The 57,671-nt window shown below is 42.7% G+C and carries 48 protein-coding genes and 1 tRNA gene (2 of these 49 cut by a window edge); 33 read left to right on the forward strand and 16 right to left on the reverse strand.

Annotation, left to right across the window (positions count from 1 at the left end; genetic code table 11):
• Together NPE20_RS23015 and NPE20_RS23020 are read left to right on the forward strand one after the other, a co-directional pair.
• A protein-coding gene (locus NPE20_RS23015; RefSeq protein ID WP_256541059.1) for a WcaF family extracellular polysaccharide biosynthesis acetyltransferase crosses the window boundary here: on the forward strand, positions 1-441 show its 3' portion. The gene continues 111 nt to the left of window position 1, outside the view; 441 of the gene's 552 nt are visible here — the last part of the coding sequence; its start codon lies beyond the left edge, outside the window; it ends in the stop codon at positions 439-441.
• A gap of 11 nt (positions 442-452) precedes the next feature.
• Entirely contained in the window at positions 453-2,033 is a 1,581-nt protein-coding gene (locus NPE20_RS23020; RefSeq protein ID WP_256541060.1) for a hypothetical protein, read from the forward strand.
• On the opposite strand, the gene obgE is transcribed toward NPE20_RS23020, so the two are convergent.
• The 4 genes from obgE to NPE20_RS23040 form a co-directional block, all read right to left on the reverse strand.
• Positions 2,034-3,032 carry a GTPase ObgE gene (obgE, locus tag NPE20_RS23025; protein WP_256541061.1) on the reverse strand — a complete coding sequence of 333 codons (999 nt, stop codon included), beginning with the start codon at positions 3,030-3,032 and terminating at the stop codon, positions 2,034-2,036.
• Between the two features lie 101 nt (positions 3,033-3,133).
• Positions 3,134-3,721, reverse strand: coding sequence for an adenylate kinase (locus NPE20_RS23030; RefSeq protein ID WP_256541062.1), 588 nt, complete (start codon positions 3,719-3,721; stop codon positions 3,134-3,136).
• A gap of 56 nt (positions 3,722-3,777) precedes the next feature.
• Positions 3,778-3,851: transfer RNA gene (locus NPE20_RS23035), tRNA-Arg, on the reverse strand.
• A 104-nt stretch (positions 3,852-3,955) separates the two neighbouring features.
• On the reverse strand, positions 3,956-4,417 hold the full coding sequence (locus tag NPE20_RS23040) for a redoxin domain-containing protein (RefSeq protein WP_256541063.1): 462 nt from the start codon (positions 4,415-4,417) through the stop codon (positions 3,956-3,958).
• A gap of 267 nt (positions 4,418-4,684) precedes the next feature.
• Here NPE20_RS23040 and NPE20_RS23045 point away from each other — a divergent pair, with 267 nt between their 5' ends.
• The 4 genes from NPE20_RS23045 (at position 4,685) to atpC (ending at position 10,226) form a co-directional block, all read left to right on the forward strand.
• On the forward strand, positions 4,685-7,054 hold the full coding sequence (locus tag NPE20_RS23045) for an ABC transporter permease (protein WP_256541064.1): 2,370 nt from the start codon (positions 4,685-4,687) through the stop codon (positions 7,052-7,054).
• Positions 7,055-7,096: 42 nt separating this feature from the next.
• A complete protein-coding gene (locus tag NPE20_RS23050) occupies positions 7,097-8,080 on the forward strand; it encodes an NAD(P)H-quinone oxidoreductase (RefSeq protein ID WP_256541065.1) in 984 nt (327 codons plus the stop codon).
• 235 nt (positions 8,081-8,315) lie between these two features.
• Positions 8,316-9,821 carry a F0F1 ATP synthase subunit beta gene (gene atpD / locus NPE20_RS23055; protein WP_256541066.1) on the forward strand — a complete coding sequence of 502 codons (1,506 nt, stop codon included), beginning with the start codon at positions 8,316-8,318 and terminating at the stop codon, positions 9,819-9,821.
• A 150-nt stretch (positions 9,822-9,971) separates the two neighbouring features.
• Entirely contained in the window at positions 9,972-10,226 is a 255-nt protein-coding gene (gene atpC, locus NPE20_RS23060) for an ATP synthase F1 subunit epsilon (protein WP_256541067.1), read from the forward strand.
• 74 nt (positions 10,227-10,300) lie between these two features.
• Here atpC and NPE20_RS23065 read toward each other — a convergent pair whose 3' ends face one another.
• A complete protein-coding gene (locus NPE20_RS23065) occupies positions 10,301-11,224 on the reverse strand; it encodes a DUF6263 family protein (RefSeq protein ID WP_256541068.1) in 924 nt (307 codons plus the stop codon).
• A gap of 385 nt (positions 11,225-11,609) precedes the next feature.
• Here NPE20_RS23065 and ilvD point away from each other — a divergent pair, with 385 nt between their 5' ends.
• From ilvD to ilvA, 11 genes are all read left to right on the forward strand, one after another.
• The gene (gene ilvD, locus NPE20_RS23070; protein WP_256541069.1) at positions 11,610-13,322 is read left to right on the forward strand and encodes a dihydroxy-acid dehydratase; all 1,713 of its coding nucleotides are present in this window, start codon (positions 11,610-11,612) and stop codon (positions 13,320-13,322) included.
• A 79-nt stretch (positions 13,323-13,401) separates the two neighbouring features.
• A complete protein-coding gene (gene ilvB / locus NPE20_RS23075) occupies positions 13,402-15,156 on the forward strand; it encodes a biosynthetic-type acetolactate synthase large subunit (RefSeq protein ID WP_256541070.1) in 1,755 nt (584 codons plus the stop codon).
• Positions 15,157-15,206: 50 nt separating this feature from the next.
• Complete coding sequence (gene ilvN, locus NPE20_RS23080) at positions 15,207-15,812, forward strand: acetolactate synthase small subunit (protein ID WP_256541071.1); 606 nt, start codon at positions 15,207-15,209, stop codon at positions 15,810-15,812.
• Positions 15,813-15,925: 113 nt separating this feature from the next.
• Entirely contained in the window at positions 15,926-16,984 is a 1,059-nt protein-coding gene (gene ilvC / locus NPE20_RS23085; protein ID WP_256541072.1) for a ketol-acid reductoisomerase, read from the forward strand.
• Positions 16,985-17,077: 93 nt separating this feature from the next.
• A complete protein-coding gene (gene leuC, locus NPE20_RS23090) occupies positions 17,078-18,496 on the forward strand; it encodes a 3-isopropylmalate dehydratase large subunit (RefSeq protein WP_256541073.1) in 1,419 nt (472 codons plus the stop codon).
• A gap of 99 nt (positions 18,497-18,595) precedes the next feature.
• Entirely contained in the window at positions 18,596-19,186 is a 591-nt protein-coding gene (gene leuD, locus NPE20_RS23095; protein WP_256541074.1) for a 3-isopropylmalate dehydratase small subunit, read from the forward strand.
• Between the two features lie 57 nt (positions 19,187-19,243).
• Positions 19,244-20,035, forward strand: coding sequence for a methyltransferase domain-containing protein (locus NPE20_RS23100; RefSeq protein ID WP_256541075.1), 792 nt, complete (start codon positions 19,244-19,246; stop codon positions 20,033-20,035).
• 157 nt (positions 20,036-20,192) lie between these two features.
• Positions 20,193-21,269 (forward strand): 3-isopropylmalate dehydrogenase, encoded by a 1,077-nt coding sequence (gene leuB, locus NPE20_RS23105; RefSeq protein ID WP_256541076.1) that lies wholly within the window; start codon positions 20,193-20,195, stop codon positions 21,267-21,269.
• A gap of 77 nt (positions 21,270-21,346) precedes the next feature.
• On the forward strand, positions 21,347-22,105 hold the full coding sequence (locus tag NPE20_RS23110) for a class I SAM-dependent methyltransferase (RefSeq protein ID WP_256541077.1): 759 nt from the start codon (positions 21,347-21,349) through the stop codon (positions 22,103-22,105).
• Between the two features lie 132 nt (positions 22,106-22,237).
• The gene (locus tag NPE20_RS23115; RefSeq protein ID WP_256541078.1) at positions 22,238-23,404 is read left to right on the forward strand and encodes a 2-isopropylmalate synthase; all 1,167 of its coding nucleotides are present in this window, start codon (positions 22,238-22,240) and stop codon (positions 23,402-23,404) included.
• 3 nt (positions 23,405-23,407) lie between these two features.
• Positions 23,408-24,658, forward strand: coding sequence for a threonine ammonia-lyase IlvA (ilvA, locus tag NPE20_RS23120; protein WP_256541079.1), 1,251 nt, complete (start codon positions 23,408-23,410; stop codon positions 24,656-24,658).
• A 343-nt stretch (positions 24,659-25,001) separates the two neighbouring features.
• Here ilvA and crtID read toward each other — a convergent pair whose 3' ends face one another.
• Entirely contained in the window at positions 25,002-26,486 is a 1,485-nt protein-coding gene (crtID, locus tag NPE20_RS23125; protein WP_256541080.1) for a bifunctional phytoene desaturase/3,4-desaturase, read from the reverse strand.
• Positions 26,487-26,632: 146 nt separating this feature from the next.
• On the opposite strand from crtID, the gene NPE20_RS23130 reads away from it, so the two are divergent.
• From NPE20_RS23130 to NPE20_RS23145, 4 genes are read left to right on the forward strand one after another with little or no spacing between them, the layout of a single operon-like run.
• A complete protein-coding gene (locus NPE20_RS23130) occupies positions 26,633-27,466 on the forward strand; it encodes a phytoene/squalene synthase family protein (RefSeq protein WP_256541081.1) in 834 nt (277 codons plus the stop codon).
• A 25-nt stretch (positions 27,467-27,491) separates the two neighbouring features.
• On the forward strand, positions 27,492-28,058 hold the full coding sequence (locus tag NPE20_RS23135; protein ID WP_256541082.1) for a hypothetical protein: 567 nt from the start codon (positions 27,492-27,494) through the stop codon (positions 28,056-28,058).
• Positions 28,059-28,742, forward strand: a complete 684-nt coding sequence (locus NPE20_RS27005) for a lycopene cyclase domain-containing protein (RefSeq protein ID WP_256541083.1) — start codon at positions 28,059-28,061, stop codon at positions 28,740-28,742.
• Positions 28,739-28,978 (forward strand): cytochrome b5 domain-containing protein, encoded by a 240-nt coding sequence (locus tag NPE20_RS23145; protein WP_256541084.1) that lies wholly within the window; start codon positions 28,739-28,741, stop codon positions 28,976-28,978. Before NPE20_RS27005 ends, NPE20_RS23145 begins: the two co-directional genes overlap by 4 nt.
• A 179-nt stretch (positions 28,979-29,157) precedes the next feature.
• Here the strand turns inward: NPE20_RS23145 and NPE20_RS23150 are convergent, their stop codons facing one another.
• A complete protein-coding gene (locus NPE20_RS23150) occupies positions 29,158-29,694 on the reverse strand; it encodes an RNA polymerase sigma factor (protein ID WP_256541085.1) in 537 nt (178 codons plus the stop codon).
• A 269-nt stretch (positions 29,695-29,963) separates the two neighbouring features.
• Positions 29,964-30,983, reverse strand: a complete 1,020-nt coding sequence (gene murB / locus NPE20_RS23155) for a UDP-N-acetylmuramate dehydrogenase (protein WP_256541086.1) — start codon at positions 30,981-30,983, stop codon at positions 29,964-29,966.
• 99 nt (positions 30,984-31,082) lie between these two features.
• Here murB and NPE20_RS23160 point away from each other — a divergent pair, with 99 nt between their 5' ends.
• The 3 genes from NPE20_RS23160 (at position 31,083) to NPE20_RS23170 (ending at position 32,690) form a co-directional block, all read left to right on the forward strand.
• Positions 31,083-31,979 (forward strand): tetratricopeptide repeat protein, encoded by an 897-nt coding sequence (locus NPE20_RS23160; RefSeq protein ID WP_256541087.1) that lies wholly within the window; start codon positions 31,083-31,085, stop codon positions 31,977-31,979.
• An 86-nt stretch (positions 31,980-32,065) separates the two neighbouring features.
• Positions 32,066-32,278 carry a hypothetical protein gene (locus NPE20_RS23165; protein WP_256541088.1) on the forward strand — a complete coding sequence of 71 codons (213 nt, stop codon included), beginning with the start codon at positions 32,066-32,068 and terminating at the stop codon, positions 32,276-32,278.
• The gene (locus NPE20_RS23170; protein WP_256541089.1) at positions 32,268-32,690 is read left to right on the forward strand and encodes a putative toxin-antitoxin system toxin component, PIN family; all 423 of its coding nucleotides are present in this window, start codon (positions 32,268-32,270) and stop codon (positions 32,688-32,690) included. The genes NPE20_RS23165 and NPE20_RS23170 overlap by 11 nt, the downstream gene beginning before the upstream one ends.
• On the opposite strand, the gene NPE20_RS23175 is transcribed toward NPE20_RS23170, so the two are convergent.
• Together NPE20_RS23175 and lpdA are read right to left on the reverse strand one after the other, a co-directional pair.
• A complete protein-coding gene (locus NPE20_RS23175; RefSeq protein ID WP_256541090.1) occupies positions 32,680-33,120 on the reverse strand; it encodes a sterol desaturase family protein in 441 nt (146 codons plus the stop codon). The two genes, NPE20_RS23170 and NPE20_RS23175, sit on opposite strands and share 11 nt — an antisense overlap.
• Before the next feature lie 90 nt (positions 33,121-33,210).
• Complete coding sequence (gene lpdA, locus NPE20_RS23180) at positions 33,211-34,614, reverse strand: dihydrolipoyl dehydrogenase (protein WP_256541091.1); 1,404 nt, start codon at positions 34,612-34,614, stop codon at positions 33,211-33,213.
• A gap of 820 nt (positions 34,615-35,434) precedes the next feature.
• On the opposite strand from lpdA, the gene NPE20_RS23185 reads away from it, so the two are divergent.
• The 4 genes from NPE20_RS23185 to NPE20_RS23200 all read left to right on the forward strand — a co-directional run bounded on the left by NPE20_RS23185 (position 35,435) and on the right by NPE20_RS23200 (position 40,580).
• Positions 35,435-37,300 carry a CocE/NonD family hydrolase gene (locus NPE20_RS23185; RefSeq protein WP_256541092.1) on the forward strand — a complete coding sequence of 622 codons (1,866 nt, stop codon included), beginning with the start codon at positions 35,435-35,437 and terminating at the stop codon, positions 37,298-37,300.
• Positions 37,301-37,440: 140 nt separating this feature from the next.
• Positions 37,441-37,956, forward strand: coding sequence for a hypothetical protein (locus tag NPE20_RS23190; RefSeq protein ID WP_256541093.1), 516 nt, complete (start codon positions 37,441-37,443; stop codon positions 37,954-37,956).
• A 2-nt stretch (positions 37,957-37,958) separates the two neighbouring features.
• Complete coding sequence (locus tag NPE20_RS23195; protein ID WP_256541094.1) at positions 37,959-39,617, forward strand: M1 family metallopeptidase; 1,659 nt, start codon at positions 37,959-37,961, stop codon at positions 39,615-39,617.
• Between the two features lie 399 nt (positions 39,618-40,016).
• Positions 40,017-40,580: a head GIN domain-containing protein gene (locus tag NPE20_RS23200; protein ID WP_435529217.1), complete on the forward strand. Its 564-nt coding sequence runs from the start codon at positions 40,017-40,019 to the stop codon at positions 40,578-40,580.
• Positions 40,581-40,666: 86 nt separating this feature from the next.
• Here NPE20_RS23200 and trxA read toward each other — a convergent pair whose 3' ends face one another.
• Together trxA and dnaE are read right to left on the reverse strand one after the other, a co-directional pair.
• Positions 40,667-40,987 carry a thioredoxin gene (trxA, locus tag NPE20_RS23205; RefSeq protein WP_256541096.1) on the reverse strand — a complete coding sequence of 107 codons (321 nt, stop codon included), beginning with the start codon at positions 40,985-40,987 and terminating at the stop codon, positions 40,667-40,669.
• A 217-nt stretch (positions 40,988-41,204) separates the two neighbouring features.
• On the reverse strand, positions 41,205-44,795 hold the full coding sequence (gene dnaE, locus NPE20_RS23210) for a DNA polymerase III subunit alpha (RefSeq protein WP_256541097.1): 3,591 nt from the start codon (positions 44,793-44,795) through the stop codon (positions 41,205-41,207).
• Between the two features lie 137 nt (positions 44,796-44,932).
• Here dnaE and NPE20_RS23215 point away from each other — a divergent pair, with 137 nt between their 5' ends.
• From NPE20_RS23215 to NPE20_RS23225, 3 genes are all read left to right on the forward strand, one after another.
• Entirely contained in the window at positions 44,933-50,050 is a 5,118-nt protein-coding gene (locus NPE20_RS23215; protein WP_256541098.1) for a translocation/assembly module TamB domain-containing protein, read from the forward strand.
• Entirely contained in the window at positions 50,047-52,305 is a 2,259-nt protein-coding gene (gene tamL / locus NPE20_RS23220; protein ID WP_256541099.1) for a translocation and assembly module lipoprotein TamL, read from the forward strand. The genes NPE20_RS23215 and tamL overlap by 4 nt, the downstream gene beginning before the upstream one ends.
• A gap of 94 nt (positions 52,306-52,399) precedes the next feature.
• The gene (locus NPE20_RS23225) at positions 52,400-52,831 is read left to right on the forward strand and encodes an aspartyl protease family protein (protein WP_256541100.1); all 432 of its coding nucleotides are present in this window, start codon (positions 52,400-52,402) and stop codon (positions 52,829-52,831) included.
• 17 nt (positions 52,832-52,848) lie between these two features.
• On the opposite strand, the gene NPE20_RS23230 is transcribed toward NPE20_RS23225, so the two are convergent.
• From NPE20_RS23230 to gyrB, 4 genes are all read right to left on the reverse strand, one after another.
• Positions 52,849-53,544, reverse strand: coding sequence for a hypothetical protein (locus NPE20_RS23230; protein ID WP_256541101.1), 696 nt, complete (start codon positions 53,542-53,544; stop codon positions 52,849-52,851).
• A complete protein-coding gene (locus NPE20_RS23235) occupies positions 53,541-54,215 on the reverse strand; it encodes a hypothetical protein (RefSeq protein ID WP_256541102.1) in 675 nt (224 codons plus the stop codon). Before NPE20_RS23235 ends, NPE20_RS23230 begins: the two co-directional genes overlap by 4 nt.
• Positions 54,212-54,550 (reverse strand): PadR family transcriptional regulator, encoded by a 339-nt coding sequence (locus NPE20_RS23240; protein ID WP_067058209.1) that lies wholly within the window; start codon positions 54,548-54,550, stop codon positions 54,212-54,214. Before NPE20_RS23240 ends, NPE20_RS23235 begins: the two co-directional genes overlap by 4 nt.
• Positions 54,551-54,799: 249 nt before the next feature.
• Entirely contained in the window at positions 54,800-56,758 is a 1,959-nt protein-coding gene (gyrB, locus tag NPE20_RS23245) for a DNA topoisomerase (ATP-hydrolyzing) subunit B (protein WP_256541103.1), read from the reverse strand.
• A 203-nt stretch (positions 56,759-56,961) separates the two neighbouring features.
• Between gyrB and NPE20_RS23250 the strand changes: the two genes are divergently transcribed.
• Together NPE20_RS23250 and NPE20_RS23255 are read left to right on the forward strand one after the other, a co-directional pair.
• The gene (locus NPE20_RS23250) at positions 56,962-57,555 is read left to right on the forward strand and encodes an OmpH/Skp family outer membrane protein (protein WP_256541104.1); all 594 of its coding nucleotides are present in this window, start codon (positions 56,962-56,964) and stop codon (positions 57,553-57,555) included.
• A gap of 103 nt (positions 57,556-57,658) precedes the next feature.
• Positions 57,659-57,671: the 5' portion of a nucleoside deaminase gene (locus tag NPE20_RS23255; protein ID WP_256541105.1), read on the forward strand. Its footprint extends 467 nt past the window's final position; 13 of the gene's 480 nt are visible here — the first part of the coding sequence; its start codon is at positions 57,659-57,661; its stop codon lies beyond the right edge, outside the window.

Raw genomic sequence — 57,671 nt, forward strand, 5'->3', positions numbered from 1 at the left:
TTATTGCCGGTGAGCGCGTTCAAAGTGTTTTTATTACGTTTATTTGGTGCTCAGGTTGGTAAGGGTGTAGTTATAAAACCGGGCGTAAACATTAAATATGCCTGGCACTTAAAAATTGGCAACCATACATGGATCGGTGAACGGGTTTGGATAGATAACCTTTTATTGGTTACCATAGGCAGCAATGTATGCATATCACAGGGCGCTATTTTGCAAACCGGTAGCCATAATTATAAAAAAACATCGTTTGATCTGATAACAGGCAGCATTATACTGGAAGACGGTGTATGGATGGGCTGTGGCGCTATTATTAACCAGGGCATTACCGCGGGCTCGCACGCTCTGCTAACCAGTGGGTCCGTGGTCAATAAAAATATGGAGCCTTATTATATTTACCAGGGTAACCCGGCGGTCAAGGTTCGCCTGCGCACTATTGAATAACAATATCTACTATGCCCAACAATACTAAGCCAATACATAAAACTATCCTGTTCGCTCTATTTACTATAGTTACTATTTTGGGCATATTGGTAATTATAACCCCTGCAGCTATCTTTCCCGATGCAAGCTGGGGCTTCCAGGTTTTACGGTCAATGCAAATGGGTGGCAGTTTCAATATCCTCACCAAGCCCGATCAACAGAACATAGCGCTAAATAGCACTGAGTTTATATCGTGGTGGTCGCCGGGCCAATATTTGGTTCCTTACCTTTTCAAGGCATTGCTGGGGTTAAATACGGGTCAGGCTGCTGCTGTTACTACTGCCCTTTGCCAAATATTGGGTCTCACAGGTTTTTATCTGTTCTTTAAAAAAGCTGGCTTTACACCAATTATCAGCGCTTTAAGTCTACTTGTTATTATTTGCCAGCAGGCGTTTTTCACTCCTTACATTTTCTATATAGGCGGCGAAACGCTGCTGTTCGCTTTTGCAGGCTGGTTCTTATATGGCTGCCTTGTGTTTGATAAGCCTGATTGGAAGCTTGTTTTGTTTGTACTGCTTTCTGGTTGGATAGGCTTCATCTGCAAATCATCATTTATATGGATCTATTTTGCAGGGCTTTTATTTATATGGCTGCAGGTCTCTAAAGGATTAAAAGGGATAAAAAGCTGGATCTTAAAAGGTTTTTGGGTGGGGGTACCTGCGGCTATTTCCGTAGCTGTTATTGTTTTAGCATACTTATCTAAAGGTGTTAATCCGTCTTCCGGCTCAAACGGTATCGATATTAGCTTAAAAACCCTTGCATTCCCTATAGCATCACCAATACTTTCAGGTTTTTCTGTAGATGACCTGGTGAACGGCTTTATATTTCATAATGATAGTCCCATTTTATCGCCCACATGGGCTATATCCATTATTTTGCTATTGGCAGTTTTAAGCGCTGTACTTATTTACGCGATATGCGCCTACGTACCAAACAAAAATTACAGATCGATCCTGATCCTGGTTTACGGTGTATCCTTAATATTTTTTAGTTCGGCATTTATGCGCAAATTGGATATCTCTTACGAGGCCAGGCACTTCAGGATAGTTGGCTTACTAATAATACCGGGTACATTATACCTGTTTAGCCGCTATAAACTAGTATGTCAGTTGATATTCGGACTGGCAATTCTATTTATCGCTTTTTTTACCGTGGAATTTTATCTAAAAGGATATTACGGCCTAAAAAATCTTACTGCCTACGGGACATCGGGCGTTGGCCAACAGTTTATAGATCAGCAAAGTCTCAATTACATTAAACTACTTGATGATAAGCATAAGGACGCCATCTTTGTATTTTTTAGCCCCGATCTTGGGTTAGAGATCCGGCATAACCGGGTTATCACGCTACCCGAGCTGAATAAGGACATCAATATAGACTTTAACGAATACCTGCACAAAGGCCATGCAGGTCCATTATACATATTAATGCCCTCATACTATATCGGTATAAGGGCAAATGTGATTCTCAAATCTTTTCCCGGTTATAAGGGGTTTTCGCTTAAAGAGCTAAGCGATAATTATGTGCTGTACTTTGCTACAGAGGCCCGTTAATTATTTGTTTATCTCTTTCCAGAGCAGGTCTTTAAGCTCGGTAATATTTTTCTGAGCTACTGACGATATAAACACGTACGGTATATCTGCCGGTACTTCCTTCTCCATCTCTTCCTGCAGTTCCTCGTCCAGCATATCCGATTTGGTTATAGCTAATACCCGCGGCTTGTGCATCAGTTCGGGGTTATACTCGTTCAGTTCTTTTAAAAGTATGCTGTATTCTTCTTTAATGGTGCGATTGGTATCAGCAGGAACCATAAACAGCAGTACCGAGTTACGCTCTATATGGCGCAGAAACCGGATGCCTAATCCCTTACCTTGCGATGCACCCTCTATAATGCCGGGAATATCGGCCATAACAAATGATTTGTTATCACGATAAGCCACAATACCTAAATTGGGTACAAGCGTTGTAAAGGCATAATCGGCAATCTCTGGCTTAGCAGCAGATACCACAGAAAGCAAGGTTGATTTACCCGCGTTAGGGAAACCCACCAAACCAACATCGGCCAGTAATTTAAGCTCAAGTATATTCCATGCCTCTTCACCATCTTCACCGGGCTGCGAGTAGCGTGGGGTTTGCTGCGTAGCGGTTTTAAAGTGCCAGTTACCCTGGCCGCCCCTGCCGCCTTTTGATAATATTTTGGTTTCGCCATCGGCGCTTATCTCGAATAGTATTTCTCCCGTTTCAGCATTTTTGGCTATGGTACCCAGTGGTACTTCCAGTATCTCGTCGCGGCCGGTTTTGCCCGAGCGTAACGAACTACCGCCAGAATCACCATCGCCGGCAATAACGTGCTTGCGGAATTTAAGGTGAAGCAATGTCCATAACTGGGCGTTACCTTTTACAATAACGTGCCCCCCACGGCCGCCATCCCCACCATCCGGGCCGCCTTTTGAGGTTAAAATATCACGGTGCAGGTGCGATGAACCCGGACCACCATGTCCCGAACGGCAGCATATCTTTACGTAATCAACAAAATTTGAGCCTTGAGACATAGTTTTCTTGTTTTGAGTCGGAAAGTTATTAGACGGAAAATCCGAAAGACAGTAAACAAAATTGCTTTACTAACTTCCGGACTTTACCGACCTTCGGACTATTATTTTACATTTACAAGCCACAAATCAATAACGTTGCAGATGCTTTTGAAGATCTCTTCTACCGCGCCTATGCCGTTAATACTTGTAAACTTATTTTGATTCTTATAAAAACCTGCAACCGGTGCGGTTTTATCATTATATTCCTTAATACGCTTGCGGATAACTTCCGGGTTGGCATCATCCGGCCTGCCCGAGCTTTTACCGCGAAGCAATAAGCGTTGTTCTAATTCGGCATCAGTAACCTCCAGCGCTATCATGCCGGATATTTCTGAGTTTTTTGATATCAGCAATTCATCCAAAGCCTCGGCTTGTGCAACCGTGCGTGGAAAACCATCAAAAATAAAGCCTTTTGCATCTTTATTAGCATCAAGCTTATTGCTGATCATCCCAATCACCACTTCATCAGGTACTAAAGTACCTTCGTCCATCAGTTTTTTTGCTTCCAGGCCCAGTTTAGTGCCTTGCGAAATTTCGCCACGCAGCAAATCGCCTGTTGAAAGGTGAATTAAGCCAAATTTCTCGATAAGATTTTGTGATTGAGTACCCTTCCCGGCACCGGGCGGACCAAACAGAACTAAGTTAAGCATCCCTTGCGATTAAAGTTAAAAGCCTTTCCGGTTTTGCAGAAAGGCTTAATTTTGTGTGCACTTGTAGGGATTCGAACCCCAAACCTTCTCATCCGTAGTGAGATGCTCTATCCAATTGAGCTACAAGTGCGCTTTCAGTATTTGAAAATTCTTACATCACTAACAGATATAAGACCTTTTTTAAAGGACTGCAAAAATAGGATTTTCTGCATCCATTGCAAACTTTTTGTTAAATTACTTTACTTTTTCGGCAATAATCTCAAAATTAGGTAAATCTCCGGCGTTTTCTAACACCTCCGCATACACTATATTTTGATCCTCATCTATCACAAAAGCAGCACGTTTGCTCACTCCTTTCATACCAAAAGCAAACTCTTCGTACAAAGCGCCGTAGGCCGCAGATATTTCCTTGTTAAAATCTGATAGTAACGGAAACTGGTAACTATTCTCCTCTTTAAACTTAGCTAAGGTGAATGGAGAATCGACCGATATACCTAAAATTTGCGCGTTTAGGCCATCATAATAACCAAAGCTATCGCGCATGGTGCAAAGCTGCGTAGTGCAAACACCGGTAAACGCCAACGGGAAAAAATGGAGAACCACTTTCTTACCTTTAAAATCAGATAACGAAACTTCTTTAAGCTCTGATGAGGTTAATGTAAACTGTGGGGCGGCCTGGCCTATTGCTATTGACATGCTTGTGTTTTTTGTGATGCAAATAAAATAATAAATAAGCACGCGTTTATCACAGCCATGTTATTTATAGGTTTTCAATAAAATTCTTTTTAAACTAAATATTTAGTTTAATTTTATTTAACAATTGGGTATCGTTCTTCCGCTTACTTTAGTTGTGGGGATAATACCTGATAATTAATAGTAAGACTGTGTGATAATTAATTTGAATAACTAAATATTTAGTTATAGATTTACTTTACTTAACAACCTGCAATAAAATCTATAACCATGCTAAAAAACTTCCTTAAAACAGCCTTCCGGAGTCTCTTAAAAAACAAGGGTTTTACTTTTATAAATGTTTTGGGGCTTGCCCTGGGTTTAACAATCTGCCTGCTTATTGTGTTTTATGTGGTTGATGAGCTTAGTTACGATAGGTTCAATACCAAATACGATAGAATTTACAGGGTAAATACGGATCTTAAATATGGCGGTACTACAACCTCATTTGCCATAGCCGCCCCACCCGTTGCAAGTGCGCTGGCAAAAGAATTTCCCGAAGTCGAGAGCTCGGCGAGGTTATCCGCAGCTATAAATATCCGCTTTAAAAAAAACGATGAGATCATAGAGGAGAAGACGGTTTTTTATTGTGACCCAACCATCTTTAGCATTTTGAGCCTCCCATTAATGGAGGGCGACACTAAAACCGCACTTGCAGAACCAAACTCAATTGTTATCAGCAAAAGCGCTGCATTAAAATATTTTAGTACTACTAATGCCGTTGGTAAAACCATTTCTATGGTTACTGACAGCACTGCCTATAAAGTAACGGGAGTTATGGAAGATATGCCCAGGCAATCGCACTTTAAGGCTGATTTTTTCCTGGCACTTGCGCCCAATCATGATAACAGTTGGGCACACTTTAGCTTTAACACTTATATTTTGCTTAAAGCGGGAAGTGACCATAAACTACTGGAAGGGAAATTTGATGCCCTGGCACGAAGAAACATGAATACCGAAGCTTTTAATTATGATAAGTTTGTGGCAAAAGGCAATTATATTAAGCTTAATTTAACTCCACTAAAAGATATCCATTTGCAATCGAACAGGCAGCGGGAGCTTGGGGTTAATGGTGATATACAATACATCTATATATTTTTGGCCATAGCTATTTTCATATTGATACTGGCCTGCATTAATTTCATGAACCTTTCAACAGCCCGCTCCGCCAATCGTGCACGTGAAGTAGGCGTGCGCAAGATTTTAGGATCGCCCCGCAAATATTTGATTGCCCAATTCCTTTCCGAATCTGTTTTGGTAACCATTATTGCAACAGTAATAGCAGTGTTGGCAGCATGGGCTTTACTGCCATTGTTCAATCAAATGTCTGGTAAAAATTTAGTTATAACCACGCAAACTTTTATGTGGCTACTGCCATCGTTATTAATTATAGTTGCAGTGGTAGGCATACTGGCAGGTGGTTACCCGGCATTCTTCCTATCCGCCTTTCAGCCTATCGATGTTTTAAAGGGCAAGTTATCGGCAGGTTTTAAGGGCAGTACCTTAAGGAGTTTTTTGGTTGTCTTCCAATTCTCCATATCTATTTTTTTGATCATAAGTACATTGGTTGTTTATAATCAGCTTGCCTATATAAAAAATAAAGATCTGGGTTTTAACCGTAACCAGGTACTCATTGTAAAAAACGCGGGTGCATTGGCTAATCCTCAAACCCTAAAACAGGAAGTTAAGCAATTGCCGGAAGTAATTGATGCCACATTAAGCAGCTTTTTACCAACAGGCACCCTCAGGTGGACAAATACGCTATCCGCTATATCAGGAAAATCAGTCCAGACAGAGTTTTGGAGAGTGGATAAAGATTATTTAAACACAATGGGAATGAAGCTGGTACAAGGCAGAAATTTTTCTGATCAGTTTTTAACAGATTCGTCTGCCCTGATCATCAACGAAACAGCGGGAAAAATGCTCGGATATAACGGCGACCCTTCGGAGAAGATCATAAATATAAACAGAGAATACCACATAATCGGAGTAGTAAAAGACTTTAATTTTAACTCGTTAAAAGATAACGTTACCCCGCTTGTAATGACAATGACGAGCGATGATATGGCATCATTAAGCATCAAAATAAGCACTGGTAATTTATCTGCACTGATGAATAAGCTGGAAAATAAGTGGAAGGCTCTGGCCCCAAATCAGCAATTTGAGTATTCGTTTATGGACGAAGATTTTAATGCCATGTACAACAATGAGCAACGCATGGGCAAGCTATTCCTGATATTTACTACGCTTGCGGTTGTTATTGCCAGCCTCGGTTTGTTTAGTCTTGCTGCCTACGCCGCCGAACAGCGCAACAAGGAAATTGGCATCCGCAAGGTTTTGGGCGCAAGTGTATCTGCCATAGTGGGTATGCTGTCAAAAGATTTTATTAAACTGGTACTTATATCATTTATCATAGCAGCACCGCTTGCCTGGCTGGCCATGCACAAATGGCTGGAGGGCTTTGCTTATCGCCAGAACATGCAATGGTGGGTTGTAGCTATTGCCGGTATTGGGGCTGTTGTTATTGCCTTTGCAACCATCAGCACACAATCTTTTAAAGCAGCGGTTGCTAACCCGGCAGATAGTTTAAAGAGCGAGTAAGCATCCGCAAACATATTCAACATAAAAGCTATTATTGTTGACATGAAAGCCATTACCATAACCCAACCCGGTGGGCCGGAAGTTTTGCAATTGACCGAAAAGCCTGTACCTGCTTATACCGCGAACGAAGTACTGGTAAAAGTAATGGCAGCAGGCATAAACCGCCCGGATGTAGCGCAGCGCAAAGGTAACTATCCCCCGCCTGCAGGTTCATCAAAAGATATCCCGGGGTTAGAGATAGCCGGTATTATTACCGCTGTGGGCGCCGATGTTAAACGATGGAGGGTTGGTGATAAAGTATGTGCCCTTGTAATTGGTGGCGGTTACGCAGAATACTGCAATGCACCAGAAGGACAATGCCTGCCTGTACCGGATAACTTATCCTTTGCAGAAGCGGCCTCCCTGCCCGAAACTTTCTTTACCGTTTGGAGCAATGTGTTTGACCGTGCAATCCTGCAACCCGGCGAAAGCCTGCTGGTGCATGGTGGTTCGAGCGGTATCGGTGTTGCGGCTATACAAATGGCAACAGCGCTGGGCAGTACGGTTTATGTTACCGCAGGCAGTACCGAAAAGTGTAAATTCTGCGAAGATCTGGGCGCTGCAAAAGCCATCAACTATAATGAGGAAAATTTTAGCGAAGCGATAAACAAGCTCACTAATGGTAGAGGCGCTGATGTAATACTGGATATGATTGGCGGCGATTACACGCCTTTAAACATAAGAAGCCTGGCCAGCGAAGGGCGCCTGGTACTTATCAATAGTATGAAAGGCAAAACTGCTGAAGTTGATCTATCTGAAGTAATGCGCAAACGCATTAACATAACCGGCTCCATGTTACGGGCAAGGGATGTGGAATTTAAAAGCGCTATAGCCCAAAACCTGGAAAAACACATATGGCCTTTACTGGCATCGGGCAAAATAAAACCTGTTATCTACAAAATTTTCCCTGCTGCCGAAGCTTCAAAAGCCCACCAGCTGATGGAAAGCAGTGAGCATATGGGTAAGATAATGCTGAGTTTTGAATAAAAACAGGACTTGAAAGTAGAAATTTGCAGCCCCAATATTTAAAAAAATTGCATTTTTTCACATGAAAAACAGGCAAATTTCAAACCGTTAACACTAAACTAATTTTCCACCTAAAAAATCTCGTTCTGGTATTTTAATATTTGGCAATAAACCTTAACTTTGCGCCTCTGAAATAGTAGCGTGTAACATAAACGATACCTGTTTCATTTTAAATTCTTTAAATACCAGGTTATATATGCCAAACATTGGAAAAATATCACGGATCATCGGTCCGGTAGTTGACGTAAGTTTCGCTGATGATGCACATCTTCCTAAAATTTATGATGCGCTTGAGATCACAAAAGACAACGGACAAAAAATTATTTTAGAAGTTCAGCAACATTTAGGTGAAGACCGTGTGCGTGCAATCGCCATGGATTCAACCGACGGTTTGCTGCGCGGCATGAAGGTTTTAGATACCGAAGCTGCTATTAAAATGCCGGTTGGTGAAGGTATCAAAGGCCGTGTATTTAACGTAGTTGGTGATGCAATTGATGGTATCCCTAATCTGGATAAAGCTAATGGCCGCCCTATCCACGCAACTCCTCCACGTTTCGAAGATCTATCTACCGAAACCGAAGCTTTGTTTACAGGTATCAAAGTAATTGACCTTTTAGAGCCTTATGTAAAAGGTGGTAAAATTGGTTTGTTTGGTGGTGCCGGTGTTGGTAAAACAGTATTAATTCAAGAACTGATCAATAACATCGCGAAAGCTTATGCAGGTTTATCTGTATTTGCAGGTGTAGGTGAGCGTACCCGTGAAGGTAACGATTTACTACGCGAGATGCTTGAATCGGGCATTATAAAATATGGTGATGCATTTATGCATTCTATGGAAGCAGGCGGATGGGATCTGACCAAGATCGATCCTGAAGCTTTAAAAGAATCAAAAGCAACATTCGTTTTCGGACAAATGAACGAGCCTCCGGGTGCACGTGCACGTGTGGCACTTTCAGGTTTAACCCTTGCAGAATATTTCCGCGATGGTGATGCAGAAGGTAAAGGCCGTGATATCTTATTCTTTATTGATAACATTTTCCGCTTTACACAAGCAGGTTCTGAGGTATCGGCACTATTAGGCCGTATGCCATCTGCGGTAGGTTACCAGCCAACACTGGCAACTGAAATGGGTACCATGCAAGAGCGTATCACATCAACAAAACGTGGTTCAATTACATCTGTACAGGCCGTTTACGTACCTGCGGATGATTTAACTGACCCTGCACCGGCAACAACATTTGCCCACTTAGATGCTACAACAGTACTTTCACGTAAAATTGCCGAGCTTGGTATCTACCCAGCGGTAGATCCATTGGATTCTACTTCGCGTATCCTTAGCGCAGCTATCTTAGGCGATGAGCATTACAATACCGCTCAACGTGTTAAAGAAACTTTACAACGTTACAAAGAGTTACAGGATATCATTGCCATCTTAGGTATGGACGAGCTTTCTGAGGAAGATAAATTAGTTGTATCACGCGCACGCCGTGTTCAGCGTTTCCTTTCACAGCCATTCTTTGTTGCTGAGCAGTTCACCGGTTTAAAAGGTGTATTGGTTGACATTAAAGATACCATCAAAGGTTTTAACATGATCATGGATGGCGAAGTTGATGAATACCCTGAAGCAGCATTTAACCTTGTAGGCAGCATTGAAGATGCTATTGAAAAAGGCAAAAAGCTATTGGCTGAAGCCAATAACTAAGATTTGAGATGTGAGATATTAGATTTGAGATAGAATAAATTTCAAATCTAATATCTCACCTTCTAAATAACATATAAGGACAGGTATAAGATTCAAAGATCACAGGCAGTTGTCTCACATCTCACATCTCATATCTCATATCTAAAACAGATGACATTAGAAATTCTTACTCCTGATAAAAAAGTTTACGAAGGCGAGGCTACCTCGGTTACCTTACCTGGTACATTAGGATTTTTAGAGATCTTGAATAACCACGCCCCTATCATTTCTACTTTAAATGATGGCAAGCTTACCATACGCGGTGCTGCCGGTGTTAAAGAAGAAATATTTTTTATAAAGGGTGGTGTGGTAGAAGCCTTAAATAATAAGGTTACCGTATTAGCCGAAGGTATTATTCACAAATAGAACTTTTTATACTGATAGTAGAAAGTCCGGTCAGTATTGGCCGGACTTTTTTTTGTTCTTTGAAATTTCGTTCCTTAGTTTTTACCGGTGGTTTCCATATTGGCATCAATTACCATTGGGTAAGTTATCATAACCGGCTCTTCTAAAGTTTTCTTTAGCTCAACATCCCCTTTTATATGTTTGGCAACGGTTGACTGGGTTATCCAGCCTGTTTTTTTGTCGATCTTTATTTTAGTGGTATTAGTACCGGCAACATTTAATAAGCGCATAAAAAAGTTGTTAGTATTTTTATATGCCGGGGCTTTATCAGGCATTATTATCGCTGTCCCACTTATTTCGTAATTGTCATCGGTAATATTATCTAAAGTAAAAGTAGTTTTGGTTTTGGCCGAAATAGCTGCGGCTTCCATATTCGTTTGGTTTGTCCAAACGCTTTTAACTCCAATTGCCGTTTTAGGGAAAATAACAAATGATTCCTGCAGATTACCTTTAATTGTTTTAGCGCCGAAGGATTGTTGAAACTGGGTGAGCAATTGTGCTTTTTTCTGCTCGTCTATAGGCGGGAAACCCTTAAACATGTTTTCGAATAGGTGTTCGGTGTTTTTAACAGCAACTATTTGTCCCCTTTTACTCATTACTATGGTAAAAGATTTACCTGTCAAGTTTTTCATCACTTTGGAGAAAATGTTTGAGGTATCGCCTTCGCTGTCAAAACTCATTGCTTTTCCACCTATCTCCATATTCATAGCAAGGTTTTTATAAATTACATCCATATCGTAAATAGTATCCTGTACGGCTACAACTTTATGCGCCATTTTTCCGGTTATGGTGGTTTTTACTATTTGGTGCGTACCCTGGATAAACTGATCGATATCCATTTTGGCATTCATTGTTAAATAGTAGGTGCTGTCTTTTTGAAGCTTGAGTTCAAGTTTAACTTTTTGCGCGTAGCTGCTAACGGTTATTAGTAGTAATAATAAGGTAAAGGTTTTTTTCATGTATTCTTTCTAATGAGTAGTAAATATGCTGATAGTTTTCAGGGATAACAAATGATGTTTATATAATGCGGATGTAATCAAATTTTGAGGCCACCAACCCCTATTTCACGCCGAATTTTGACAACTTACTATGCATGCATAAAAAACATACCGAATACCGTTTTAAACTTTGGTATAAACTACTAAAAATATAATTGTATATTTACATGTAAATACAATACATAATATTGATAATATACTTAATACAGAATTATATACTTTTTTAAAATAAAATTTTAAACTATTGCTATTCTATATAGCTATCTCTAACTTACAAATACACAATACAACCTTAATTGTTAAAGCCATTTTGGCCGCAACAAGAGATAAAAAACGCTTTATAAAAATGAGTTCATCATCAGATACTACAAACGCTGTAGAGATAAATAAGTACAGTAAAACCTTTACACAGGATGAAACCCAGCCTGCGGCCAAGGCTATGCTTTATGGTATAGGTCTTACCGATGATGATATGCAAAAAGCCCAGGTAGGCGTAGCCAGTATGGGTTATGATGGCAATACCTGTAATATGCACCTGAATGATCTGGCCAAGCTGGTTAAACAGGGTATCTGGGATGAAGATATGGTAGGTCTGATATTTCACACTATAGGTGTGAGCGATGGCATGAGCAATGGTACCGAAGGTATGCGCTACTCATTAATGAGCCGTGATATCATTGCCGACTCTATTGAGGCCGTTACCGGCGCTCAATATTATGATGGATTAATTACCCTGCCGGGATGTGATAAAAATATGCCGGGCTCTATTATGGCAATGGGCCGTTTAAACCGCCCGTCTATAATGGTATATGGTGGTACAATAAAACCTGGGCACTGGAAAGGCGAAGACCTGAACATTGTTTCGGCTTTTGAGGCTTTGGGTAAAAAGATAGCCGGGCAAATTACTCCTGAAGATTTTGTAGGCGTAATAAAAAATGCCTGTCCAAGCGCGGGTGCCTGTGGTGGTATCTATACGGCTAACACCATGGCTGCCGCAATTGAGGCGTTAGGTATGAGCTTGCCTTATTCATCATCAAACCCTGCATTAAGCGAGGACAAGAAAGCAGAATGTTTAGCTGCCGGTAAAGCGATAAAAATACTATTAGAGAAAGATATAAAACCATCAGACATCATGACCCGCGAAGCTTTCGAGAACGCGATAGTGGTTATTATGGTGTTAGGTGGAAGTACCAACGCGGTATTGCACTTGATTGCAATGGCCAAAAGTGTTGGTGTAAAAGTTACGCAGGATGATTTCCAAACCGTAAGTAACCGCATCCCGGTACTGGCCGATATGAAGCCAAGCGGCAAGTACATGATGGAAGACCTGCACAACATTGGCGGTGTACCTGCAGTAATGAAATACTGCCTTGCACAGGGCTGGTTAAATGGCGATTGCCTTACCGTTACAGGAAAAACCATTGCAGAAAATTTGGCTGATGTTCCTGAACTGGATTTTGAAAGTCAGAAAATAATATTCCCGGCCGAGAACCCTATCAAGACAACCGGTCACTTACAAATACTATACGGCAATTTGGCCGAAGGCGGCAGCGTTGCCAAGATCACCGGTAAGGAAGGCACCAGCTTTGAAGGCCCTGCCCGTGTGTTTGATGGTGAGTTTGAATTGATACATGGCATACAAAGCGGCTTTGTTAAAAAAGGCGATGTGGTGGTTATCCGCAACGTGGGCCCTAAAGGCGCACCGGGTATGCCCGAAATGCTGAAACCAACCTCTGCCATATTTGGCGCGGGCCTGGGTAGTTCGGTAGCATTAATTACAGATGGCAGGTTTAGTGGCGGTACCCACGGTTTTGTCGTCGGTCACATTACGCCGGAAGCTTATGACGGCGGGGGTATTGCCTTTGTGAAGGATGAGGACAGGATATTTATTGATGCCATAAACCGCACCATTAATGTAATGATAAGCGACGAAGAGTTTGCTGCACGCAAAGCCGCATGGAAACAACCGGCTTTAAAGGTAAGCAAAGGGCTTTTGTACAGATACGCAAAAACCGTAAGCAATGCTGCCGAAGGTTGCGTAACGGATGAAATGCCTTAACAGGATTAAAGACAGAACTAAAAGATAAAAGACTAACAAATCGGTGTAAGCAAAAAGCATCGGTGTAATCATAGAATAAATGGAAACACAAACAATCACACAACAAATCGGTGAGATCACAGAAAAATCGGTGAAATCTCCAGTAGTAGAAGTTTCAGGATCGGAAGCATTATTAGAAGCGCTGATTGTGGAAGGTGTGGAAACCATTTTTGGTTACCCCGGCGGCGCTATTATGCCTATTTACGATGCATTGTATGATTATAGCGACAAGCTGAACCACATCCTTGTTCGCCATGAGCAAGGGGGTATCCATGCAGGTCAGGGTTATGCGCGTACATCTGGCAAAGTAGGTGTTGTATTTGCTACAAGCGGGCCCGGCGCTACAAATTTAGTTACCGGCTTAGCCGATGCGCAGATAGACAGCACACCATTAGTTTGTATCACCGGGCAAGTTTTCGCTCATCTTTTAGGTACCGATGCCTTCCAGGAAACAGACGTAATAAACATCACTACCCCGGTTACCAAATGGAACTACCAGGTAACTGATGCTACCGAGATCCCCGAGGTTATTGCCAAGGCATTTTATATTGCTAAAAGTGGCAGGCCGGGCCCGGTATTAATAGATATCACCAAGAACGCGCAGATCCAGAAATTTGATTACACGGGATACACCAAATGCGATCATATCCGCAGCTACAGGCCAAAACCTATCGTTCGCCCGCAATATATACAGGAAGCAGCCGAATTAATTAATTCAGCAAAAAAACCATTTATTATATGGGGACAGGGCGTAATATTAGGCAGCGCCGAGCAGGAGTTTAAGACATTTGTCGAAAAAAGTGGCATCCCATCAGCATGGACGGTTTTAGGTGCAGGCGCTATCCCAACAGATCACCCGCTTAACGTAGGTATGCTGGGTATGCACGGTAACTATGGCCCTAACGTTTTAACAAACGAGTGCGATGTGCTTATTGCCATAGGTATGCGTTTTGATGACCGCGTAACCGGCCGCCTTGATAAATACGCGAAACAGGCAAAGGTTGTCCATTTGGATATTGACCCTGCCGAGATCGACAAGAACGTAAAATCAACCGTACCCGTTTGGGGCGATTGTAAAGAAACCCTGCCGATGCTTACCGCTTTGGTTGATAAAAAAGAACATACCGAATGGCATGACAAGTTCAAGGACTACACCCGCCAGGAAGTTGAGCAGGTAATTGAAAAAGAATTGAACCCCACCACGGCCGAAATGACCATGGGCGAGGTAATAAAACAACTGAATGAAATTACCAAAGGGGAAGCTATTATAGTAACCGATGTTGGCCAGCACCAGATGGTGGCCTGCCGTTACGCGCAGTTTAATAATACCCGCAGTAACGTTACCAGCGGTGGTTTAGGTACTATGGGCTTTGCCCTGCCTGCAGCCATTGGCGCTAAGTTTGGCGGGCAAAACCGTACTGTAGTTGCCATTATTGGCGATGGCGGTTTCCAGATGACCTGCCAGGAGTTGGGTACCATTATGCAAAGCGGCATCGATGTAAAGATCATCATCCTTAATAACCGTTTCCTGGGTATGGTTCGCCAGTGGCAGGAACTGTTTAACTCTCGCCGTTACTCTTTCGTGGATATTCAAAGCCCTGACTTTGTGGCGTTGGCCGCAGCTTACCGCATCCCGGGCAAAGTAATTGACGACCGGAAAGACCTTCCATCGGCATTAAACGAAATGCTGAACAATAAAGGATCATTCCTTTTAGAAGTAATGGTTACCAAAGAGAATAACGTATTCCCTATGGTACCCCAAGGTTGCAGTGTAAGCGAGATCAGGTTAAAATAGGCCTCACCTAAATCCTCTCCAAAGGAGAGGACTTAAAACAAAGAAACAACATGGAAAATCAAGATAACGAGAAGCAGGAATTTAACATAACGGTTTATACCGAGAACCAGATTGGTTTGCTGAACCGTATTGCCATAATATTCACCCGTCGCAAGATCAATATTGACAGCCTGAATACCTCTCCTTCTGAGGTCGAGAGTATTCACCGCTTTAATATCGTGATAACAGAATCTGAAGAGGTAGTGCGCAAGCTAACCCGCCAGATAGAAAAACAGGTAGAGGTACTTAAAGTATATTATCACACCAATGAAGATGTGATCTGGCAGGAACTGGCGCTTTACAAAGTATCTACCGATGTAATTGCCGAGCGTGTAAGCGTTGAGCGCTTGCTGCGCGAGAACGGCGCCCGTGTGGTAGTGCTTCGTAAAGATTATACGGTGTTTGAAACAACCGGTCATCGCGAAGAAACCGATAACCTGATCAGCATTTTACAGCCTTACGGACTGATAGAATTTGTACGCAGTGCACGCGTAGCCATCATCAAAGACAGTGAAGGCTTTAACAGCAAACTGCGTGAATTTGAAAGATTAGAACCGGGCGAAGACGTTATCGAAAACGAATACCTGAATAAAGGACAAAAGGTATTTACGATGTAACACCCCAGCCCCTGAAGGAGAGCTGAAGAATAAAAAGTAAAATCTTAATTAAAAAATAAAAGCAAAGTCGGTGTAATCAACAAAACATCGGTGTAATCACAAAAAGTAAAACAATGGCAAAACTAAATTTCGGCGGTAGTGAAGAAAATGTAGTAACCCGCGAAGAGTTCCCTTTAGCAAAAGCTCAGGAAGTATTAAAAAATGAAGTTGTAGCAGTAATTGGCTACGGTGTTCAAGGTCCGGGCCAGGCGCTCAATCAAAAAGACAATGGCATTAACGTAATTGTTGGCCAGCGTAAAGGCACAAAAACATGGGATAAAGCTGTTAATGATGGCTTTGTACCGGGCGAAACCCTTTTTGAAATTGAAGAAGCACTTGAAAAAGGAACTGTTATTTGTTATTTGTTAAGCGATGCTGCGCAGATAGCTTTATGGCCAACTGTTAAAAAACACTTAACCCCGGGTAAAGCACTTTACTTTTCTCACGGTTTTGGTATCACTTTTAACGAGCAAACCGGCATCGTTCCTCCTGCGGATGTGGATGTATTTTTGGTTGCCCCTAAAGGATCGGGCACATCATTACGCCGTATGTTCCTGCAAGGCCGTGGCTTAAATTCAAGCTACGCTATCTTCCAGGATGCTACAGGTAAAGCTTTTGAGCGTGTTATCGCTTTAGGTATTGCTGTTGGTAGCGGTTACCTTTTCGAAACTGATTTCCGTAAAGAAGTATACAGTGATTTAACCGGCGAGCGTGGTACGCTAATGGGTTGTATCCAGGGTATTTTTGCTGCACAATACGAAGTATTGCGTGCTAACGGCCACTCACCTTCTGAATCGTTCAACGAAACTGTTGAAGAGCTTACCCAATCGTTAATGCCATTAGTTGCAGAAAACGGTATGGACTGGATGTATGCTAACTGCTCTACCACTGCACAACGTGGCGCTTTAGACTGGTGGAAAAAATTCCGTGATGCCACTAAACCGGTATTCGAAGACCTGTACAAAAGTGTTGCAACTGGCGTTGAATCACAAAAATCAATCGACAGCAACAGCAAACCAGATTACCGCGAAAAACTTGATGCTGAATTAGCAGAATTACGTGAAAGTGAATTATGGCAGGCAGGCAAAACTGTACGCAGTTTACGCCCCGAAAACCAAGCTGTAGAAGCATAAGTTTTAGTACTGAGTAGTTAGTATCAAGTAGCACGATTAATCAGCGACTTGAACTAACTACTTGATACTTGATACTATTTACTTGATACTATTATGGGACAAACATTATTCGATAAAATTTGGGATGCACACGTCGTCAGTAGCAACGAGGGCTTTCCTGATATTTTATACATCGACACACATTTCATTCACGAGGTAACCAGTCCGCAGGCATTTGATGGTTTGCGTAACAGAGGGTTACCGGTTTTTAGGCCACAACAAACCGTTGCCACGGCCGATCACAACGTCCCAACCTGGGACCAGCACTTACCCATTAAAGAAGAACTTTCCCGATACCAGGTTGATATGCTCACCAAAAACTGCGCGGAGTTCGGCATCGAACTTTACGGTTTGGGGCATCCATTCCAGGGTATCGTCCACGTTATAGGCCCCGAACTGGGCATCACTCGTCCGGGTGGTACTTATGTTTGCGGCGACAGCCACACTTCAACACACGGCGCCTTTGGTGCTATAGCGTTTGGTATAGGCACCTCACAGGTTGAGCAGGTTATGGCTACCCAATGTTTACTGCAATCGCGCCCTAAAAGGATGAAGATCGAGGTGAACGGCAAATTGCAAAACGGTGTTGGCGCAAAGGATATCATCCTTTACATCATCTCGCAGATCTCTGCCGCTGGCGGTACCGGTTATGCTGTAGAATATGCCGGCGATACCATCCGCGCGTTAAGCATGGAAGGCCGTATGACCATCTGTAACATGAGCATCGAAATGGGTGCCCGTTGCGGATTGATCGCGCCTGACGAAACCACCATTAACTACGTAAAAGGCCGCGAATTTGCCCCTAAAGGCGAAGAGTGGGACAAGGCAGTAGCTTACTGGCAAACTTTGTATTCTGATGAAGATGCTGAGTTTGACAGCGTACTAAGCTTTAAAGCCGAAGATATTGAGCCAATGATCACCTACGGAACAAATCCGGGTATGGGTATTGGCGTTACGCAACACGTTCCCGAAACTGCTTCTTTTGAAGCTAAGGAACAAGGCTCATACAAAAAAGCCCTTGATTACATGGGCTTGCACGATGATGAGCAGTTGTTAGGCAAACCTATCGATTACGTTTTCATAGGCAGCTGTACCAACAGCCGTATTGAAGACCTGCGCCAGGTTGCCGAGTTTGTTAAAGGCAAGCACAAGGCAGATAATGTTACCGTTTGGGTGGTTCCCGGCTCTAAGCAAGTACAGGAACAAGCCATTCGTGAAGGTCTGGATAAGATCTTTGACGCGGCAGGTTTCCCATTACGCGAACCGGGCTGCAGTGCATGCCTGGGCATGAATGAAGATAAGATCCCGGCAGGTAAATACTGCGTATCCACCTCAAACAGGAACTTTGAAGGCAGGCAAGGGCCAAACTCACGTACATTCCTGGCAAGCCCGTTAACCGCGGCAGCAAGTGCAATTACGGGTAAGGTTACGGATATAAGAGATTTTTTGAAAGATGAGGAGTTAGTAGGCTAATAAGCGCTGTCACCCTGAGCTTGTCGAAGGGCGTGCGTAAAGGCCTTTGCCCGCATGCTTCGAGAGCCTCAGCATGACACCTAATAAAAATTAATTAAGATGGCAACAAAGATTTTTAAACACATACAAACCAGCGTGGTGCCTTTGCCAATCGAGAATATCGATACGGACCAGATCATCCCTGCCCGGTTTTTAAAAGCCACCACCCGCGAGGGCTTTGGCAATAACCTGTTTCGCGACTGGCGTTTTGATAACGATGGCAACCCGAAACAAGATTTTGTACTAAACAACCCTATTTACAGTGGTAAAATACTGGTTGCGGGTAAAAACTTTGGTTGCGGCAGCAGCCGCGAGCATGCTGCCTGGGCACTGGCCGATTATGGCTTTGATGCTGTTGTAAGCAGCTTTTTCGCTGATATTTTTAAAGGCAATGCCCTAAATAATGGTTTACTGCCCGTACAGGTTAGCGATGATTTTTTGAAGAAACTCTTCGAGGTGATTGATGCTGATCCGCACGCGGTAATAGAGATTGACCTGGTTGACCAGTTCATAAAAATTGTAGCAACCGGCGAACAAGAAAGCTTTGAGGTTAATCCTTACAAAAAAGCCTGCATGACCAACGGTTACGATGATATCGACTACATCCTGAGCAAAAAGGAATTGGTTGAAGAATTTGAAGCTGCTAAGTAATGTGTATTACATTGAGCCTAATGACTCAATGACTAATGACCCAATGACAACGAAGTAATGAACAAAGAGATAAAACGGGAAGGCGAAGGCACGGCGAAGTTATTTGACGAACGCAGCCTGGAAGCTGATTATGCCACACTACCTCCCCTGCTTAAGCAAGGCTGGCGCGTGCTGGATATCGGTTGCGGAACCGGGGCTATCTCTAAAGGCATCGCTCAAAAGGTTGGTTCAACGGGACATGTAACCGGGATAGATAATACAGCATACTTTATCGAAAGTGGTAAAGAAACATATGCTGATGTTACCAACCTGGGGCTTATACATGCCGATCTGTTCTCGTTTGAACCAACAGAAAAATTTGACCTGATAGTAGCCGCGAGGGTGCTGCAATGGTTGAATAATCCGCAGGAAGCAGTGGTAAAATTAAAAAGCATGCTGAAGCCAGGTGGCATATTATCCGTACTGGATTATAACCACGAAGCTTTAGAATGGCAGCCCGAACCACCGGCAAGTATGCGCCAGTTTTACGCCACCTTTTTAAGATGGCGCGGCGATGCAGGCATGAACAATCACATTGCCGAAGACCTGCCCGGTTACTTTACCGAAGCTGGTTTAAGCCAGGTAGAGGTTTTGGATGCCAACGAATATTATAAAAAAGGCGATGCAAATTTCCTGTCGAAAGTAGGGATCTGGTCGTCAGTAGCTAAATCAACCCAGATGGTTGAGGAAGGTTACATTGATGATGCCGACCGTTTAAAGGCCATCGAAGATTATAACAAATGGATAGAAAGCGACGCGCAACTGATGGTGATGAAACTAAAAGAAGTACGCGGAGTAAATAAAATATAAACAATAACAACGCGTCATTGCGAGGTACGAAGCAAATAGCCTCACCTAAATCCTCTCCAAAGGAGAGGACTTGAAAAAATTAAACCCTCTCCTTTGGAGAGGGCAGGGTGAGGCTTTAAAGAGATTGCTTCGTACCTCGCAATGACGGAAAAGATTTATGGGAGTTAAAAAACACATATTAGTAATACCCGGTGATGGCATAGGCCCCGAGGTTACCACCTGGGGTAAAGCCGTATTAGAAAAAATCGGCGCCGATTTTGGCCACGAATTCACTTTCGACGAAGCCCTTATGGGCCACGCCGGAATTGAAGCTACAGGCGAGCCGCTGCCAGATGAAACTTTAGCCAAAGCAAAGGCCAGTGATGCCATCCTGTTTGGTGCCATCGGCCATATTAAATACGATAACGACCCATCTGCAAAGGTTAGGCCTGAGCAGGGTTTGCTAAAGATCCGCAAGGAACTTGGTTTGTATGCCAACCTGCGCCCTATTATGCTTTTTGATGAGCTGCTGGATGCATCAAGCCTGAAACCTGAGATCCTGAAAGGAACAGATATCCTGTTCTTCCGCGAATTGACGGGTGATGTTTACTTCGGTGAGAAGAAACGCAGTGAAGACCGCAATACTGCGTCCGACCTGATGATCTATCACCGTTACGAAGTGGAACGTATTGCTACAAAAGCATTTGAAGCTGCCCGGGTACGTGGTAAAAGATTATGCTCGGTAGATAAGGCAAACGTACTGGAATCATCACGCCTGTGGCGCGAGGTAGTACAGGAATTGGCCAAACAATACCCGGATGTTGAAACCGAGCACATGTTCATCGACAACGCCGCTATGCAACTGGTTAAAAACCCTAAAAAGTTTGATGTGGTATTAACCGCCAACCTTTTTGGTGATATCCTTACCGATGAAGCATCACAGATAGCAGGCTCCATGGGTATGCTGGCATCAGCATCAATTGGCGATGGTACCGGTTTCTTTGAACCTATCCATGGTTCGGCGCATGATATTGCAGGGCAGGACAAAGCCAATCCGCTGGCCTCTATCCTATCGGTAGCCTTAATGCTGGAGATCAGCTTCGGGCTAAAAGATGAAGCTAAAAAGATAACATCAGCCATAGATAAAACTTTAAAAGATGGTTACCGCACCGGCGATATTGCCGATGCAAACACAGACAAGAGCAAAATATTAGGCACAAAAGCCATGGGGCAAAAGGTGTTGGAATACTTGTAAATGTGCAGATGTGCGAATATGCAGATGTGCAAATAAGCTACCAATGAACTAATGAACCATTGAACAAATGAACTAACATGAAATGGAATGCTGAATTATATGACCAAAAGCACGCATTTGTTTACCAGTTTGGTGAAAATGTGCTGGAAACGTTGGATGCCAAACCGGGCGAACATATCCTGGATATTGGTTGCGGTACCGGTTATTTAACCCAGCAAATTCAAAATGCGGGTGCTATTGTAAAAGGCACAGATTACTCGCCCGAAATGATAGCGCAGGCCAAAGCAAGCTATCCCGAAGTTACGTTTGAGGTTGCCGATGCAGGCAATTTTGATGAAGCCGGTAAGTACGATGCTGTATTTTCTAACGCCGCTTTACACTGGGTAAAAAACCAGGATGGTATGATGGACAGCGTTTACAAAAGCCTTAAACCCGGCGGCCGTTTTGTTGCCGAAATGGGCGGCAAAGGCAACGTAGGCAAACTGATAGCAGCTACCAAACAAGTGTTAGAGCAGCGTGGCTATCACAAACAGGCTAAAACGCAGGTATGGTATTTCCCATCGCTTGCTGAGTATGCAAGTCGTTTAGAAAAGCATGGCTTCAGGGTAACCTTCGCCACGCATTTCGACCGTAAAACACCGCTGCAGGATGGTGACCAGGGTGTGGCTAAATGGATAACCATGTTTGCCCCATTATACCTTGTTGGCATCCCGAAGGAAGAAAAACAGCAAATGCTGGAAGAAGTTACCGCACTACTTGAACCCGAATATAACGAGAACGGGCAATGGTATGCAGATTATAAAAGATTAAGATTTATAGCTGTTAAAGAGATATGAGTATTGAGATGTGAGACGTGAGACACATGTCTGATCTTCATTTTCACTAAATAAAAAAGAATTAAAAATTGAATTAACCGATGGCAGGTGCGAGTCTAAAATCTCACATCTAACATCTCAAATCTAAGAATTATGTTACACGACCCTAACCGCGTTTATGTTTTTGATACCACGCTTCGCGACGGCGAACAGGTACCGGGCTGCCAGCTGACAACCCCTGAAAAGATCGATATAGCCCGCGAGCTGGAAGCGCTGGGCGTGGATGTTATAGAAGCTGGTTTCCCGGTGTCAAGTCCGGGCGATTTTATGAGCGTTGTTGAGATATCAAAGGCAGTAAATGAGCCTATAGTTTGCGCGCTTACCCGTGCCAATAAAACCGATATTGACGTAGCCGTAGAATCATTAAAATATGCGAAACGCCCGAGGATCCATACGGGTATTGGCTCGTCAGATCAGCACATCAAACACAAATTTAACAGCACCCGCGAGGAAATTTTAGAGCGCGCTGTTGAAGCAGTTAAATACGCCAAGAAATCTGTTGAGGATATTGAGTTTTATGCCGAAGATGCAGGCCGTGCCGATGTGGCCTTTTTAGCCCAAATGGTTGAGGCAGTTATCGCCGCAGGTGCAACTGTTGTAAACATCCCGGATACCAACGGCTATTGCCTGCCCGATCAATACGGCAGCAAGATCAAATATCTTAAAGAGAACGTTAAGAACATTGATAAGGCCATTATATCGGTACATTGCCATAACGACCTTGGCCTGGCTACTGCAAACTCTATAGCCGGTTTACAAAACGGCGCCCGCCAGATAGAAGGTACCATTAACGGTATTGGTGAGCGTGCGGGTAATACCTCTATCGAGGAAGTGGTGATGATCCTGAAAACGCATGCGGTGCTTGGTTTGCATACCAACGTAAACAGCAAAAATTTCTACGAAATGAGCCGTATGATAAGCAGCCAGATGCGTATGCCGGTGCAGCCAAACAAAGCTATTGTGGGCAGCAATGCATTCGCGCATAGCTCGGGCATACACCAGGATGGTTTCTTAAAGAACCGCGAGAACTATGAAATTATTCGTCCGGAGGATGTGGGTTTCCCAAGTGCAAGTATTGTTTTAACTGCACGCAGTGGTCGCCACGCCCTTAAATTCCATTTGGAAAGACTTGGACACAAGCTGGATAAAGATGAGCTTTATGAGGCGTATAAACGCTTTTTAACGCTTGCCGATGCTAAGCTGGATATAAATGATGATGATCTGCAAGCCTTAATGGCCTACAGGTTGGTAAAGAACTAAGTGATGGATACAGCAACGGAAGTGCATTTGGATTTTGACGCGGCCTACGAACGGCTTAAAGACGTGGTAAAACATACCCCGCTGGAGTATAACGAGCGCCTGTCTGCAAAATACGAATGCAAAATATATTTAAAACGCGAAGACCTGCAGATAGTACGGTCTTACAAGTTAAGAGGCGCCTATAACCTGATAGCACAGCTAAGTCAGGAGCAATTAGATAAGGGTGTAGTATGCGCCAGCGCGGGCAACCATGCGCAGGGCGTAGCCTATTCCTGCAAAAAGAAGGGCATTAAAGGCATTATTTATATGCCCGAGATTACCCCTAAACAAAAGGTTAAACAAACAGAAATGTTTGGTAACGGCAATGTGGAACTGGTTTTAACCGGCGATACTTTTGACGATTGCCTGCGCGAAGCTTTGATCTATACCAAAGAGCACGATGTAGAGTTTATCCCGCCGTTTGATGATTACCGTACCATTGAAGGCCAGGGAACTGTTGGCGTAGAGGTACTGCAGGACCTGCCGAACATTGATGTGGCTATTATGCCCATTGGTGGTGGTGGTTTGGCTGCCGGTATGGGTACTTATCTAAAACAAAAGCTGCCTAACATAACCCTTATCGGTGTCGAGCCGGAGGGTGCGCCTTCTATGCTTACTTCCATCACTAACGGTGAGAACACCGCTTTAACGGACATTGACCGCTTTGTTGATGGCGCAGCAGTAAAACGTGTGGGTGATAAAACCTTCGCTATTTGCCGCGAGATATTGGATGATATGCTTACCGTTCCGGAAGGAAAGGTTTGTACTACCATACTAAAACTTTATAATGAAGACGCCATTGTGGTTGAGCCTGCAGGTGCCTTATCGGTTACCGCGTTGGATGCCTGCCGCGAGCAGATCAAAGGTAAAACGGTGGTTTGCGTGATCAGCGGTGGTAATAATGATATCGACCGCATGCAGGAGATCAAAGAGAAATCTTTACTGTATGAAGGATTGAAACATTACTTCATCGTTCGTTTCCCGCAACGCCCGGGTGCTTTAAAGTTGTTTGTGAATAACGTATTAGGCCCTGGCGATGATATTACCCGTTTCGAGTTCATCAAGAAAAACTCAAAAGAGAACGGCCCCGCATTGGTAGGTATCGAACTAAAAAACGCGGAGGACTACCCTGCCCTGTTAGAACGCATGGCAGAGCACCGTTTTGAAGTAATAGAACTGAATAGGGACCAAACTTTGTTTGAGTATTTGGTGTAATAAACTATGCCGTCATGCCGAATTTATTTCGGCATCCCACATGCAAAGCGACTACCGGTCCCGAGAGATGCTGAAACAAGTTCAGCATGACAATATTGAAAGAAGCCGCTCAGCAAATGCTGAGCGGCTTCTTTATTACAGAGTAAAAGCGAAGGCCTGTGCGATTCCCTCCCAACGGGAGGGTGTAGGGAGGGGTTTCGGCGTAAAGCAGGGCGAATAAACCCCTCCCTGCCACTTCACATCCCTATGCGCCCCTCCCCAAGGAGGGAATTAAGCTGCTCAATAACTCCTCTGTCATATGATGGGCTATTACCCTCCCAAGGGAGGGAATTGGTTATTTCTTCTATTTCCCCTCCAATATCTTCATCGCCTCTACCGCTGCAATCTGCCCGGATATCAGCGCGGGCGGCACACCCGGCCCTGGAACGGTTAACTGACCGGTAAACAGCAAATTTTTTATATGCTTGGCACGCATACTGGGTTTAAAAAATGCGGTTTGGGCAAGAGTGTTAGCTAAGCCATATGCATTACCTTTAAAGGAATGATAATCGGCTTTAAAATCTTTTAGGGCATAGCTTCGTTTTACCACGATACTATCACGGATACTTTGGCCGGTGATGTTCTCAAACCTATCCATCATCACATCAAAATACCTTTCGCGGGTGGCATCGTCGTCATCTAAACCGGGCGCAATGGGCATCAGGAAGAATAGGTTCTCTCCGCCTTCAGGGGCTGCATCCGGGTCGGTTTTTGAGGTACAGCAAACATAAAACAGCGGTTTTGTTGGCCATTGTGGTTTTTTGTAGATCTCTTTGGCATGCAGCTCAAAATCCTCATCAAAAAATAAGTTATGGTGTTGGATGCCCTCTACCTTCTTGTTTGTGCCGATGTAAAACAACAGGCTGGATGGCGACATGGTACGAGTATCCCAATATTTTTCGGTGTAATTTCTATCAGGCTTATCTAAAAGATACTGGTCGGTACGTTCATAATCTGCACCGGCAATTACAAAGTCGGCATTGTAGGTACCATTGCTGTTTTGGATGGTTTTTGCATGTCCATCGGTAACATCAATTTTAGTTACTTCTGTATTCAGGCGGATCTCAACCCCATAGCTTTCGGCAACGCTTACCATAGCTTTTACTATCTCGTTCATCCCCCCCATTGGGTACCAGGTACCAAGGGCAAGGTCGGCGTGGTTCATCATGCTGTACATGGCGGGTGTATCCTGCGGGGTAGCACCCAGAAATAATACCGGGAACTCCAGTAGCTTTATCAGCTTTGGATTTTTAAAATATTGGCGCACATGGCTGCTCATGCTGGTAAGCAGTTGCATGCTAAAACTCTTGCGGATCAGGTTAAAATCAATAAACTCGGTAATAGAATGCGACGGACGAAAAACATACTCGCCCATGCCTACTTTGTATTTGTAAGCAGCCTGTTCCAAAAACTTCCGAAGGCCTGCACTACTACCGGGTTCTATCTCGTCGAATAGTTTTTCCAGTTCGGCTATGCTGGCGGGTACATCCAGCACATCATCCTTGCCATAATAAACACGGTAACCGGGATCAAGGCGTTTCAAGTCATAAAAATCAGATGGCTTTTTATCGAACAGGGCGAAAAAATTCTCGAAAACATCTGGCATCCAGTACCAGCTTGGCCCCATATCAAATTTAAAACCGTCCTTTTCCCAAACCCGCGCGCGGCCGCCCGGCTGGTCGTTCTTTTCCAACACAGTAACTTTATAACCCGCTTTTGCCAATACACAGGCCGAAGCCAGCCCGGCAAAACCTGCACCAATCACAATAATGTGTTTATCAATCCCCATGTCCTGCCAAATTAAACAAATAGTTGTAATTAAGCCTCACCCCAAACCCCTCTCCGAGGGAGAGGGGCTTAAAAAAGTCTCCCCTATCGGGGGAGATTTAGAGCGAGCTTTAAAACAATGCGGCATTCATTTTGTACTTTTGGGTAATGGACCTGTTTAACCAAACGTGCTTTGAATGCAGTAAGCTTATTACCAATAAATACAGTACTTCTTTTAGTACGGGTATTAAGGCGTTCGATAAACGTTTTAGATACCCGGTTTATGCTATTTACGGTTTTGTGCGCTACGCGGATGAAATTGTTGATACCTTTTACGAACACGATCAGCGCCAACTAATAGACGACTTTAAAGAAGAAACTTTTAAAGCGATAGACCGCGGCATAAGCACCAATCCGGTGCTGCAATCTTTTCAGCAGGTAGTTAACCAATATCATATCGAAAAGGAGTTGATAGACGCTTTCCTTACCTCTATGAAAATGGACCTGGATAAAACCGCTTACGACGATGATGGTTACAAAACGTACATCTATGGCTCGGCCGAGGTTGTTGGTTTGATGTGCCTGCGTATATTTTGTGAAAACAATCCGGCGTTATACGATACGTTAGTCCCCAAAGCCCGCAGCCTGGGGTCGGCATTTCAAAAAATAAACTTTCTGCGGGATATTAAGTCTGACTATGAAGACAGGGGACGCACGTATTTCCCTCAGGTAGATTTTGGTAATTTTACCGAAGCGGATAAACAACTGATAGAAAATGATATTAAAAAGGATTTTGATGATGCGCTGGATGGGATAAAGCAATTACCTAAGGGCAGCAGGCTGGGTGTTTATGTAGCTTATATTTATTACCTACAGTTATTTAAAAAAATAAGCACTACATCTGCCCATACCATAATACAAAAAAGGATAAGGGTTTCTGATACGCAGAAGCTTGGCTTGTACTTTAAGGCAATGCTGCATCAAAAACTGAATGTAATTTAAAATAACCCGTACTTAATAAATGCCGATGCTTTTTAAGCTAAAATATATATTGATAACTGCCACCCTGCTGTTATTTGCCCCGGTTAACCAGGGTAATGCAACGGTACGCGACGATATAACTGAACCCAACCTGCATGTTATACGTAAGTTGCTGGTAAGCGCTATAAATAGTGGTAAAATCACCGATTCGCTTTATCGTAATCTGGGTGCTATAAAAAACCGCACGGCGCTTATTAACGGTTATATGGCTACGTTGGAGGCCTTAAAAGCCAAACATACCTGGAACCCGTACTTTAAGATAAAGTACCTTAATAATGCCGAAAAGACATTTAAGACCGCTGTAACGGGCGACCCGCATAATATAGAGATCCGTTTTATGCGATTTTCGGTAGAGCATAATGTGCCGGGCTTTTTAGGATATACAAAAAACCTTGTTGCCGATAGGGAAGAAATTATTACACAACTCGACCGGAAACATTATTCATCGGCAGATGCTGCCCTGGTTAAAACAATTATCAACTTCCTGCTCGATTCTAAACGTTGCACCCCTGCCGAGCACGGCAAACTATCACAACATTTAGCATCATTATAAGTGAAATACAGCTACCTTATTATCAACGTATTAACCATTATTTTCCCGGTTTTATTATCGTTTGATAAGCGTGTGGCCTTTGCTAAAAGCTGGAAGTTTATTTGGCCGGGCATGGCTATAACAGGCTTGCTATTTTTGTTTTGGGATGTGCTGTTTACCATCCACGGAGTATGGTCGTTCAATGATAAGTATATCATCGGCATAAAATTTATTGGCTTGCCTTTAGAGGAGATCCTATTCTTTTTAACCGTGCCCTTTGCCTGCATCTTTATTTATGCCTGTTTAAATTATTACGTTAAGTGGCAGCCAGGCATTATCATAACAAGGATGGTATCCAACTTGCTTGTCGGCTTATCCATAGCCCTGCTGGCACTTAACTATACCCGGTTATATACAGCGGTAACTTTTGGTCTGCTTGCGGTTTTATTGGTACTGTTAATGTATTATTTTAAAGTAAAATGGCTCAACCGGTTTTATATGGCATTTATTGTCTCGTTAATTCCTTTCTATATCGTGAATGGTATTTTAACAGCCTGGCCAATTGTGCTTTACAACAATGCGCAAAATATGGGCATAAGGGCTGGCACCATCCCTTTCGAAGATCATTTTTACAGTATGGCCTTACTACTGATGAATGTTGGCTTTTTTGAATATTTTAAGAACCGTAAAAAGCTTGCTGTATGACACCAGAATTGCCGCTATATACCAAATCGCAACTGGCCTTACGTAACGGGCAGGATAAACCACAGATATGGGTAGCTTACAAGGGTATTATATACGATGTAACCGAAAGCCGCCTTTGGCGCAACGGCAAGCACTACGAACACTGGGCCGGCCAGGACCTTACCGACGAACTGCCGGATGCACCACATACCGAAACCGTGTTTGAGAAGTTTACGGCGGTGGGACGAATAGCCTAAATGCCCATAAAAGCTACTTGTCATGCTGAACGTATGTGAAGCATCTATTCGCCGCCATGCAATTTCGATATGCAAAGTTCGCTATTAGATCCTTCGCTACCGCTCAGGATGACAGAAGGAATTTCACCCCACAAAAAAACCCGCCCGAAGGCAGGTTCTATATATGTTTGAGTTTGTTATTAGTATTCGGCGTAGATAGGTCTTGCAACTCCATTATCATAAGCTTTCAAATTCTTTTTAAGCAATTTGCGCGCTACGTGGATACGGGTTTTAACAGTACCAATAGGTATAGTTAAATGGTCGGCAATTTCATGGTATTTATGGCCTTCAAAGTACATGGTAAAAGGCACGTAATAGTCTGCAGGTAATCTATCTAAAGCTCTTTTAATATCATCCATCACAAACTTAGCTTCACCCTGGTTTTTGGTAGAACTAAATACCAGGTTCGGAGAAGATATCTCGTCGCTTTTGGTAACAAAAGTGCTCATTTTAACAAAACGGCGATAGTTATTGATGAAGGTATTTTTCATGATGGTGTATAACCATCCTTTTAAATTAGTGCCTTCTTTAAACTTATTGTAGTAAGTTATGGCTTTCAACATTGTATCCTGAACAAGGTCGTTAGCATCATCTGCGTCGTGGGTGAAATGTAAGGCATAAGACCTTAGCGAAGTCGCCTGACGTAGTACAAGGGTGTTAAACTCAATCTTTGTCATTCTGTTAATGTTTTGTATTGAGTATTAGGCAAACATAATACCAATAGTGAAAAGCACGTGAAGTTGAATGATTGACTGTAACAGCATACAAGCCACAGCAAATTAGGCTAAAAAATAGCCATAGCAATGTAAGTTACTGAAAACAAGCAACTTAATATTTTAATTAGATTTTTAGCAATAAAGTAAAGCGTAATAAAAAAAGTTAAACAATTATTGTTTAACCTACTGTAGATGAGTAAATTGTAAATTTAAAGTTATAATTAAGATAATTAACTTATAATATTTACCTCGCGTTGTAGCATAACGCCAAATTTAGTGTACACACTGTCTATGATTTGCGACGAAAGACTGTACACTTCTTCGCCCGTTGCGCCGCCATGGTTCACTAAAACCAGTGCCTGGTTCTTCCATGTGCCGGTGTTTCCAACGGTTTTTCCCTTCCATCCGCATTGCTCAATTAGCCAGCCTGCAGCCAGTTTTACCTGTCCATCGGCCGTGGGGTAATTCACTATATCAGGGAAATTCTGCTGCAATGGTTCAAATTGCTCTGCACTTATCACGGGGTTTTTGAAGAAGCTACCCGCGTTGCCAATGGTAGATGGGTCGGGCAATTTAGATACCCGGATGTAGGATACCACCTCAGATACATCTTCAATAGTGGGTTGTGTGATGCCGCGGTTAGCCAGCTCCTGTTCTATGGCGCCGTACTTTAAATTGATGTTTGGCTTAAGCGAAAGGTGGAACTTTACCGATACAATAATATACTGCCCGGCCAGTTCGGTTTTAAATACGCTTTCGCGGTAACCAAACTTGCAATCGGCTTTAGTGAACGTGCAGAAGGTACCGGTGGCTATTTCAAACGCACGGCAACTCTCAAATACATCTTTCAGCTCTACCCCGTAGGCGCCTATGTTTTGTATGGGCGATGCACCAACCGAGCCGGGGATAAGGCTCAGGTTTTCTATGCCTCCATAATTGCGATCTACACAAAAGTTCACCAGGCCATTCCAAACCTCGCCGGCGCCAACTTCAACAAATACGTCATCGTGGCTAATGCGGTGTTCTATACCACGAATATTGAGACGAATAACCAGGCCTTCAAAATCTTTCACCAGCAGCATATTACTGCCGCCGCCAAGTACAAGGCGGTTCATGTTCATCCATTGCGGGTCGGCAAATAGTTCTACCAGCTCGTCCTCATGACTTATTTCGGCGAAATAGCGGGCATTGGCATCAATACCAAACGTGTTAAATTTTTTAAGCGATACGTTTTCCTGTATTTGCAGCATGGGGGCGTTATTTTGGAATGGGGCGAATTTCGGAAATATTATTGGGATGCAGTAGTTTTGAAAAGTCAATTAACTATATTCAGTTAAAATTTGCACCCCATGAAACCTAAATTATTACTCATCACATTTCTATCATCTTGCCTATTAAATGCTACTTCGGCACAGGATTTTAAAAACAGGTTTAAAGAAACCTTCCCGAAAGGAAACTCTGATTCCACGCTTAGCTTACTTAATCAATGGCGCAAAGCCGCTCCAAACGACCCTGAATTTTATGTTTATGCATATAATTTTTATGCACAGGAAGGTTTAAAGCCAGTACTAAGCCTCACAACAGATAAAAGAAGTGCCGATGGTTTTGAAATAAAAGATAAGGACAACAAAACGGCCGCCTATTTGGGCACTACAAATAGGTATAACGAAACTTTAATTAATAAGGGCTTTAATTATATAGATACCGGAATAAGCAAATACCCGGATAGATTGGATATGCGATTTGGAAAAGTATACATACTCGGCCGGATCAAAAATTACAAATTGTTCACTCAGGAGATTATAAACGCGGTTAATTATGGTGAAACCATCAACTTAAAATGGGCTTGGACAGATGGCAAACCATTGGACGATTCCAAAAAGTTCATGCTCGCTACTATACAGGAATATGTCGTACAGATGTTTAACGAAGGCGACCAATACATGAATAATATCAAAAGCATTGCTCAAACCATTTTAAAGTATCATCCAGACCATATTGAAAGCCTTTCAAACCTGGCTATCAGTTATATTGTCAACAACGATTATAAGAATGCACTACCACCACTTTTAAAGGCCGAAAAACTTAACCCTCAGGATTACATTGTATTAAACAATATAGCCTATTCATATAGCTTACTTAATGATAAACCTAATGCAATAAAATATTACGAGCTTGTAATTAAATATGGTGATGAGGAGAATAAGAAGGTGGCAACAGAAAAGATAAATCAATTAAAGAAATAATTACCTTTTAAACCACTTCTTCCCCACCACCAATAATCAACTATTCATACGATTGTTTGTTATTCCATGTTTCGTTATATTTGTATATGGACACGCTAAAAATCAACATTATAAATCCCAAAGCTCTAAAATTATTAAATGATTTAGCCGACATGAACCTGATCGCTATTCAGGATAGTCCTAAAAACAGCTTTGAAGGCTTATTGAATAAGTTGCGCGCTAACAGTGATTCCGCTCCATCACTTGATGAAATAACAAAAGAGGTAGAAGCAGTACGTGCAAAACGTTATGCAAAATAAACCTGTTCGTGTTATATTGGACACCAATCTTTGGGTAAGTTTTTTAATTAAAAAAGACTATTCTACTTTAGGTTCACTTCTTTTTTCAGGCCAGATTGTATTAGTGTTTAGTAAAGAATCACTATCTGAATTTATTGAAGTAACACAGCGCCCAAAATTCAAAAAATACTTTTCAGAAACAGATGTAATTGCGTTAACAAAAGTTATTGATGATTATGCTGAATTTGTAGATGTCACAGCAAACATTACAATCTGCCGTGATGAGAAAGATAACTTCCTGCTTTCATTAGCTGTAGACGGGAATGCAGATTATTTATTGACAGGTGATAGTGATCTATTAGTATTAAATCCACAAGGGCACACCAAGATCATTACTATTTCAGATTTCTTTAAAGAAATTACTACCCCTTAAACCACTTCTTTCCTACCACCAGCAACCCAAACTCTTCCGAAGGATTTTTCTCGGTTGATTTATGGTGAATCTTATGTGCCCTACGGATGCCCGACAAATAGCGGTTATTACTTTTAAATGCCTTAAATCTGTTATGAATAAACCAATCGTGAAAGATAAAATAGATAGTACCGTATATACTGATGCCCGTACCTATCCAAAAGCGGTAATCTAAGGTGATATGCCCTGCCCACATCAGCCAGAGGGCCAGCGCGGCAAAACCAATACTGAACAGATCATTTAGTTCGAACAAACCGTGGCGTTGCTGATGGTGCGTTTTATGTATAAACCACAGTGGCCCATGAAACAAATATTTATGCATAGCCCAGGATAGTGCTTCCATCAAAGCGATGGTGATTAGTACAATACCTATGTTGATCAATATCTGCATGTAACCGTCCTCTATAAAATATAAAAGCAGAAACAATTGGGTTTGTTTCTGCTTTTGATAAATCTAAAATCGTAATTCTACAATCGTAAATTAAATATGTATCGGCCTGTTCTCCGTAGCGGCTAAACACGCTTCGCGCATGGCTTCGGTATAGGTTGGGTGGGCGTGGCTGGCACGGGTTACGTCCTCTGCAGATGCACGGAATTCCATAGCTATAACCGCCTCGGCTATCATATCCGCAGCACGCGGACCAATCATGTGTACACCTAAAATTTCGTCGGTAGTAGCATCAGCCAGTACTTTCACAAAACCATCAAGGTCGCCGCTTGCACGGGCACGGCCACTTGCTTTGAACGGAAATGAACCTGTTTTATATTTTGTACCCGCCTCTTTCAATTGCTCCTCGGTATAACCAACAGCGGCAACTTCCGGCCAGGTATAAACAACACCCGGTATCAGGTTATAATTAATGTGCGGTTTTTGTCCGGCAATCAGTTCGGCTACAAAAGTGCCTTCATCTTCTGCCTTGTGGGCAAGCATGGCACCTTTAATTACGTCGCCAATGGCGTACACACCCTTAACACTGGTTTCCAGATGCTCGTCAACGGTGATCTTACGGCCACGCTCTTCAACGGTAATACCTATTTTATCAAGGCCTAAACCATCAGTGTAAGCTATGCGCCCAACAGCTACCATACAGTAGTCGCCTTTAAGCTCTTGTTTTTCGCCTTTAGGATTATCAAAAGTTACGGTAACCTCTTTGCCTTTGGCAGTAGCACCGGTAACCTTATGGCCCAGGTAAAACTCCATACCCAGTTTCTTCAATACCTTTTGCAGCTCGCGGCCAAGGCCCTTATCCATAGTAGGGATAATGCCATCCATATATTCAATTACAGATACTTTGGCACCCAAACGCGCGTAAACAGATCCCAGCTCCAAACCAATAACACCGCCACCAATTAAAATAAGGTGTTTTGGTATTTCGGTTAAGGTTAAAGCTTCGGTAGAGGTAATGATGCGTTTCTTATCTATCTTCAGGAAAGGCAGGCTTGATGGTTTCGAACCTGTAGCAATGATCACGTTCTTTGAAGTAATCTCGGTAGCGGTACCATCAGCCTTAGTTACAATAACCGTGTTTTTATCTTTAAATGACCCTACACCGGTGTGTACGTCGATCTTATTTTTCTTCATCAGGTAAGTGATGCCACTGGTATTGGCATCAACAACTTCCTGTTTACGTTTTATCATTTGCCCAAAATCAATACCCAGGTTATCCAATTTAATACCGTGAGTAGCGAAGGCGTGGGCAGCGTTATGGTAATGTTCAGACGAATCCAGCAATGCTTTTGAAGGGATACAACCCACATTAAGGCAAGTACCGCCAAGGGTGTTATATTTTTCAACAATTGCGGTTTTTAATCCCAGCTGGGCGCAACGTATTGCAGCCACATAGCCACCCGGACCCGAACCTATAACGATAACATCATATTGCATAGTAGTGTATTTTGGTGGGCAAAGTTAAGGAATGTTTACAGGCTTATAAATAGGTAATTTATTAAATGTTAGGTGGGTGACAAAGGGAGATTAGAAGGGAATGTTTTATTTGATTGTTTGTTTTTAGTTTTCTAACTAACCTCTATTCACTAACATGGGCGTTGCCTGCGGCCCGGGCTATCCGCTCATACGCGCACAGGCATTAGCCACAGGCCGGTATCCGCTTTTATCCCTAACGCGGAATGCCCCTTTGTCATGCTGAACGTAGGGAAGCATCTAATCGCCGATAGGCAAAGTTCGCTAATAGGTCCTTCGCTCTCGCTCAGGATGACAAACTAAAAGAACCGACGGTAGACTGACAGGGTTCTTTCTTTCCCCCCCCGTCGGCAAAACAGCTTCGGGCGAAAATGGGCAGAACGATGGTGGCCCTGAGCGTGGCAAGGGCATAGGAAATTTTGCTGAAGCGAGGGGCAAGAGCGAACGCAGTGGGGCAAAAGATTCCAGCCCGTGGTTCTGCCCGGTTTGCAGGGCAAAGGCCAGGCGTGGCAAAGAAGCCTTTTTGCCGACTTGAGTTATTCACTACGTTCATGAGATCGCTGCGCTAAGTCTTGCTTCTTTTCTATCAAGAGAAAAGAAGGAGCCTCCGCGGCGGTGAGCGGCGAATGTTTAGCGCACACCAAGCATAAGAGATGCCGAAATAAATTCGGTGAACTCATTGGTCAATATCCTTTAATTTATCCATCCCATTGTAACACTCTTATCACGTTTCGCATATTTATAATATACTTAGTAAATTACGCCATACTAATTACTGATCATCATGAAAAAACTCTCCGCATTATTAATTTTAATGTCTGTAAGCTGTAGTATGCTGTTTGCTCAAAGTGCATACGTTAAAGAGCATTACACCAAAAAAGATGTTTACATCACCATGCGCGATGGGGTAAAACTATTTACCTCTATCTACACGCCAAACGATGCATCCAAAACAAATAAGTACCCTATAATGATGCAGCGTACCTGCTACAGCATTGCCCCATACGGCGAAACAAAATACCCCAATAACCTGGGCCCCTCTAAATACATGATGCAGGAAGGCTATATTTTTGTTTACCAGGATGTACGCGGCCGATACAAAAGCGAAGGCACCTGGACTAACATGACCCCGGTTATTGATAATAAAAAAAGCAAAACCGATGTTGATGAGGGTTCTGATACTTACGATACCATTGATTGGTTAATTAAAAACGCAACCGGAAATAATGGTAAGGTTGGCCAATGGGGTATCAGCTATCCGGGCTTTTATACCGCTGCCGGTATCCTGAGCAACCACCCTGCGCTTAAGGCTTCATCGCCGCAGGCACCCATATCCGATTTCTTCTTTGACGATTTCCACCATAATGGCGCTTTCATCCAAAGTTACTTTTTCACCTTCCCGGTGTTTGGCGTGCAAAAGAAAGATACCACAGCTAAAGCATGGTACAACAATCAAATTATAAATGCCGGTACCCGCGATGGCTACCAGTTTTTACTTGACCTTGGTCCGTTGAAAAATGCCGACAAATATTACAAGGACAACTTTTTTTGGCAGGAAACGGTTAACCACCCAAACTACGACGAGTTTTGGCAAAAACGTGGCTTGCTGAAACACTACAACAAAGTAAAACCTGCGGTGATGCTGGTTGGCGGCTGGTTTGATGCCGAAGACTTAACAGGCCCGCTGGCTATTTACAAAACTATCGAGAAGAAAGACCCTAATGCCTATAACACCATTGTAATGGGTCCGTTTGGGCATGGAAGGTGGTCGCGCGAAACAGGGCACACCATGCACAGCAATATTTACTTTGGCGATAGCATTGCTACTTTTTATCAAAAAAGTATCGAGCAAAAATTCTTTAACCACTTCCTTAAAGGTAATGGCGACAAAAACTCCGGCCTGCCCGAAGCGTACATGTACAACACCGGTAAAAAAGAATGGGAAACATTTGATAAATGGCCTGCGGCAAGTGCTACGCATCAAAAATTCTACTTAAGTAACGATGGTAAACTGGCAGCTACCCAACCGGCAGCAGAGGCGGGTACCAGCTTTATAAGCGACCCGATGAAACCGGTTCCTTATACCGAAGACAACACCACCACTATGGGCTTTACGCCGCATAACTATATGAGCGAAGATCAGCGCTTTGCCGGTCGCCGTACAGATGTGTTGGTTTTCCAGACAGATGTTTTAACAGATGATGTTACCCTGGGCGGCGAAATAATGGCCAACCTTAAAGTGGCTACCACCGGTACTGATGCCGATTGGATTGTGAAACTGATAGATGTTTACCCGCCGGATGAGCAAAACACCCCTTACATGCCAAACAAGAACATCATCCTGAGCAACTATCAGCAAATGGTACGTTCGCAGATCATGCCGGCACGTTTCCGTGATGGGTTTGAGAAAGCTGTACCGATGGTAGCTAACCAGAAAACAGATGTAAACTTTCACCTGCAGGATGTATTGCATACCTTTAAAAAAGGACACCGCATTATGATACAGGTACAAAGCACATCGTTCCCGCTGTATGCGCGTAACCCGCAAAAATTTGTAGAAAACCCATACAAAGCCAATGAAAGCGATTACCAAAAAGCAACCCACACCGTATTTAACGACAGCTTTATTGATGTGGAGGTGTTAAAGTAAGAGATTAGTTTTCCTCTCGCAAAGACGCTAAGACGCAATGTTAAATCTGCTTCTTAACGTCTTTGCATTTTGTATCTTGCCCATAATTCTATAGCCGCATGATTGATAAAATAAAGTCTCATAAAGAGAAAAATCAAAGAGTGAAAATATTTCGGCAGGTCTCAAAAGATACTTCTGAAACAAGTAATGGCTATATCCTCGATTTTTCTGATGAACTACTCTTATTACATGAAACAGAGGATTTCATTGTAGATGGTTATACAGTTATTCCTATAGCTCAGATCAAAAAAATACGCTTTAATAAAAGTGATAGGTATTTTGATAAAATGATGAAATGGGAAAACGAATTTGAGAAAGTTGGGATAAATTACACGGTGAACATTAAAAATTGGAAAACATTATTCACTTCGCTGCAAGAAAAAGAGTTGAATGTAATAGTAGAGTGTGAAGCATCTAAAGTCTATGAATTTACGATAGGGCCAATAGAAAAGATCGGTAAAAAATATATCTATCTTAACTACTTCGACGCTGCAGGATACTTTGACGATTGTTCGTCTTCAATTGATTATCCGTCTATAACAAGAGTTGCATTCGACACGCAATACATAAACGTTTTTAGCAAATACACCCGGCATCGCAAAGCCAAATCAAATTAACAATGAAAGTTAAATCACTGATAGCCTTATCTCTTTTACTGCTTGCTAATGCCACGGCCCACGCCCAGCTTGGCACCAATAAAGAAACCTTTACCCGTGCCGATACCTTGCGGGGGATGCTTACCCCTTTGCGTACCTGTTACGATATCAATTACTATCACCTGGATGTGAAGTTTGATATCGATAACAAATTTATTAGCGGCAATGTGCTTTTTAAGTACACCGCTACGCAGGATTTCACCAAACTGCAGTTCGATCTGTTTTCGAACCTGAAAGTTGAGAAGGTGGTTTATAAAGGTAAAGAAGTGCCTTATACCCGCGAGTTTAACGCGGTATTTGTAACCTTCCCTCAGACCATTAAAAACGGCAGCAAAGATGAGTTTACCGTGTTTTACTCAGGTAACCCTACCATTGCCAAACGTGCGCCATGGGATGGTGGTGTTGAATACAATGTTGATTCGCTTGGCCATAAATGGGTATCAACCGCCTGCCAGGGCATGGGCGCCAGCGTATGGTGGCCAACAAAAGATCACCAGGCCGATGAGGTAGATAGCGCGTTGATCAGCATAAGCGTACCCAATGGCTTAAAAGATGTAAGTAATGGCCGCCTGCGTAAGGTTACCAAATTAAAGGACGGTTATACCCGGTTCGATTGGTTTGTAGCCAACCCTATCAACAATTATAACATTGAAGCCAACATTGGCGATTATGTACATTACAGCGATACCTACATGGGCGAAAAAGGCAAACTAACGCTCGACTTTTGGCCACTAAGCTATAACCTGGAGAAAGCCAAAAAGCATTGGGGTGCAAACACCAAACCTATGCTAAAAGCTTTTGAACACTGGTTTGGCCCCTACCCTTTTTACGAGGATGGTTATAAGCTGGTAGAAACCCATCATTTAGGCATGGAACACCAAAGCGGTACTGCCTATGGCAACCATTACCAAAACGGCTACTTAGGCCGCGACCTGTCTGGCACCGGCTGGGGTTTAAAATGGGATTTTATTGTAGTACACGAAAGCGGCCACGAATGGTTTGCCAACAACATTACCTCAAAAGACCTGGCTGATATGTGGATCCACGAAAGCTTCACCAACTACAGCGAATCGTTATTTATTGAGGATAACTGGGGCAAACAAGCCGGGCAGGAATATGTGCATGGCACCCGCCTGGGTATCCAAAACGACGGCCCTATCATTGGCCCGTATAATGTAAATAAAGAGGGTTCGGGCGATATGTATCCAAAGGGTGGTAACCTGCTGAACATGGTCCGTACCATAATTAATGATGATGAAAAATGGCGCGGTATCCTTCGCGGGTTAAACAAAACATTCTATCATCAAACCGTTACCTACGAGCAGGTTGTAGGTTACATCAACGAGCAAAGCGGCAAAAACCTTACCCCTGTATTCGATCAGTATTTAAGGCATGCCAACATCCCTACGCTCGAATTTATGACCATAGGTGGTAAATTAATGGTAAGGTGGATCGCAGATGAACATGCGTTTAATATGCCGGTAAAAGTACGCCTCAAAGGTGGCGAATACCAGTTTATTACCCCAAAAACACGTTTTACCCCGCTTAACATCAATGGCGCCACTAAAGATAATATCGAGGTAGATACCTTTAATTATTATATAGGGGTGTTGATAGATTAAATTCTCATTTGTCATGCTGAACGATAGTGAAGCATCTATTCGCCGACTTGCATGTAGCCGATAGATCCTTCACTATCGCTACTATTTCAGATGAGGCGTGCGATGTCATGGTGAGCTTGTCGAACCATAGCGGGCAGGCCCTCGGCACCATCCTTCGACAGGCTCAGGATGCCAGGGAGTTATTTGTTTGCTTTTTATTTTCTTTTTAGTGCAACTAACCCTTTACAAGGTGCGTCTAATACCTAAACAAACACTAAAAATAACCCCATGAGAACACTAAAAACACTTTTAATGGCTGGCCTAATGGTAGCAGCCACAAGCTTTGCCAAAGCAGATACGCAAGACCGTCACCTTACTGGCTTTAACGCGGTTAGCGTTGCCGGTTCGTACGATGTATATATTACCCAGGGTTCAACCGAGTCTGTAAAGGTAGACGCACCTTCAGATATTATCGACCGTATTGTTACCGAAGTACAGGGCGGTGTTTTAAAGATTTATACTAAAGATGGCACCAACTGGAACTGGAGCGGCAAGAAAAAAATGATCGTTTACGTATCTATCAAAAATGTGAATGCGGTTAGCCTTGCCGGTTCTGGCGATGTTAATTTTAAGGATGGTTTAAAAGCCCCTTCCTTAAAAATAAAATTAACCGGCTCTGGTGATATCAGCGGTAAAGTTGACGTTAAAACTTTAGAAAGCAGCATAGGTGGCTCTGGTGATATTACCTTATCAGGCCGTGCAGAAAACTCGAGTGTTAGCGTAGTTGGCTCTGGTGATTTTACCGGCCAAAATTTAGCTACCACAAATACCCAGGTTAAAGTTGCCGGCTCTGGCGATGCAAAGGTAAACGCGGCCGAAAAAATTGACGCCTCGGTTGTAGGTTCGGGAGATGTGCATTACACTGGTGCTGCCAAAAATGTTTCCAGCTCAAAAGCAGGAAGCGGCAGCGTAAGCAGAATGTAACTCATTTAAGGACTACAAAGGACGTTCTTGTCCACAAAAAAGGCCTCCGATAACATTATCGGAGGCCTTTTTATTTATATATGATGTTATGCTAATTGCTTAGCAAGTTTATCTGCAAGTACTGATTTTGGTACAGCGCCAATTTGTTTGTCAACAATTTCGCCGCCTTTAAAGTACAATAAGGCAGGGATATTACGGATGCCATATTTCATTGATATACCTGGATTGTTATCTACGTTTACTTTACCTACAACGGCTTTGCCATCGTATTCTTTAGCAAGTTCTTCAACAACAGGGCCTACCATACGACAAGGACCACACCACTCTGCCCAAAAATCTATAAGTACCGGTTTATCTGATTTTAATACAAGTTCATCAAAGTTTGCATCAGTTATTTCTAAAGCCATGATTTCTATTTTTAAATAATGTTATACAAATATATACTATTCAAATAGCTTGCCACAAGTAGGGGCATGACAATGTGACAATTATATTATCAACATATTAAGATATGACAGAAGCAACTATATTTTGAACGGAGCAACGCAGATTTCTTGTGGAAAACGTTAAATAAAAAAGGTTGGTGAGGACACCAACCTTCGAAATTATATGCTTTATGACTACCTACAACAGCACCGCCGGCGCGTTAGTCAAATTAAATATATCAGCCATCAATTCGTCGCTTGGGCTTACCTTGTGCGATTTGGAAAGCAGATCTACATACATAGCCTCTTCCCCATCGCGTATCTTAAACTTAAGCTGGCAGCTTTTAGCCGGGTACTTTTCGTTGTTAGTGTTTATTACTTGCATCAAATCATCCAATAGCTGGTTGTTTAAGGCTTTTACATCCAGACAAACGGTTAGGGATTTGGTGAGTTTATCCCGCATTTCGGATAGCAGGCTCATAACAGTTACCCGCAGGTCCCAGTTATCTTTCTGACGGAATTTTTCTTCGATATTACCCTTGATATGCAGGAAATACCCATCAACCATCATGTTACGGAATTTCACATAATCCTCCCCAAAAAAAGCAAACTCGTACGATTCATTGTAATCTTCCAGGATGAACGTACCAAACGGCTTACCCATTTTAGTAGTTTTATGCTGAACATTTGCAACCAGGCCGCCAATACAGATCTCGCCGCGTTTACGCAGGGTTGCCAGGTTCTCCATCACTTCTTCCCCACCCTCGCCCGATCTGGCTTTTTGGATATTCTTTAATTCGGTGATGGTGGTATTACAGTATTTATCCATCTCCAGCTTAAAATTATCAAGCGGGTGCCCGGTTAAGTATATACCAATTACATCCTTCTCGTATTTCAGCTTTTCTATCAGTGGCCATTCTTCTGCCTCGGGCATTGCCGGTTCCGGGATATAAGATGCTACCGAACCACCAAATAATGATGACTGCGAGCTGCTTTGGGTGTTTTGATAATCGTTACCATATTTTATAAGGCGTTCAACCCCGCTTAAGATACCATTTTCTGTTTTGGCGAAGAATTGCGCGCGGTTTAGCCCAAACCCATCAAAGGCACCACCATAAACCAGGTTCTCGTATGATTTGCGGTTAACCGAACGGGTGTTTGACCGTTGGGCAAAATCGTAAACGCTTTTATAGGGGCCACGTTCCAGGCGCTCTTCAATAATACTTTCAACCGCCTTTTCACCAACACCTTTTACACCCGTAAGCCCGAAACGGATCACTCCTTTTATATTGGCGGTGAAGGCCATATCGCTCTCGTTAATATCCGGCCCTAACACCTGTACACCCATACGGCGGCATTCTTCCATAAAGAAGGTGATCTTCTCCATGTTATTTTGGTTGTTTAAAACCGCCGCCATATATTCTGCCGGGTAATGCGCTTTTAAATAGGCTGTTTGGTACGCCACAAAAGCATAACAGGTAGAGTGCGATTTATTGAACGCGTATTGGGCAAATGCCTTCCAGTCGTTCCAAATTTTGGTAAGCTTATCTTTGGGGTGGCCTTTGGCAATAGCCCCGTCCATAAACTGGGCTTCCATTTTGTTAAGTACCTCAATCTGCTTTTTACCCATTGCCTTACGTAAAACGTCGGCGTCGCCTTTACTAAAGCCCGCCAATTTTTGCGACAAAAGCATCACCTGCTCCTGATATACGGTGATACCATAAGTTTCACCCAGGTATTCCTCCATATCGGCAAGGTCGAACACAATAGGTTCCAGCCCGTGCTTACGCTTAATAAAGTTAGGTATATACTCTATTGGGCCCGGGCGGTACAGGGCGTTCATGGCTATTAGATCCTCAAACTTATCCGGTTTCAGATCGCGCAGGTACATCTGCATCCCGTCACTTTCAAACTGGAATGTACCGTTGGTATCGCCACGCTGATAAAGCTCATATGTTTGCACATCATCCAGCGGGATATAATCTATATCAATATGTACGTTGTGGTTCTGTTTGATCAGCCTAAGCGCGTCCTTAATAATGGTAAGGGTTTTCAATCCCAAAAAGTCCATCTTAATTACACCGGCATCTTCAATAACACGTCCGTCATACTGGGTAACTAACAGGTCAGAGTCTTTTGCTGTGGCCACCGGGACAATGTCCGTAAGGTCATAAGGGGCAATAATGATACCCGCAGCATGCACACCCGTATTACGAACCGAACCTTCCAGCTTTTCGGCCTCGCGAAGCACAATACCTTTAAGATCGGTTGATTTGTAAATGGTTTGCAGTTCGGGTACTTGCTCAATAGCTGTTTTTAAGTTGATACCTAATGTTTCGGGCACCAGTTTTTTCAGCGCGTTCACATCAGATAATGGCATATCCAATACCCTGCCCACATCCTGGATACTGGTACGGGCAGCCATGGAGCCATAAGTAATGATCTGTGCTACCTGGTTTTTTCCATATTTATCAACCACATAGTCAATAACCTTTTGGCGGCCCGCATCATCAAAGTCCGTATCAATATCGGGCATGCTTTTCCTGTCCGGGTTAAGGAAACGCTCAAACAGGAGGTTGTACTTCAGCGGGTCGATATTGGTGATACCTGTACAATAGGCTACCACCGATCCTGCTGCCGAACCACGGCCAGGGCCAATAAATACACCCATATCCCGGCCGGCCCTAATGAAGTCGGCCACGATGAGGAAGTATCCGGCAAAACCCATGGTACGAATGGTGAACAGCTCAAAATTGATACGTTCTTCAGCCTCGGGGCTAATATCTTTATAACGCTCTTTAGCACCCATAAAAGTAAGGTGCTTCAGATACTCCCATTGGTTAAGGGTGTCTGAGTCGGGTGTACTTTCGCTGTGGATCTTAAACTCAGGCGGGATAACGTAGTTAGGCAGCAGAATATCCCGCTTTAGCTTTAATACATCTACCTTATCAACTATCTCCTGCGTGTTATCTAACGACTCGGGAATATCATGGAACAGTTTGCCCATTTCTTCCTGCGTTTTAAAATAAAACTGATCGTTAGTAAAACCGAAACGATACCCCTTGCCACCTTCTTCGTCGGTAGCTATTGGGGTACTTTGCAAATCGCCGGTATTTACGCAAAGTAAAATATCGTGCGCGTTAGAGTCCTGCTGGTCTACATAGTGCGAATCGTTTGAGCAGATAACTTTTACGTTATACTTTTTGGCAAACTTCATCAACACAGCATTAACTATGTTTTGCTCGGGGATATCGTGGCGCTGCATTTCTATATAGAAATCCTCACCAAAAAGATCAAGCCACCATTTAAATTCAATTTCGGCGGCAGCTTCACCATCCCTTAAAATAGCTTGCGGTACCGATGCACCCAGGCAACAGGTAGTTGCTATAATTCCCTTATGATATTTTAAGATAAGCTCTTTATCAATACGTGGCCATTTACTATAAAGGCCTTCTATATAACCTAAAGAACAAAGCTTTATCAGATTTTTGTATCCTTCGGCATTTTTAGCAAGCATTAGCTGGTGGTAACGCTTATCTTTATGCTCTTTAGTAAACTGTTTTTTATGCCTGTCATCAACCACGTAAAACTCGCAGCCTACAATAGGTTTCACATTATGTTTACCCGCTTCGGCCACAAACTTAAACGCACCAAACATGTTCCCGTGGTCGGTAATGGCCAGGGCTTTCATCCCGTCTGCTGCTGCCTTTTTATATAGTTTTGATATATCGGCGGCACCATCAAGTAAGGAAAATTGGGTATGTACGTGTAAGTGCGAAAAATTGGGCATATCTAATCTCTGTCTGCTGTATCGTGGATTACAAATCTACCAAAAAACAATTCTACGTGTACGTATGTTGAAAAATTGAAGGCACGGATTAGCACATTATTTGCACAACTATAAGTATAATCATAACTTTTACAAATTTGGAACGATTTGGACGTATAGCTCTTAAAACCATACTTTGGATAATTGCAAGTGTTATTTTTTTGATATTGCTTGTAGTTATTTTAATACAGGTACCTGCTGTACAAAATTTTGCTAAAAATAAAGCGGTTACTTTTTTACAAAATAAAATCCACACCAAAGTAGAGATAGGCCACATTAGCCTGGGGTTGCCTAAATTATTAGTGCTGGAGGATGTTTATTTTGAAGACCAAAAGCGCGATACCCTTATTGCGGGTGATAAGCTAAAGGTTGATATCACCCTGTTAAAACTCCTAAAAAACAAGGTAGAGATCAACGAGATAAACCTGGAAGGCATCACCGCTAACATTAGCCGCGGGCCGGATAGCCTTTTCAATTTCGATTACATCCTAAAAGCTTTTGCCGGCGAACAGAAAAAAGAAGTTAAGCCGGAGGATACCACTTCTACCATGAAATTCTCGGTAGATAAGATCATTCTGGATAAGATCAACATTAAATATAAGGATGTAACCACCGGCAACGATGTGAAATTTCTGCTGGGGCATTTTGATACCCGTATCAAGGATTTTGATATGGATAAGATGAAGTTCACTATCCCCAAAATTAACCTGAGTGGTGTAAACGCTAAGATCATACAAACACCTGCGGGTTCATCAATTGCGCAGGCTGCTAAAGTTGATACTGCTGTTGCCCCATTAAATATGGACCTTACTTTGGGCGAGATAAATGTAGACAAGGTTAAAGTTGATTACATGAGCAGCGAAATGACCGCCAAGGTTGATCTGGGCAAATTTTTGGTGAACATGGATAAGATAGATATGAAGAAGCAGCATGTTGGTATCAAATCTATCCTGTTAGATAATACCACCGCAGGGCTCACTTTTGCCAAACCGGCAACTGTTACCAAAGCGGTGGAAAAAACTATTAAAAAAATAGATACGCTTACATCTACCACGCAAGCTAAAGGCTGGACCGCCGCTTTAGGCAAGGTTACCTTCACCAACGATAATATTAAGTTTGATAACGACGCGCAAAAGCCACTGCCACGCGGCCTGGACTTTGCTCACATGAGCATCAAAAACTTAAATGCCGATGCCGGGAATATCGCTTACGCGCCGGATAGTTTATCGGGTAAGATCAACTCCTTTACATTTAGCGAAAAGAGTGGTTTAAAAATAAATAAGTTCCGTACCACATTCTTTTACGGACCTAAGAATGCTTATTTAAAAGATCTGCTGGTTGAAACACCAACATCGGTTATTCAGAAAGATCTGCAGGTGGCTTATCCCTCAATAGAATCGTTAACCAAAGATCTTGGTAAGCTAAGCATCAACGCCAATTTGGATGGCAGCAAATTGGGCTTACGCGATGTGTTATTGCTGATGCCTACCATGGCATCAATGGAACCCTTTAAATCATCCCCAAACTCGGTTATAAAAGTGAACGGCAGGGTGAGCGGCCAGATAAATAACCTGCGCATCCCAAATATCGAAATAAGCGGTTTTGGCAATACTTATGTAAAGGCCTCTGCTACCATGCGGGGCTTGCCTGATGTAGAGAAATCTTATTTCGATGTCACCATCAATGACTTCCGCACTACACGCAACGATATTGTTCGCCTTGTACCCAAAGGTACGATTCCGCCAAATGTGAGCGTTCCCGAAAATATGGATCTGAAAGGGACATTTAAAGGCAGCATGAAAACCTTCAACACCAAAATGGCCCTGCGCAGTAGCTACGGCGCGGTTGATTTGGTGGCCGCCATGAAGAGTGGCAAACGCAAAGGAAGCGAAACGTATTCGGCCAATATAAAGGCTAATAACTTAAATATTGGGGCATTAACCAAACAGCCGCAAATGGTTGGCTTTGTAACCATGCAGGCTAATATAAGCGGTGCAGGGCTCGACCCAAAAACCGCCAGCCTAAAATTTAACGGCGATGTAGTAAGCGCCAATGTAAAGGGCTATACCTACCGTAACCTTATAATGAAAGGCACCGCGCGCAATGGCAGTTATGTAGCCAATGCCCGCATGAAAGACCCTAACATCAATTTTAGTTTGGATGCTAAGGCCAACATGAACAAAAAGTATCCATCGGTTAACGCTACGCTTTTGGTAGATAGCATAGATCTGCAGAAGCTAAATTTTACAAAAACCCCAATGCGCTTTCACGGTAAAATTATTGCCGATGTACCAACCGCCGATCCGGATTATCTAAACGCCAATATATTGGCAACCGATTTGGTTGTTAATAACAACGGACAGCGCATCCAACTGGATAGCGTAACCCTGATATCCACCGCCAATGCAGATAGCAGCAGTTTACAGCTTAAAACCCCCATGTTTTATGCCCACATGGTTGGCCAGTATAAGCTCACCCAAATTGCACCTGCACTGCAAGATGTTATAGATAAATACTACAACACCAGTCTGGGCAGCAAAACCCCGCGTGCCAAAGTAAAATACTCGCCGCAGCAATTTACGTTTGATGCCCGTTTGGTTAAAACGCCGTTGATTACCCAGTTTGCGCCAGACTTAAAACAGCTTGACCCGGTTTTATTCAATGGCCGCTTTAATAGCGCTACCGGTGAGCTGATCGTAAACGGATCGGCACCCAAAGTCATCTATGGCACAAACACTGTAAACAACATGAAGCTGGCTATTAACACCGGCAATAACGCGCTCAATTACAACTTAACTGTTGATGAGATAAAAGTAGGTTCATCGCTCGATCTGTTGTTCACCAGTGTATCGGGCAACGCCCAAAATAATAAACTGGGCATAAGCCTGCAGGTGCGCGATGCAGCCAAAAAAGAACGCTACCGCGTTGCGGGTATGTTTAGCGCGCTGCCAAACCAGTATCAATTTAGTTTCCTGCAAGATGGCTTATTGCTTGATTATACCCCGTGGGCGGTTAACCCTGATAACGCTTTGTTCTACGGTGCTAAAGGGGTATTGGCACGCAACTTTAGCATTACCAACAGTAACCAGGTATTAAGCGCGAATAGCAACTCGGGCGAGTACAATTCACCGATAACTGTTGATTTCAGGAACTTCCGTATCGAAACTTTGACCAAACTGGCTAAGCAGGATTCCCTGCTTGTTGGTGGCGTTATTGATGGAAACGCGGAGATAAGCAACTTCCAAAAATCACCGGTATTTACCACAGCAATTAACGTAAGCGATTTTAATTTTAAAGGGGATACTCTTGGTAACATTGCCCTTAAGGTAAATAACCAAACTGCCAATGCCTACGCCGCCCAAATGAGCATTACGGGCAAGGGCAACCAGGTTGACCTGAATGGTATGTATTATACCCTGCCCGAAAGCCGATTTGATATGAGCCTTAATATTGTTAACCTGGGGATAAAGAGTATAGAAGGGTTTAGCTTCGGGGCAATCAAAAACTCCAGCGGTAACATTACGGGGCAATTAAAGATAACCGGAACGACAAAAGCGCCAGCAGTTCGGGGGGATATTAACTTTAATAAGGTGGCCTTTAATGTAAGCATGCTTAACTCCTACTTCACCATGCCGCAGGAGAGCATTACGTTTAATGATGAAGGTATCCGTTTCAACGATTTTACCCTGGTTGATTCTACCAATAACAAGGCGATTGTTTCTGGTTCTATCTATACCAAAAACTACACCGATTTTAAATTTGGAATGAACATCCGCTCAAATAATTTCCGGATGATAAACTCTACCAGGGCAGATAACAAACTGTTTTATGGTAAACTTTTTGTGGATAGTGATATTAAAATACGCGGTGATATGGCCAAACCCGTGGTTGACGCAACCCTTACCGTTAATGATAAAACCGACATGACCTTTGTATTGCCAACCAGCGACCCGGGTGTTGAAGACCGTAAAGGAGTGGTTGAGTTTTACGACGCCAGTGCACCAAAAATGGATTCGATATTAATGGCCCGCCAGTTAGATTCGCTAAAGCAATCGGAACTAACAGGGCTTGATGTAAACGCTACTGTTAACATTGACAAGAACGCCAACTTTACCATTGTAGTTGATGAACGCAACGGCGATGTAGTTCACCTGAAAGGCGAAGCACACCTGAGCGGCGGTATCGACCCAAGCGGCAAAACCAGCTTAACCGGTACTTATACAGTTAACAGTGGATCATACAACTTATCATACGCGACTGTATCACGTAAATTTAATTTTAAACAAGGTAGCACTATCACCTGGACAGGCGACCCAACCAGCGCTAACATTGACCTTACAGCCATCTATGTAGCCAACGTTCCCCCAATTGACCTGGTAGCTAACCAGCTATCTGACGATAACACTACACAGTACAAGCAAAAACTACCTTTTAACGTAAATCTTAACTTACGTAATGAGTTGATGAAACCTGATATCAGCTTTGATATTACCTTGCCCGATAGTAACTATAACGTATCATCGCAGGTAACCACTACGGTTGATACACGCCTGGCACAAATCAGGCAAGATCCTAATGAATTAAACAAACAGGTACTTGGTGTTTTGGTGCTTGGCCACTTTATTGGTGATAACCCACTGCAAAGCCAGGGAGGAAGCGCAGGTGTTGAAGGCGCGATCCGCAACAGTGTGAGCAGCTTACTTTCCGACCAATTGAACAGCCTTGCAGGTGGTTTAATATCTGGTGTTGATTTAAATTTCGGTTTAACTTCCGGGCAAGATTATTCATCCGGCACAGCCACGAACCGTACAGACCTGAATGTTGGGCTGTCCAAACGTTTCCTTAACGATAGGCTAACGGTATCGGTAGGTAATAACTTTAACCTGGAGGGTGCCCAGCAGGGGCAAAAAACATCTAACATAGCGGGTAACGTATCTGTAAACTATAAGTTGAGTAAAGATGGGCGTTACACCCTGCGTGCTTACCGTAAGGATGAGTTTGTGGTAATACAGGGGCAGATCATTGAAACGGGTATTGGTTTCTCACTTACGGTAGATTATAACCGTTTCCGCGAGATCTTCCGTAAACGTACCGAGCAGGAAAAAGCGATGCGCCGCAAATATAAAGAAGAGCAAAAGATAAAAGACGAGCAGGAAAAGGCATCACAGCAAAAAGACAAAGAGGACAGAACTAAGACCCAGACCACAACCTTATGATAAAACGTATAATATATTTGCTATCACTGGCTGTAGTACTAAATGCTTGCAGTACCACCAAATACGTACCCGAGGGTGAAAAACTATATACCGGCGGCACAGTTAAGGTTGAAGATAAAGCTTTATCAGGCGGGGATGCAAAAAACCTAAGTAACGAAATGAAGGCGTTAATACGCCCTAAGCCAAATTCATCGTTGTTGGGTATGCGAATAAAGCTGTGGTTGTATTACAAAACAAAGAACCGCCACGGTTTTATACAAAAGTTTTTTAGCAAATACGGCGAACCACCGGTATACGTTAGTCAGGTTAATTTAGCTAAGAACAGCGAAATTATGACAAACCGCCTGCAGAACGAAAGCTACTTTCAGGCTGCAGTAAGCGGCGACACCGTGGGTAAAAAGAAAACCGCCAAAGCTATATTTACAGCCTTGCCCGGCCCGTCATACACCATACGTAATATTACCTTCCCAAGCGCTACAGATAATAGCCTGGATACCGCTATTAAAGGTACAATGGCCGGTACCCTTTTAAAATCTGGTGATAAGTACAACCTTGATGTTATAAAATCTGAAAGGATACGAATTGATGCCAGGCTGAAGGAAGAAGGCTTTTTTTACTTTGCACCCGAGCAATTAATAGTTAGGGTTGATAGCACGGTGGATAAGCATAAAGTTGACCTGGTTGTAAAAATTAAGGAGACCACTCCGGAAGAGGCACGCGAGATATATACGATAAGGAACATTTATGTTTATCCAAATTACTCGTTAAGGGATACTTCGTTAAGGTTAGACCAGGCCCAGGCATACCGCTGGTATAATATTATTGACCCACGTAAAACCGCACGGCCATATCTTTTTGCTAATACGGTATTGCTACACCCTAACGATGTATATAGCCGCACAATTCATAACAACTCGTTAAACAGGTTTATTAATCTGGGGCCATACCGCTATGTAAAAAACAGGTTTGAAGACGTTACACCCGATTCACCAAAACTGGATGTATACTACTTCTTAACACCCTACAAACGCAAATCCTTACAGGCCGAGATAGTTGGCCGTACTACATCGGCCAACTATACCGGTACGCAAATAAATTTAAGCTGGCGAAACCGCAATGCATTTAAAGGCGGCGAACTGCTAACCGTTACCCTTTTTGGTAGTACCGATGTGCAAATTGGCGGGCAAAATAATGGCTTTAACGTATACCAATACGGTGTACAAACCAGTCTTTCGTGGCCGCGATTAATTCCATTCAACATCAAATCGTCAAATGCATATATACCACGTACGGTTTTAACATTGGGCTATACCTCGGTTGTTAGGCAAAAACTGTATTCGCTTAACTCGTTCAATGGGTCATTTGGTTACCAGTTTAAGACTGATATTCATAAACTGCACGAGCTTAACATACTGGAGGCCACTTTCGTAAAACCAAGAAATGTGGATAGCCTTTATAGGGATAGTATCAATAACCCCAACAATCGTAACCCCTCGCTTAAACATGTTATCGATCCGCAATTCACCCTGGGCCCAAGCTACGCTTATACATTTGACAACACTACCGAAGATTACCGCACCAACAGCATTTATTTCCGCGGGAAGATGAGTTTGTCGAACAACTTATACGGCATTATAAGTGGTGCCGATACGCTTGGCGGTAAGCCCAAAAAATTGTTTGGTACCATATTTAACCAGTACGTTAAGGCGGAAAGCGAGATAAGATTTTTTCATAAGTTGAGTACCAGCAGTAAAATTGCTACCAGGCTTCTTGTGGGCGTTGGTTTACCTTATGGCAACTCTACCATTTTACCCTATAACCAGCAATTTTTTATTGGTGGCCCTAACAGTTTAAGGGGCTTTAGGCCAAGGTCAATAGGGCCAGGTACGGTTGACCCTACCCCCCTTAGCGGCAACAGCTTTATTGCCGACCAAAGCGGCGACATAAAATTTGAGGCTAATATAGAATATCGCCAAAAGCTATTCAGCATTGTATACGGCGCTTTATTTGCTGATGCAGGTAATATATGGAATGCCAAGCCGCATCAACCGGGCGGGACATTTGGCCCCAACTTTTTAACCCAAATGGCTGTTGATGCCGGATTTGGCTTAAGGTTTGATGCCACGATACTGGTATTACGTACCGATTTGGGTTTCCCATTGGTTAGGCCTTATACCCCTGCGGGTGGATCGCGCGCTATTAGCCCAAGCTTTAAAAACAGTATCCTAAATATTGCCATAGGCTATCCGTTTTAAACAATTAATGACTTGTTGATTTAGTGAATTTGTGATTGATTACTATATTGCCGAACCTTAACCTGCCAATAATTAATGGCAGCAATTAAATTTAATGACCAAAAGAACCGTTTCCGTTCCGCTAAATATTATCGACTTGCATGGCGATGGCTTTCATCCGGTGCTGGATATTGTGGTATTTAATAAGCCTTTTAAAGTGGTGCTTGACACCGGCGCTTCGCGTACCGCGTTTGATCATGAGTTATTAGTACAAGCTAATGAGGAAGCGGCTATTATTGCCAGCGAACGACTGTCAACCGGGCTGGGCACCAATACGATGGAATCATCCACAGCCATTATCGAAAATATTTGGATAGGTGATCTATTACTCCCAGAACTGGAAGTGGCCGTGCTTGATCTTTCCACTATCAATGTAGCCTACCGGGAAATGGGTCACCCCGAAGTATTAGGCGTTTTAGGCAGCGACATATTGATGAAGTACAATGCCGTGGTAGATTTTGGGAAGAAACGGTTGCTGTTGAAGTAACTCTTACGAATAAAACCCTATGCCACTTCTCTTTTTATAATTTGATTGCAGAGGCGTAAACAGCTTAAGTTAGTTATCATAAAAAATATGAGCACCACCACCAATGCCGGCAACGGGAGAAATTTTAATGAGTTATAATAATTATCGTCCGTATCACGGCTACCTGCCAAATAAAAAAAATGAGGTAAATAAAAAATACTGTTTAGCAGCATAGCCGGCAAATACGTTTGCCCTATAAGGTGCGCCTTTAATAACGACTTTCTGCCCTTATCTACTTTTATCTTTTTAGTGACGGCTATAAAAGTGTAGATGAGCGGCGAAAAAGCCAGTATAGCTATTGAAGTTATAAAAATTTTATGTACGAGTTTAGTATCGGGCATCACAAAACTCAGGCCTACACATATTGCGGTAAAAACCAATAATGACCACGTTAGGTACCCCGCAAAAATGGTTTTAAACGTTTTGCCCATAAGCTTACGGTATATTTTCTCCTGCCCGGTAGCTAATGCCTCAATACCAACATAACCGTTGAAATGATCATCAACTACGTTTTGAAAAACTATTTCGATGCGTCTGGTATCCCCTTCTTTACGTTTAACCTCAATGGCCGTAACAATGTGGTCAAATATTTCATTATATATTTCCTGGTATTTGATATCGTATATCTTCATACGGTCCGTTACCCACTGCAGTTCTTCTGGCGATAGTATCATTTGGCTATAGCTGCTGTTTTAAATTCATCCTTGTACAATTTGTATAAAGCCACATTGTATATAACGCCAAGCAGCAGCAATATGGTAGCACTGTAATGATTCGTATTTTGCCATACTTTATAAAATGGGGTGTATACCCAAATCGTAAGCATTACAAAAATACGTAATGGCATGCTGGCCAATGTTTCAAACAACCTGTCTTTGGCCGACTTTTTAATGGTGCCTAAAATATACCCTGTGTTGTATAACCTTATCAAATAAATAACCCCCGGAACAAAAATTATCAAAGCAAACATTACAGCAAATATGCATTCGGTGATAAATGCGCCAAACCTCATTTGCGATAAAAGGTAATATACAGCTAACGCGAACCCCGCTGTATATAATAAAGACGGAGCCCTAAAACAGCCTACAAAATAACTGGCAAACTTGCGAAGGCAATCTTTAACCAATGCGTTTTTACTGGTTCTTTCAGCTTTGAGTAAATTTTTAGCGTTGCCAAAATCACCGTTAATGATATTATTTACAGCATCCTCAAACGAAATATTTGCTGGTTGATGTTCAATTGCCGATAAGATATGATCGTAGATCTCTTCGTAGGTTTCCCGGTAGTTTAAAGTTTTATGAAGATAGCTTTGCAATACTTTTAGCTGTTGCTCGGTAGGTTTCATTTAGTAGCCGGTTTTAGGTTTAACAAGGTTTGTAGTTGATCAATAAACGCCTGTGCCTCGGTCAATTTGCTGGTTACCTCTTTCCCTCCCTGCTCGGTAAGGCGATAGTATTTACGTACGCGGTTATCAACTACCTGCGTAAAAGTTTCTAAAAAGCCATCTGCTTCCAACTTATGCAATGCCGGGTACAAAGCGCCCTCGGTAAGCATTATCTCACCTTCCGATACCTCTTTTACCTTTTGAGTTATTTCGTAACCATACATCTGGTCGTTATCTTCCAGCAGTTTTAAAATAATGGTTTGCAGGCTACCTTTTAGTAATGGATTAGTGCTCATAAATCAAATATATAAATTTATCAATACATAAGAAAATTATGTATATAAATTTAAAGGTATATTTTTTGTAGTGGTGATGCTTTCCTACCTATCTTAGTGCCTACAGCGGGCATAAAAGAAACTTTCAAGGGCGAAAAAAGGCGAATGAAAGTCGAAAAAACACCAAAAAGGACGCTCATTAAACCTACAAGACAAAAAAGCCTCCTGAATGGTCAGGAGGCTTTAATATCATTGGTACATAGATAACTATTAAGTATCTATACGTGCGTAACGTGCATTTTTTTCAATGAATTCGCGGCGCGGGGCAACCTCATCACCCATCAACATGGAGAAGGTATGATCGCACTCGGCAGCGTTTTCAATGGTCACCTTTTTAAGGGTACGGTTAGCCGGGTTCATGGTTGTATCCCATAGTTGCTCGGCGTTCATCTCACCTAAACCTTTGTAACGCTGTACGTGTACGCTATCTTCTTTACCTTGCCCTTTTAGGCGCTGTATAGCAACGTCGCGCTGCTCATCTGTCCAGCAATATTCAAATTCTTTACCTTTTTTAACCTGGTATAACGGTGGCGATGCAATATACACATACCCGTATTCAACCAACTCTTTCATATAGCGGAAGAAGAAAGTTAAAATAAGTGTGGTAATGTGCGAACCATCCACGTCCGCATCCGTCATGATCACAATTTTGTGATAACGTAGCTTGGTCATGTTCAGTTCCTTCGCATCCTCCGGCGTACCAATGCTAACACCAAGGCCGGTAAACATATTCTTTATCTCTTCGTTCTCGTAAATTTTGTGCTCCATGGCTTTCTCCACGTTCAGGATCTTACCTCTCAAAGGAAGAATTGCCTGAAACTCGCGATTACGGCCCTGTTTAGCGGTACCACCCGCCGAATCACCCTCTACAAGGTATAGCTCGCATAAAGTTGGGTCGCTGTTAGCGCAATCAGATAGTTTACCCGGTAAGCCAGATCCAGTCATTACACTTTTACGCTGCACCATCTCGCGTGCTTTACGGGCAGCTGCACGGGCTGTAGCAGCAAGTATCACCTTCTGTACAATCATCTTAGCTTCCCTCGGATTTTCTTCCAGGTAGTTGCCTAAAATTTCGCCTACTGCAACGTTAACGGCACCACTCACCTCACTGTTACCCAGTTTGGTTTTGGTTTGTCCTTCAAATTGCGGCTCCTGTACTTTTACCGAAATTACAGCAGTTAACCCCTCACGGAAGTCATCGCCTGTAATTTCAACCTTCATATTTTTCAGTAGGCCCGATTTATCAGCATAAGCTTTAAGCGTACGTGTTAAACCCATCCTGAAACCGGCTACGTGTGTACCACCTTCAATAGTGTTGATGTTGTTTACATATGAGTGTACATTTTCGGTATAGGTATCATTATACTGAAAAGCCAGTTCAACCGGGATACCTTGCTTAACACCCTCCAGGTAAATTGGATCAGGGATGATTGCAACACGGGTACCATCCAGATACTTAACAAACTCCCTTAATCCACCTTCAGAGAAAAACTCTTCCATAATGACAGAACCATCATCATTGGTTTCACGTTCGTCTGTTAATGTTAGGCGGATACCTTTATTCAAGAAAGCCAGCTCGCGTAAGCGGGTAGCTAATGTTTCAAACTTATACTCGGTAGTAAGTGTAAATATTTCCGGATCGGGCTGAAAGGTTTGTGTAGTACCTGTGCGGTCTGACACCCCAATTTCTTTTACATCAAACAAAGGTTTTCCCTGAGAATATTCCTGTGTAAATATCTTGCCATCACGCTCAACAACGGTTTTCATGTGGTTTGACAGCGCGTTAACGCAACTTACCCCCACACCATGCAAACCACCCGATACTTTATAAGTATCCTTGTCAAACTTACCACCGGCGTGTAAAACGGTCATTACAATTTGCAATGCCGATACTTTTTCTTTTGTGGTGATACCTGTTGGGATACCACGGCCATTATCTACAACCGTAATGGAATTACCCTTATGGATGGTTACATTGATAGTATCGCAATACCCGGCAAGCGCCTCATCTATTGAGTTATCAACTACCTCGTAAACCAAGTGGTGAAGGCCTTTTACGCCTGTATCACCAATGTACATGGAAGGTCTTTTACGTACAGCTTCTAAACCTTCTAAAACCTGAATATTATCTGCTGAATAATTTGATTTATCCTGTTTTTCTTCGCTCATATTTGATTAATACAATAACCTCTCTCCAAGTGGAGTTCTATACACAAAAATACGATTTTTGCTTCATACTACGTTGAATATTGTGCAACATTAGTGCGATTGTGGATAAATATGACTGATAATAAACATGTTAATTAATGGTTAGGAAACTTGTGATGAAAGATTATATTTGTCAAAATTTTTTTAAGATAAACAGAATGAAAATGAAGGCCTCAATTGTTACAAAATCAGTATTAGCATTGCTAATTGCTGCAGGTGTATCTGCTTGTAACCAAAATAAAACAGATAGCAAACCAGCTGCGTCGACTACTGCAGGTACAACTGCCGGTACTCCCGAAATTGTTTATATCAACCAGGATTCGTTAGTATCTAAATACGACTACATAAAAGATATGGACAAACGCCTTGGTGATAAAGGTAAGGCTGCACAATCTGATGTACAATCGCGCCAGCAAGCTATTCAACGCGAAATTGCAGAATATCAAAAAGCTGCTCCTACCATGCCTGCCGATCAGCGCCAGGCTACTGAGCAACGCCTGCAACGTAAAGGACAGGAGTTTCAACAATATCAGCAAAATGCAGGTGCGCAAGTTCAAAATGATCAATTAAGTGAGCAAACTAAGTTATATGAAAAACTGGTAGAATTTACAAAAGCTTACGCTAAAGAAAAAGGTTATAAAATGGTGTTAACTACTCAAAAAGGTAACACTAACGTTTTATTTGCAGACCCAACCCTTGATGTAACTGCCGACGTTGTAAAAAGGTTAAACGAAGCTTACGCTAAAGAAAAGAAATAATATTTCAGATGTGCAGATGCGTGAACATGCAGATGTGCAGATTGTAAAATAAATAATTAATGAAAACCCCGGCTTTTTAGTTGGGGTTTTTTAATTTAGACTGATGGAAGATAAAG

Source organism: Mucilaginibacter aquariorum (assembly GCF_024498135.1).
Classification (GTDB): domain Bacteria; phylum Bacteroidota; class Bacteroidia; order Sphingobacteriales; family Sphingobacteriaceae; genus Mucilaginibacter; species Mucilaginibacter aquariorum.

Coding starts and splice junctions, on each gene's coding strand:
- gyrB (WP_256541103.1), bottom strand. CDS start 56,758: ATGAGCGAAGAAAAACAGGATAAATCAAATTATTCAGCAGATAATATT.
- leuB (WP_256541076.1), top strand. CDS start 20,193: ATGGGAGTTAAAAAACACATATTAGTAATACCCGGTGATGGCATAGGC.
- atpC (WP_256541067.1), top strand. CDS start 9,972: ATGACATTAGAAATTCTTACTCCTGATAAAAAAGTTTACGAAGGCGAG.
- NPE20_RS23225 (WP_256541100.1), top strand. CDS start 52,400: ATGACCAAAAGAACCGTTTCCGTTCCGCTAAATATTATCGACTTGCAT.
- NPE20_RS23110 (WP_256541077.1), top strand. CDS start 21,347: ATGAAATGGAATGCTGAATTATATGACCAAAAGCACGCATTTGTTTAC.
- NPE20_RS23250 (WP_256541104.1), top strand. CDS start 56,962: ATGAAGGCCTCAATTGTTACAAAATCAGTATTAGCATTGCTAATTGCT.
- NPE20_RS23130 (WP_256541081.1), top strand. CDS start 26,633: ATGGACCTGTTTAACCAAACGTGCTTTGAATGCAGTAAGCTTATTACC.
- dnaE (WP_256541097.1), bottom strand. CDS start 44,795: ATGCCCAATTTTTCGCACTTACACGTACATACCCAATTTTCCTTACTT.
- obgE (WP_256541061.1), bottom strand. CDS start 3,032: ATGTCTCAAGGCTCAAATTTTGTTGATTACGTAAAGATATGCTGCCGT.
- trxA (WP_256541096.1), bottom strand. CDS start 40,987: ATGGCTTTAGAAATAACTGATGCAAACTTTGATGAACTTGTATTAAAA.
- ilvB (WP_256541070.1), top strand. CDS start 13,402: ATGGAAACACAAACAATCACACAACAAATCGGTGAGATCACAGAAAAA.
- tamL (WP_256541099.1), top strand. CDS start 50,047: ATGATAAAACGTATAATATATTTGCTATCACTGGCTGTAGTACTAAAT.
- NPE20_RS23100 (WP_256541075.1), top strand. CDS start 19,244: ATGAACAAAGAGATAAAACGGGAAGGCGAAGGCACGGCGAAGTTATTT.
- ilvD (WP_256541069.1), top strand. CDS start 11,610: ATGAGTTCATCATCAGATACTACAAACGCTGTAGAGATAAATAAGTAC.
- NPE20_RS23050 (WP_256541065.1), top strand. CDS start 7,097: ATGAAAGCCATTACCATAACCCAACCCGGTGGGCCGGAAGTTTTGCAA.
- NPE20_RS23195 (WP_256541094.1), top strand. CDS start 37,959: ATGAAAGTTAAATCACTGATAGCCTTATCTCTTTTACTGCTTGCTAAT.
- crtID (WP_256541080.1), bottom strand. CDS start 26,486: ATGGGGATTGATAAACACATTATTGTGATTGGTGCAGGTTTTGCCGGG.
- NPE20_RS23145 (WP_256541084.1), top strand. CDS start 28,739: ATGACACCAGAATTGCCGCTATATACCAAATCGCAACTGGCCTTACGT.
- ilvN (WP_256541071.1), top strand. CDS start 15,207: ATGGAAAATCAAGATAACGAGAAGCAGGAATTTAACATAACGGTTTAT.
- NPE20_RS23030 (WP_256541062.1), bottom strand. CDS start 3,721: ATGCTTAACTTAGTTCTGTTTGGTCCGCCCGGTGCCGGGAAGGGTACT.
- NPE20_RS23040 (WP_256541063.1), bottom strand. CDS start 4,417: ATGTCAATAGCAATAGGCCAGGCCGCCCCACAGTTTACATTAACCTCA.
- ilvC (WP_256541072.1), top strand. CDS start 15,926: ATGGCAAAACTAAATTTCGGCGGTAGTGAAGAAAATGTAGTAACCCGC.
- NPE20_RS23240 (WP_067058209.1), bottom strand. CDS start 54,550: ATGAGCACTAATCCATTACTAAAAGGTAGCCTGCAAACCATTATTTTA.
- NPE20_RS23230 (WP_256541101.1), bottom strand. CDS start 53,544: ATGATACTATCGCCAGAAGAACTGCAGTGGGTAACGGACCGTATGAAG.
- leuC (WP_256541073.1), top strand. CDS start 17,078: ATGGGACAAACATTATTCGATAAAATTTGGGATGCACACGTCGTCAGT.
- NPE20_RS23160 (WP_256541087.1), top strand. CDS start 31,083: ATGAAACCTAAATTATTACTCATCACATTTCTATCATCTTGCCTATTA.
- NPE20_RS23135 (WP_256541082.1), top strand. CDS start 27,492: ATGCTTTTTAAGCTAAAATATATATTGATAACTGCCACCCTGCTGTTA.
- NPE20_RS23065 (WP_256541068.1), bottom strand. CDS start 11,224: ATGAAAAAAACCTTTACCTTATTATTACTACTAATAACCGTTAGCAGC.
- NPE20_RS23185 (WP_256541092.1), top strand. CDS start 35,435: ATGAAAAAACTCTCCGCATTATTAATTTTAATGTCTGTAAGCTGTAGT.
- NPE20_RS23115 (WP_256541078.1), top strand. CDS start 22,238: ATGTTACACGACCCTAACCGCGTTTATGTTTTTGATACCACGCTTCGC.
- lpdA (WP_256541091.1), bottom strand. CDS start 34,614: ATGCAATATGATGTTATCGTTATAGGTTCGGGTCCGGGTGGCTATGTG.
- atpD (WP_256541066.1), top strand. CDS start 8,316: ATGCCAAACATTGGAAAAATATCACGGATCATCGGTCCGGTAGTTGAC.
- NPE20_RS23020 (WP_256541060.1), top strand. CDS start 453: ATGCCCAACAATACTAAGCCAATACATAAAACTATCCTGTTCGCTCTA.
- NPE20_RS23175 (WP_256541090.1), bottom strand. CDS start 33,120: ATGCAGATATTGATCAACATAGGTATTGTACTAATCACCATCGCTTTG.
- ilvA (WP_256541079.1), top strand. CDS start 23,408: ATGGATACAGCAACGGAAGTGCATTTGGATTTTGACGCGGCCTACGAA.
- NPE20_RS23045 (WP_256541064.1), top strand. CDS start 4,685: ATGCTAAAAAACTTCCTTAAAACAGCCTTCCGGAGTCTCTTAAAAAAC.
- NPE20_RS23165 (WP_256541088.1), top strand. CDS start 32,066: ATGGACACGCTAAAAATCAACATTATAAATCCCAAAGCTCTAAAATTA.
- NPE20_RS23235 (WP_256541102.1), bottom strand. CDS start 54,215: ATGAAACCTACCGAGCAACAGCTAAAAGTATTGCAAAGCTATCTTCAT.
- leuD (WP_256541074.1), top strand. CDS start 18,596: ATGGCAACAAAGATTTTTAAACACATACAAACCAGCGTGGTGCCTTTG.
- NPE20_RS23150 (WP_256541085.1), bottom strand. CDS start 29,694: ATGACAAAGATTGAGTTTAACACCCTTGTACTACGTCAGGCGACTTCG.
- NPE20_RS23170 (WP_256541089.1), top strand. CDS start 32,268: ATGCAAAATAAACCTGTTCGTGTTATATTGGACACCAATCTTTGGGTA.
- murB (WP_256541086.1), bottom strand. CDS start 30,983: ATGCTGCAAATACAGGAAAACGTATCGCTTAAAAAATTTAACACGTTT.